General features: G+C 70.2%; 55 protein-coding genes, 3 tRNA genes and 2 pseudogenes (2 of these 60 running past the window's edge). 33 read left to right on the plus strand and 27 right to left on the minus strand.

Going from position 1 to position 56,157, the window contains the following annotated elements; genetic code table 11:
- The 3 genes from ACFRU2_RS29640 to trxA all read left to right on the plus strand — a co-directional run.
- Positions 1-55: the end of an anti-sigma factor family protein gene (locus tag ACFRU2_RS29640; RefSeq protein ID WP_382977682.1), read on the plus strand. 887 nt of this gene lie to the left of the window's left edge; 55 of the gene's 942 nt are visible here — the last part of the coding sequence; the start codon falls outside the window, past its left edge; the stop codon is at positions 53-55.
- 125 nt (positions 56-180) lie between these two features.
- The gene (trxB, locus tag ACFRU2_RS29645; protein ID WP_382977685.1) at positions 181-1,140 is read left to right on the plus strand and encodes a thioredoxin-disulfide reductase; all 960 of its coding nucleotides are present in this window, start codon (positions 181-183) and stop codon (positions 1,138-1,140) included.
- A gap of 53 nt (positions 1,141-1,193) precedes the next feature.
- Complete coding sequence (trxA, locus tag ACFRU2_RS29650; RefSeq protein ID WP_382977688.1) at positions 1,194-1,532, plus strand: thioredoxin; 339 nt, start codon at positions 1,194-1,196, stop codon at positions 1,530-1,532.
- 107 nt (positions 1,533-1,639) lie between these two features.
- Here trxA and ACFRU2_RS29655 read toward each other — a convergent pair whose 3' ends face one another.
- From ACFRU2_RS29655 to rpmH, 9 genes are all read right to left on the minus strand, one after another.
- A complete protein-coding gene (locus ACFRU2_RS29655; RefSeq protein ID WP_250738631.1) occupies positions 1,640-2,257 on the minus strand; it encodes a GNAT family N-acetyltransferase in 618 nt (205 codons plus the stop codon).
- A 101-nt stretch (positions 2,258-2,358) separates the two neighbouring features.
- Complete coding sequence (locus tag ACFRU2_RS29660) at positions 2,359-3,453, minus strand: ParB/RepB/Spo0J family partition protein (protein ID WP_382977691.1); 1,095 nt, start codon at positions 3,451-3,453, stop codon at positions 2,359-2,361.
- Complete coding sequence (locus tag ACFRU2_RS29665) at positions 3,450-4,541, minus strand: ParA family protein (protein WP_375953568.1); 1,092 nt, start codon at positions 4,539-4,541, stop codon at positions 3,450-3,452. Before ACFRU2_RS29665 ends, ACFRU2_RS29660 begins: the two co-directional genes overlap by 4 nt.
- Positions 4,542-4,783: 242 nt before the next feature.
- Positions 4,784-5,494 carry a 16S rRNA (guanine(527)-N(7))-methyltransferase RsmG gene (rsmG, locus tag ACFRU2_RS29670; RefSeq protein WP_382977856.1) on the minus strand — a complete coding sequence of 237 codons (711 nt, stop codon included), beginning with the start codon at positions 5,492-5,494 and terminating at the stop codon, positions 4,784-4,786.
- Positions 5,495-5,640: 146 nt separating this feature from the next.
- A complete protein-coding gene (locus ACFRU2_RS29675) occupies positions 5,641-6,150 on the minus strand; it encodes a R3H domain-containing nucleic acid-binding protein (protein WP_250738640.1) in 510 nt (169 codons plus the stop codon).
- A gap of 15 nt (positions 6,151-6,165) precedes the next feature.
- A complete protein-coding gene (gene yidC / locus ACFRU2_RS29680; protein WP_382977694.1) occupies positions 6,166-7,272 on the minus strand; it encodes a membrane protein insertase YidC in 1,107 nt (368 codons plus the stop codon).
- A 3-nt stretch (positions 7,273-7,275) separates the two neighbouring features.
- A complete protein-coding gene (yidD, locus tag ACFRU2_RS29685) occupies positions 7,276-7,557 on the minus strand; it encodes a membrane protein insertion efficiency factor YidD (protein WP_076043740.1) in 282 nt (93 codons plus the stop codon).
- Positions 7,554-7,928, minus strand: coding sequence for a ribonuclease P protein component (gene rnpA / locus ACFRU2_RS29690; protein ID WP_243331112.1), 375 nt, complete (start codon positions 7,926-7,928; stop codon positions 7,554-7,556). Before rnpA ends, yidD begins: the two co-directional genes overlap by 4 nt.
- Before the next feature lie 22 nt (positions 7,929-7,950).
- Positions 7,951-8,088 carry a 50S ribosomal protein L34 gene (rpmH, locus tag ACFRU2_RS29695; protein WP_100597229.1) on the minus strand — a complete coding sequence of 46 codons (138 nt, stop codon included), beginning with the start codon at positions 8,086-8,088 and terminating at the stop codon, positions 7,951-7,953.
- A gap of 359 nt (positions 8,089-8,447) precedes the next feature.
- Here rpmH and dnaA (ACFRU2_RS29700) point away from each other — a divergent pair.
- From dnaA (ACFRU2_RS29700) to ACFRU2_RS29755, 12 genes and pseudogenes are all read left to right on the plus strand, one after another.
- Positions 8,448-9,009, plus strand: a pseudogene (dnaA, locus tag ACFRU2_RS29700) (chromosomal replication initiator protein DnaA); the annotation flags it as partial.
- Positions 9,010-9,020: 11 nt separating this feature from the next.
- Positions 9,021-10,259: a chromosomal replication initiator protein DnaA gene (gene dnaA / locus ACFRU2_RS29705; RefSeq protein ID WP_382977858.1), complete on the plus strand. Its 1,239-nt coding sequence runs from the start codon at positions 9,021-9,023 to the stop codon at positions 10,257-10,259.
- An 879-nt stretch (positions 10,260-11,138) separates the two neighbouring features.
- Positions 11,139-12,269, plus strand: coding sequence for a DNA polymerase III subunit beta (gene dnaN, locus ACFRU2_RS29710; protein ID WP_243331110.1), 1,131 nt, complete (start codon positions 11,139-11,141; stop codon positions 12,267-12,269).
- 296 nt (positions 12,270-12,565) lie between these two features.
- On the plus strand, positions 12,566-13,441 hold the full coding sequence (gene gnd / locus ACFRU2_RS29715) for a phosphogluconate dehydrogenase (NAD(+)-dependent, decarboxylating) (RefSeq protein WP_250738644.1): 876 nt from the start codon (positions 12,566-12,568) through the stop codon (positions 13,439-13,441).
- 117 nt (positions 13,442-13,558) lie between these two features.
- Complete coding sequence (gene recF / locus ACFRU2_RS29720) at positions 13,559-14,695, plus strand: DNA replication/repair protein RecF (RefSeq protein WP_382977700.1); 1,137 nt, start codon at positions 13,559-13,561, stop codon at positions 14,693-14,695.
- Complete coding sequence (locus tag ACFRU2_RS29725; protein ID WP_382977703.1) at positions 14,692-15,249, plus strand: DUF721 domain-containing protein; 558 nt, start codon at positions 14,692-14,694, stop codon at positions 15,247-15,249. The genes recF and ACFRU2_RS29725 overlap by 4 nt, the downstream gene beginning before the upstream one ends.
- A 404-nt stretch (positions 15,250-15,653) precedes the next feature.
- Positions 15,654-17,711 carry a DNA topoisomerase (ATP-hydrolyzing) subunit B gene (gene gyrB / locus ACFRU2_RS29730; protein WP_382977705.1) on the plus strand — a complete coding sequence of 686 codons (2,058 nt, stop codon included), beginning with the start codon at positions 15,654-15,656 and terminating at the stop codon, positions 17,709-17,711.
- A 40-nt stretch (positions 17,712-17,751) separates the two neighbouring features.
- Positions 17,752-20,367: a DNA gyrase subunit A gene (gene gyrA, locus ACFRU2_RS29735; RefSeq protein WP_382977707.1), complete on the plus strand. Its 2,616-nt coding sequence runs from the start codon at positions 17,752-17,754 to the stop codon at positions 20,365-20,367.
- 2 nt (positions 20,368-20,369) lie between these two features.
- Positions 20,370-20,999: a DUF3566 domain-containing protein gene (locus ACFRU2_RS29740; protein ID WP_382977710.1), complete on the plus strand. Its 630-nt coding sequence runs from the start codon at positions 20,370-20,372 to the stop codon at positions 20,997-20,999.
- A gap of 107 nt (positions 21,000-21,106) precedes the next feature.
- Positions 21,107-21,180: transfer RNA gene (locus ACFRU2_RS29745), tRNA-Ile, on the plus strand.
- Between the two features lie 145 nt (positions 21,181-21,325).
- Positions 21,326-21,460: a DLW-39 family protein gene (locus ACFRU2_RS29750; RefSeq protein WP_208809277.1), complete on the plus strand. Its 135-nt coding sequence runs from the start codon at positions 21,326-21,328 to the stop codon at positions 21,458-21,460.
- A 124-nt stretch (positions 21,461-21,584) separates the two neighbouring features.
- Positions 21,585-22,892 (plus strand): hypothetical protein, encoded by a 1,308-nt coding sequence (locus ACFRU2_RS29755; RefSeq protein WP_382977713.1) that lies wholly within the window; start codon positions 21,585-21,587, stop codon positions 22,890-22,892.
- 14 nt (positions 22,893-22,906) lie between these two features.
- Here the strand turns inward: ACFRU2_RS29755 and ACFRU2_RS29760 are convergent, their stop codons facing one another.
- Entirely contained in the window at positions 22,907-24,127 is a 1,221-nt protein-coding gene (locus tag ACFRU2_RS29760; protein ID WP_382977716.1) for a protein kinase, read from the minus strand.
- A 50-nt stretch (positions 24,128-24,177) separates the two neighbouring features.
- Positions 24,178-24,729, minus strand: a complete 552-nt coding sequence (locus ACFRU2_RS29765) for a DNA-binding protein (protein ID WP_243331094.1) — start codon at positions 24,727-24,729, stop codon at positions 24,178-24,180.
- Positions 24,730-24,888: 159 nt separating this feature from the next.
- Between ACFRU2_RS29765 and ACFRU2_RS29770 the strand changes: the two genes are divergently transcribed.
- Positions 24,889-24,961: transfer RNA gene (locus ACFRU2_RS29770), tRNA-Ala, on the plus strand.
- A gap of 72 nt (positions 24,962-25,033) precedes the next feature.
- On the opposite strand, the gene ACFRU2_RS29775 is transcribed toward ACFRU2_RS29770, so the two are convergent.
- The gene (locus tag ACFRU2_RS29775; protein ID WP_382977719.1) at positions 25,034-25,876 is read right to left on the minus strand and encodes a hypothetical protein; all 843 of its coding nucleotides are present in this window, start codon (positions 25,874-25,876) and stop codon (positions 25,034-25,036) included.
- 2 nt (positions 25,877-25,878) lie between these two features.
- Positions 25,879-26,004: a hypothetical protein gene (locus ACFRU2_RS29780; RefSeq protein WP_382977722.1), complete on the minus strand. Its 126-nt coding sequence runs from the start codon at positions 26,002-26,004 to the stop codon at positions 25,879-25,881.
- A 244-nt stretch (positions 26,005-26,248) separates the two neighbouring features.
- Here ACFRU2_RS29780 and ACFRU2_RS29785 point away from each other — a divergent pair, with 244 nt between their 5' ends.
- The gene (locus tag ACFRU2_RS29785; protein ID WP_382977724.1) at positions 26,249-27,262 is read left to right on the plus strand and encodes a LuxR C-terminal-related transcriptional regulator; all 1,014 of its coding nucleotides are present in this window, start codon (positions 26,249-26,251) and stop codon (positions 27,260-27,262) included.
- Here ACFRU2_RS29785 and ACFRU2_RS29790 read toward each other — a convergent pair.
- From ACFRU2_RS29790 to ACFRU2_RS29805, 4 genes are all read right to left on the minus strand, one after another.
- The gene (locus ACFRU2_RS29790) at positions 27,197-28,222 is read right to left on the minus strand and encodes a DMT family transporter (RefSeq protein WP_382977727.1); all 1,026 of its coding nucleotides are present in this window, start codon (positions 28,220-28,222) and stop codon (positions 27,197-27,199) included. The genes ACFRU2_RS29785 and ACFRU2_RS29790 overlap by 66 nt on opposite strands.
- A 50-nt stretch (positions 28,223-28,272) precedes the next feature.
- The gene (locus tag ACFRU2_RS29795; protein WP_382977730.1) at positions 28,273-29,007 is read right to left on the minus strand and encodes a 2OG-Fe dioxygenase family protein; all 735 of its coding nucleotides are present in this window, start codon (positions 29,005-29,007) and stop codon (positions 28,273-28,275) included.
- A gap of 88 nt (positions 29,008-29,095) precedes the next feature.
- The gene (locus ACFRU2_RS29800; protein ID WP_382977733.1) at positions 29,096-30,301 is read right to left on the minus strand and encodes an argininosuccinate synthase-related protein; all 1,206 of its coding nucleotides are present in this window, start codon (positions 30,299-30,301) and stop codon (positions 29,096-29,098) included.
- A 268-nt stretch (positions 30,302-30,569) separates the two neighbouring features.
- Complete coding sequence (locus ACFRU2_RS29805; RefSeq protein ID WP_382977735.1) at positions 30,570-31,280, minus strand: hypothetical protein; 711 nt, start codon at positions 31,278-31,280, stop codon at positions 30,570-30,572.
- Positions 31,281-31,545: 265 nt separating this feature from the next.
- Here ACFRU2_RS29805 and ACFRU2_RS29810 point away from each other — a divergent pair, with 265 nt between their 5' ends.
- A complete protein-coding gene (locus ACFRU2_RS29810) occupies positions 31,546-32,364 on the plus strand; it encodes an isocitrate lyase/phosphoenolpyruvate mutase family protein (protein ID WP_382977738.1) in 819 nt (272 codons plus the stop codon).
- Between the two features lie 59 nt (positions 32,365-32,423).
- On the opposite strand, the gene ACFRU2_RS29815 is transcribed toward ACFRU2_RS29810, so the two are convergent.
- Positions 32,424-33,911 (minus strand): MFS transporter, encoded by a 1,488-nt coding sequence (locus ACFRU2_RS29815; RefSeq protein ID WP_382977740.1) that lies wholly within the window; start codon positions 33,909-33,911, stop codon positions 32,424-32,426.
- A 102-nt stretch (positions 33,912-34,013) separates the two neighbouring features.
- On the opposite strand from ACFRU2_RS29815, the gene ACFRU2_RS29820 reads away from it, so the two are divergent.
- Positions 34,014-34,493 (plus strand): MarR family winged helix-turn-helix transcriptional regulator, encoded by a 480-nt coding sequence (locus ACFRU2_RS29820; protein WP_382977743.1) that lies wholly within the window; start codon positions 34,014-34,016, stop codon positions 34,491-34,493.
- A gap of 113 nt (positions 34,494-34,606) precedes the next feature.
- A complete protein-coding gene (locus ACFRU2_RS29825; RefSeq protein ID WP_382977746.1) occupies positions 34,607-35,092 on the plus strand; it encodes a LysM peptidoglycan-binding domain-containing protein in 486 nt (161 codons plus the stop codon).
- A 94-nt stretch (positions 35,093-35,186) separates the two neighbouring features.
- Here the strand turns inward: ACFRU2_RS29825 and ACFRU2_RS29830 are convergent, their stop codons facing one another.
- Entirely contained in the window at positions 35,187-35,936 is a 750-nt protein-coding gene (locus tag ACFRU2_RS29830) for a DUF5324 family protein (RefSeq protein WP_382977749.1), read from the minus strand.
- A 176-nt stretch (positions 35,937-36,112) separates the two neighbouring features.
- Here ACFRU2_RS29830 and ACFRU2_RS29835 point away from each other — a divergent pair, with 176 nt between their 5' ends.
- Both ACFRU2_RS29835 and ACFRU2_RS29840 read left to right on the plus strand, forming a co-directional pair.
- On the plus strand, positions 36,113-36,643 hold the full coding sequence (locus ACFRU2_RS29835; RefSeq protein ID WP_250738670.1) for a peptidylprolyl isomerase: 531 nt from the start codon (positions 36,113-36,115) through the stop codon (positions 36,641-36,643).
- Positions 36,644-36,739: 96 nt separating this feature from the next.
- Positions 36,740-37,624, plus strand: coding sequence for a rhomboid family intramembrane serine protease (locus ACFRU2_RS29840; RefSeq protein ID WP_382977752.1), 885 nt, complete (start codon positions 36,740-36,742; stop codon positions 37,622-37,624).
- Between the two features lie 106 nt (positions 37,625-37,730).
- Here the strand turns inward: ACFRU2_RS29840 and crgA are convergent, their stop codons facing one another.
- Entirely contained in the window at positions 37,731-37,985 is a 255-nt protein-coding gene (gene crgA / locus ACFRU2_RS29845; protein WP_250738676.1) for a cell division protein CrgA, read from the minus strand.
- Between the two features lie 91 nt (positions 37,986-38,076).
- Between crgA and ACFRU2_RS29850 the strand changes: the two genes are divergently transcribed.
- The 6 genes and pseudogenes from ACFRU2_RS29850 to ACFRU2_RS29875 all read left to right on the plus strand — a co-directional run bounded on the left by ACFRU2_RS29850 (position 38,077) and on the right by ACFRU2_RS29875 (position 42,045).
- On the plus strand, positions 38,077-38,859 hold the full coding sequence (locus tag ACFRU2_RS29850; RefSeq protein ID WP_382977755.1) for a DUF881 domain-containing protein: 783 nt from the start codon (positions 38,077-38,079) through the stop codon (positions 38,857-38,859).
- On the plus strand, positions 38,822-39,574 hold the full coding sequence (locus tag ACFRU2_RS29855; protein ID WP_382977758.1) for a class E sortase: 753 nt from the start codon (positions 38,822-38,824) through the stop codon (positions 39,572-39,574). The genes ACFRU2_RS29850 and ACFRU2_RS29855 overlap by 38 nt, the downstream gene beginning before the upstream one ends.
- A 65-nt stretch (positions 39,575-39,639) precedes the next feature.
- Entirely contained in the window at positions 39,640-39,840 is a 201-nt protein-coding gene (locus ACFRU2_RS29860) for a hypothetical protein (protein ID WP_266960486.1), read from the plus strand.
- Positions 39,837-40,475: an aminodeoxychorismate/anthranilate synthase component II gene (locus tag ACFRU2_RS29865; protein WP_254382122.1), complete on the plus strand. Its 639-nt coding sequence runs from the start codon at positions 39,837-39,839 to the stop codon at positions 40,473-40,475. The genes ACFRU2_RS29860 and ACFRU2_RS29865 overlap by 4 nt, the downstream gene beginning before the upstream one ends.
- Before the next feature lie 149 nt (positions 40,476-40,624).
- Positions 40,625-41,284: pseudogene (locus tag ACFRU2_RS29870) on the plus strand (class E sortase); the annotation flags it as partial.
- A 41-nt stretch (positions 41,285-41,325) separates the two neighbouring features.
- Entirely contained in the window at positions 41,326-42,045 is a 720-nt protein-coding gene (locus ACFRU2_RS29875; RefSeq protein ID WP_382977762.1) for a class E sortase, read from the plus strand.
- 10 nt (positions 42,046-42,055) lie between these two features.
- Here ACFRU2_RS29875 and ACFRU2_RS29880 read toward each other — a convergent pair whose 3' ends face one another.
- From ACFRU2_RS29880 to ACFRU2_RS29910, 7 genes are all read right to left on the minus strand, one after another.
- Entirely contained in the window at positions 42,056-43,093 is a 1,038-nt protein-coding gene (locus ACFRU2_RS29880) for a restriction endonuclease (protein ID WP_382977764.1), read from the minus strand.
- Between the two features lie 146 nt (positions 43,094-43,239).
- Entirely contained in the window at positions 43,240-45,270 is a 2,031-nt protein-coding gene (gene pknB / locus ACFRU2_RS29885; RefSeq protein WP_382977767.1) for a Stk1 family PASTA domain-containing Ser/Thr kinase, read from the minus strand.
- A 214-nt stretch (positions 45,271-45,484) separates the two neighbouring features.
- Positions 45,485-46,951, minus strand: a complete 1,467-nt coding sequence (locus tag ACFRU2_RS29890) for a peptidoglycan D,D-transpeptidase FtsI family protein (protein WP_382977770.1) — start codon at positions 46,949-46,951, stop codon at positions 45,485-45,487.
- Positions 46,948-48,372, minus strand: a complete 1,425-nt coding sequence (locus tag ACFRU2_RS29895; RefSeq protein ID WP_382977772.1) for an FtsW/RodA/SpoVE family cell cycle protein — start codon at positions 48,370-48,372, stop codon at positions 46,948-46,950. The genes ACFRU2_RS29890 and ACFRU2_RS29895 overlap by 4 nt, the downstream gene beginning before the upstream one ends.
- Positions 48,373-48,403: 31 nt before the next feature.
- Positions 48,404-49,879 (minus strand): PP2C family protein-serine/threonine phosphatase, encoded by a 1,476-nt coding sequence (locus tag ACFRU2_RS29900; RefSeq protein ID WP_382977775.1) that lies wholly within the window; start codon positions 49,877-49,879, stop codon positions 48,404-48,406.
- Positions 49,880-50,020: 141 nt separating this feature from the next.
- Positions 50,021-50,527: an FHA domain-containing protein gene (locus ACFRU2_RS29905; protein ID WP_250738692.1), complete on the minus strand. Its 507-nt coding sequence runs from the start codon at positions 50,525-50,527 to the stop codon at positions 50,021-50,023.
- 10 nt (positions 50,528-50,537) lie between these two features.
- Positions 50,538-51,392, minus strand: a complete 855-nt coding sequence (locus tag ACFRU2_RS29910; RefSeq protein WP_382977780.1) for an FhaA domain-containing protein — start codon at positions 51,390-51,392, stop codon at positions 50,538-50,540.
- Positions 51,393-51,685: 293 nt separating this feature from the next.
- Between ACFRU2_RS29910 and ACFRU2_RS29915 the strand changes: the two genes are divergently transcribed.
- The 5 genes from ACFRU2_RS29915 to ACFRU2_RS29935 form a co-directional block, all read left to right on the plus strand.
- A tRNA-Leu gene (locus ACFRU2_RS29915) sits at positions 51,686-51,768 on the plus strand.
- A gap of 267 nt (positions 51,769-52,035) precedes the next feature.
- Positions 52,036-53,727: a sensor histidine kinase gene (locus tag ACFRU2_RS29920; RefSeq protein ID WP_382977783.1), complete on the plus strand. Its 1,692-nt coding sequence runs from the start codon at positions 52,036-52,038 to the stop codon at positions 53,725-53,727.
- Positions 53,728-53,747: 20 nt separating this feature from the next.
- Positions 53,748-54,395 carry a response regulator gene (locus ACFRU2_RS29925; RefSeq protein WP_382977861.1) on the plus strand — a complete coding sequence of 216 codons (648 nt, stop codon included), beginning with the start codon at positions 53,748-53,750 and terminating at the stop codon, positions 54,393-54,395.
- A gap of 44 nt (positions 54,396-54,439) precedes the next feature.
- Positions 54,440-55,888 (plus strand): DUF2252 domain-containing protein, encoded by a 1,449-nt coding sequence (locus tag ACFRU2_RS29930; protein ID WP_382977786.1) that lies wholly within the window; start codon positions 54,440-54,442, stop codon positions 55,886-55,888.
- Between the two features lie 157 nt (positions 55,889-56,045).
- A protein-coding gene (locus ACFRU2_RS29935) for a J domain-containing protein (RefSeq protein WP_382977789.1) crosses the window boundary here: on the plus strand, positions 56,046-56,157 show its start. The gene runs 728 nt beyond the window's last position; 112 of the gene's 840 nt are visible here — the first part of the coding sequence; its start codon is at positions 56,046-56,048; the stop codon falls past the right edge of the window.

Consider the following 56,157-nt stretch of genomic DNA (forward strand, 5'->3'; position numbering starts at 1 on the left):
CCCCTCGGCCGTGCCCGGAAAGCCCCTGCTCACCCGCACCTATCCCAAGAGCTGAGAGGCCGGAAAGCCCAGGGGGACAACTCGGGAATGCAGGCGCCGTAGGATCCGTTGGGTGGGGTGAGAGTCCACACCGGCCCCCCGGTAGGCAGCAGGCAGTCCGCAGAGACGAGGAATCAACCCGTGAGCGACGTACGAAACGTGATCATCATCGGCTCCGGGCCGGCCGGTTACACGGCCGCCCTGTACACCGCACGCGCTTCGCTCAAGCCGCTGGTCTTCGAAGGTGCCGTCACCGCCGGTGGCGCGCTGATGAACACCACCGAGGTCGAGAACTTCCCCGGCTTCCAGGACGGCATCATGGGTCCGGACCTCATGGACAACATGCGCGGCCAGGCCGAGCGCTTCGGCGCCGAACTGATTCCGGACGACGTCGTCGCCGTGGACCTCACCGGTGAGATCAAGACCGTCACCGACACCGCCGGCACCGTGCACCGCGCCAAGGCCGTGATCGTGACCACCGGTTCCCAGCACCGCAAGCTCGGCCTGCCCAACGAGGACGCCCTCTCGGGCCGCGGCGTCTCCTGGTGCGCGACCTGCGACGGGTTCTTCTTCAAGGACCACGACATCGCCGTGATCGGCGGCGGTGACACCGCGATCGAGGAAGCCACCTTCCTCTCCCGGTTCGCCAAGTCCGTCACGATCGTCCACCGCCGCGACTCCCTGCGCGCCTCCAAGGCCATGCAGGACCGCGCCTTCGCCGACCCGAAGATCTCGTTCGCCTGGGACAGCGAGGTCGCAGAGATCCACGGCGAGCAGAAGCTCACCGGGCTGACCCTGCGCAACACCAAGACCGGTGAGACCTCCGCCCTGCCCGTGACCGGCCTCTTCATCGCCGTCGGCCACGACCCGCGCACCGAGCTGTTCAAGGACCAGCTCGACCTCGACGCGGAGGGCTACCTCAAGGTCGACGCCCCCTCCACCCGCACCAGCCTCACCGGTGTGTTCGGCGCGGGCGACGTGGTCGACCACACCTACCGTCAGGCCATCACCGCCGCGGGCACGGGTTGCTCCGCGGCCCTCGACGCCGAGCGCTTCCTCGCCGCCCTCGCGGACGCCGAGAAGGCGCACGCGGCGGTCTGACACCCTCAAGCAGCACCACACCCCACTCCCCGCAGGAAAAGAAGGAGGCCGCTGTGGCCGGCACCCTCAAGACCGTCACCGACGCAAGCTTCGATGACGACGTCCTCAAGAGCGACAAGCCCGTCCTGGTGGACTTCTGGGCCGCCTGGTGCGGTCCGTGCCGCCAGATCGCTCCGTCCCTCGAGGCCATCGCCGCCGAGTACGGTGACGAGATCGAGATCGTCAAGCTCAACATCGACGAGAACCCGGAGACGGCGGCCAAGTACGGCGTCATGTCCATCCCGACCCTGAACGTCTACCAGGGCGGCGAGGTCGTCAAGACCATCGTCGGCGCCAAGCCGAAGGCCGCCATCCTGCGCGACCTCGACACCTTCGTCACCATCAAGGCCTGACGCACCCGCGTCCGAGTCCGGACGCGATCGCGTGAAACGGGGCCGCCCCCTGCCAGGGGCGGCCCCGTCCGCATGTCCGGCCGCTCCGGGACCGGGGCGCTCCCGCCTCAGAGCGGACGCAGCGCCGGTTCCTTCCGGGCCGCGCCCAGCAGCCGGTCCAGGGCCAGCTCCACGTCTTCCTTCCACGACAGCGTGGACCGCAGCTCCAACCGCAGCCGGGGACGCGTCGGATGCGGGCGTACCGTCTTGAACCCCACGGCCAGCAGGTGGTCCGCAGGCAGCAGACAGGCCGGACCGTCCCACCGGGCGTCACCGAAGGCCTCGATCGCCCGGAACCCCCTGCGCAGCAGATCCTTCGCCACCGTCTGGACCATCACCCGCCCCAGCCCCTGGCCCTGATACCCCGGCATGATCCACGAGGTGATGAGCTGTACGGCGTCCGGGGACACCGGGCTGGTCGGAAACGCGGTCGCACGCGGCACGTACGCCGGCGGCGCGTACAGGACGAAGCCCACGGGAACCTCGTCCACGTAGACCACCCGGCCGCACGAACCCCACTCCAGGAGGACGGCGGAGATCCACGCCTCCTTCTCCTCGGCAGGGTTCCCCGCCTTCACGGCCGCCTCGCCGCTGACGGGGTCCAGCTCCCAGAAGACACAGGACCGGCAACGCCGGGGCAGGTCTTGAAGGTTGTCCAGCGTCAGAGGTACCAGCCGACGACCCATGACCGCATCGTATCCACAGCTCGAATCACCCGAAACCGCAACAAGGCAAAGGGGCGGGCCGCACCGGCTCACACCGGCACGACCCGCCCCCTGGCTGTGCGTTACTCCCCGGCAGCGCCCTGGTCCAGCACCCGGCCCTCGCCCGGCGCCAGGGTCCCCAGAATGCGCTCCAGGTCCTCCATCGACGCGAACTCGACGGTGATCTTGCCCTTCTTCTGGCCCAGATCCACCTTCACCCGCGTCTCGAACCGGTCCGACAGCCGCGTCGCCAGCTCATTGAGCGCGGGAGCGACCCGGGCACCCGCCCGCGGGCCCTTCGGCTTCACCGCACTCGGCGACTCCGAACCCATCAGCGCCACGATCTCCTCGACCGCACGCACCGAGAGCCCCTCGGCCACGATCCGGTGCGCCAGCCGGTCCTGCTCCTCGGAGTTGTCCACCGACAGCAGGGCCCGCGCGTGGCCCGCCGACAGCACACCCGCCGCCACCCGCCGCTGCACGGGCGGAGAGAGCTTCAGCAGACGCAGGGTGTTCGAGACCTGCGGACGGGAACGCCCGATCCGGTCCGCCAGCTGGTCGTGCGTGCAGTTGAAGTCCTGGAGCAGCTGGTCGTACGCGGCCGCCTCCTCCAAGGGGTTCAGCTGCGCCCGGTGGAGGTTCTCCAGGAGCGCGTCCAGCAGCAGCTTCTCGTCGTCCGTGGCCCGGATGATCGCCGGAATACGGTTCAGACCGGCCTCCCGGCACGCCCGCCAGCGCCGCTCGCCCATGATCAGCTCATAGCGGCCCGGGCCGGACTGGCGCACCACCACCGGCTGGAGCAGACCCACCTCCTGAATGGAGGTCACCAGCTCGGCCAGCGCGTCCTCGTCGAACACCTCGCGCGGCTGCCGCGGGTTCGGCGTGATCGAGTCCATCGGGAGCTCCGCGAACGTGGCCCCCGCCACCTCGCCGGCCTCCGGAACGGCGAGCGGCTCGGGCTCGCTCACGGATGCGGCCACCAGCGATGTTTCACGTGAAACATCGGCCTGCGCCAGCGAAGCCAGCTTCGCGGCCGCGATGCCCCGCTCCGACGGCAGCACCGGCATCGCCGACGGAGACGTCGACCCGGCACCGATCACCGGCGGCACCTTCTCCTGGGGAGCCGCGGGAATCAGCGCGCCGAGCCCCCGCCCCAGACCCCTACGTCGCTCACTCACTGGATCCCCTCCGCCATGCTCTGCGTGTTGTTCATGCCCGCACCCAGATGGGGGTGCTGGGGGTCGTACTGGAACCCGGCCCCGCGCAGCGCGATCTCCCGCGCAGCCTCCAGATAGGAGAGGGAACCGCTGGAACCCGGGTCGTAGGTCAGCACCGTCTGCCCGTAGCTCGGAGCCTCGGAGATGCGGACCGACCGCGGGATGCTCGTGCGCAGCACCTCCTTGCCGAAGTGCGTGCGCACCTCCTCCGCCACCTGCGAGGCCAGCCGGGTCCTGCCGTCGTACATCGTCAGCAGGATCGTGGACACGTGCAGGGTCGGGTTCAGGTGGGCCCGCACCAGGTCCACATTGCGCAGCAGCTGACCCAGACCCTCCAGCGCGTAGTACTCGCACTGGATCGGGATCAGCACCTCCGCGCCCGCGACCAGGGCGTTCACCGTCAGCAGGCCCAGCGAGGGCGGGCAGTCGATCAGGATGTAGTCGAGCGGCTGCTCGTACGCCTGGATGGCCCTCTGGAGACGGCTCTCCCGTGCCACGAGGGACACCAGCTCAATCTCCGCACCCGCGAGATCGATCGTGGCCGGCGCGCAGAAGAGGCCCTCCACGTCGGCCACCGGCTGGACGACCTCCATCAGCGGGCGGCTGTCCACGAGCACGTCGTAGATGGACGGCACGTCCGCGTGGTGGTCGATGCCCAGCGCCGTCGAGGCGTTGCCCTGCGGGTCGAGGTCGACCACGAGGACCCGCGCGCCGTGCAGGGCCAGGGATGCGGCCAGGTTCACGGTCGACGTGGTCTTGCCCACGCCGCCCTTCTGGTTGGCCACCACCATGATCCGGGTCTTCGGGGGCCTGGGCAGGCCCTCACCCGCACGTCCCAGGGCCTCGACCGCGATCTGGGCGGCTCGGCCGATGGGCGTGTCTTCGTTGTCCACTAGGGGCGGGGCCGATGTTTCACGTGAAACATCGTCGCCCGGGGATTCAGAGCGGGGACCGGGGACCGGATCGGCCATCGGCCCCGCAAGGTTGGCGTCTGACCGCACGGTGTCACTCTCCTCGGCATCTGGCTCGCGATGAACAGAGCCTGCCATGTCACCGGGGTCGCGAACCAGCGGGGCCCGTACTCCTGTGGATGAATCCACCGATGTGGACAACTCCGTCCCCCCTTCGCCCTTGCGGAGACGGGGGGACGTAGCCGCACGACCGCGGCTGATGATTCCGTGCAGCAGAGAGCGACGTTTCACGTGAAACACGATGCCCGGACGGAGTCATCCGGCCGCTACGACACTCCGAAATCCATACCTATAGGGCGCAACACGCCCCAGAACACGGCTCAGCGCCGCCGCCGCGTCCGGCTGGTCCGGGCGGCCTTGGCCCGCTTCGCCGCGAACCGCACCCCGCCGGGGCTTTCCCCGACCTCGACCCGCACCACGGTGGAGAGCGGGTCCACGATCCCCTCGCCCACATGCAGCACCGAGGTCTTCACCACACCGAGCTTGGTCAGCGCGGCCTTCGCCGACACCAGCTCCTCATCGGCGGTGTCGCCCTTCAGCGCCAGCATCTCGCCGTACGGGCGCAGCAGGGGTACGCCCCATCCGGCGAGCCGGTCCAGCGGAGCCACCGCGCGCGCCGTCACCACGTGCACCGGCTGGAGCTTGCCGAGAACTTCCTCGGCCCGCCCGCGCACCACCGTCACATGGTCGAGCCCCAGCAGCTCCACGACCTCCTGGAGGAAGTTCGTGCGGCGCAGCAGCGGCTCCAGCAGCGTGATCTTCAGGTCCCTGCGGACCAGGGCCAGCGGAATGCCGGGGAGGCCGGCGCCCGAACCCACGTCGCACACGGTGACGCCTTCGGGCACCACTTCCGAGAGCACGGCGCAGTTCAGCAGGTGCCTCTCCCAGAGCCGCGGCACCTCGCGCGGCCCGATCAGGCCCCGCTTGACACCCGCGTCCGCCAGCAGCTCCGCGTACCGCACAGCTTCCGGGAAATGCTCGCCGAACACCGCACGCGCCTCTTCAGGTGCCGGGGGCGCTTCTTCGGGCATCGGGGGAAGCTCAGCTGCCTCCGTCACGGGGACCGTCCTTCCGTACCGCATGGTTGTGAACCCACGGCATCACTGCCGTCACTGCCAGGCTGACAAAGATCGGCCCCGCCTGCGAGACAGACGGGGCCGGACACTCAAGCTTCCGGTCAGGCCGGAAGTACGACGACGAAGCGCTGCGGCTCCTCGCCCTCGGACTCGCTCCGCAGACCGGCGGCCGCCACGGCGTCGTGGACGACCTTCCGCTCGAAGGGGGTCATCGGGTCCAGCTTCAGGGGCTCACCGGACGTCTTCACGTCCTCCGCGGCCTTGGCGCCGAGGGCCGTCAGCTCCTCGCGCTTCTTCGCCCGGAAGCCGCCGATGTCCAGCATCAGCCGGCTGCGGTCCCCGGTCTCGCGGTGGACGGCCAGGCGGGTCAGCTCCTGCAGAGCCTCCAGCACCTCGCCGTCGCGGCCCACGAGCTTCTGCAGGTCGCGCGCGGAGTCGCTGACGATGGAGACAGAGGCGCGGTCCGCCTCGACGTCCATGTCGATGTCGCCGTCCAGGTCGGCGATGTCCAGCAGACCCTCAAGGTAGTCGGCCGCGATCTCACCCTCCTGCTCGAGGCGGGTCAGGGTGTCGCCACTCTCAGCGGCGGCGGTGGTGGTGCCTTCCGTCACGGGAGGGACTCCTTCTTACTTCTTGGGAGAGGGCTTGCTGGGGGGCGTCTGACGCTGCGACTTCGACTGCCGCTTCGGCTGCTGCCGCTTCTGGACACCGCCGCCGGACGCATCGGAGTCGACCGTCGCCTCGACGCTCTTCGCCACGGAGCCGTCCGCCTGCGCGGCCAGGCCCTGCTTGGTCAGACCGGTGATGAACTTGCGCTCGTTGTCGTTGCGGTCCGGGCCCTTGGCCACGATCGCCGCGACGATCTTCTTCTTGCCCCGGCTCTTGAGCTCGCCGTGCGAGGTGATCTGCTTCAGCAGGCGCGTCAGGTACTGGTCCTGGGCCAGGCTGCCCGGGGTGGGGTTCCGGTTGATCACGAACATCTGCTGGCCCATGGTCCACAGGTTCGTGGTCAGCCAGTAGACGAGGACACCGACGGGGAAGTTGATGCCCATGACCGCGAAGATCAGCGGGAAGACGTACATCAGCATCTTCTGCTGCTGCATGAACGGCGTCTTGACCGAGAGGTCGACGTTCTTCTGCATCAGCTGGCGCTGCGTGTAGAACTGCGACAGCGACATCATCACGATCATGACCGCGGTGACGATGCGCACGTCGGTGATCGAGGCGCCCAGAGCGGCGACCTTGTCCGCGCTGTCCGTGAACTTGGACGCCAGCGGGGCACCGAAGATGTGCGCGTTACGCGCGCTCTCCAGCAGCGGGCCGTCGATCTGGCCGATCGGAGTGCCGTTGGCGATGCCGGCGAGCACGTGGTAGAGCGCAAAGAAGAACGGGGACTGCGCCAGGATGGGAAGGCACGAGGAGAGCGGGTTGGTACCCGTCTCCTTGTACAGCTTCATCATCTCTTCGGACTGGCGCTGCTTGTCGTTCTTGTAGCGCTCCTGGATCGCCTTCATCTTCGGCTGGATCGCCTGCATGCCGCGCGTCGCCTTGATCTGCTTCACGAAGAGCGGGATCAGGCAGATGCGGATCAAGATCACCAGGGAGACGATGGACAGGCCCCAGGCCCAGCCACTGTCCGCGCCGAACATGGCGCCGTACACCTTGTGGAACTGGACGATGATCCACGAGACAGGCGTGGTAATAAAGCTGAACAGACTGGCAATCGTGTCCACTAATCAGGCTCCTTGAGCATTGCGAGATCTACGCAACGCACTGCGCAGCTGCTCGTGCCAACGCGGGCGTTTCCGGGGTGGGACGTGGTCCACGCCACCCGGGGACCACGGATTGCACCGCAGGATCCGCCAGGCGGTCAGAGCCGTCCCCTTCACCGCACCATGCCGGTCGATGGCCGTGTACCCGTAGTGCGAACACGAGGGGTAGTAGCGGCACACCGGCCCGAGCAGCGGACTGATCGTCCACTGGTACAGCTTGATCAATGCGAGCAGCGGGTACTTCATCGAGCCACGCCTCCCAAGAGCCGCAGCAGTGCGGCATCGAGGTCCCGGGCCAGCTCGTCGAGACCGGCATCACCCGCTCCGGGCAGAGCCCGTACCACCATCAGGCTACCTTCGGGCAGCTGGGACAGCCGCTCGCGGACGAGATGGCGCAAACGGCGCTTGACCCGGTTGCGTACGACGGCGATGCCGACAGCCTTGCTGACGACGAAACCCGCACGCGTCGAGGGATCGATCTCCCCCGGCTCGTGCGGGTCCGTTGCACCGCTTGTACGTAGGTGGACGACGAGGAGCGGGCGACCGGCCCGGCGACCTCGACGTACCGCGCTCGCGAAGTCCTCGCGCCGCCTCAGCCGATTGTCGGGAGACAGCACGACGTCACGATCCGCCCGTCAGTTACGCGGAGAGTTCGGCGCGGCCCTTGCCACGACGGTTCGCGAGGATGGCGCGGCCGGCACGGGTACGCATCCGGAGACGGAAGCCGTGGGTCTTGGCACGACGGCGGTTGTTCGGCTGGAAGGTGCGCTTGCTCACTCGGGGGCTCCAGAGAATAAATCGTTTAGGCGGGACATCGCCTGGCTGTCACCGTGCGCCCACGAGGAGAAAACTCGCGTGTTCGCCCGAGTGGCACCGCAAAACGATCACAACCAGTGATCTTCGCCCATCGGTAGGCAGGCGGCAGCAGCCATCGACAACTCGACCTCGTTACGGTACGCGCGGCTACGCCATCCGGTCAAACCGAGCCGGCGGTGCCCCACACTGTGCACAGGCTGTGGACAACGACTTGAACCGTACCCGCTGGCCTGACTACCGTTGCCTGACCCCGGATTTTTTGTCCCGACCGTCCCAAAGAACCACACATTCGTGGGACCCCCTCTGAGAGAGCGTGCTCTGTGGCTGACGTACCTGCCGATCTTGCCGCAGTGTGGCCAAGGGTGCTCGAAGGGCTCCTCGGGGAGGGACAGAACAGCATCGAGCCCAAGGACAAGCAGTGGGTCGAGCGCTGTCAGCCCCTGGCCCTGGTGGCGGACACCGCGCTGCTCGCCGTCCCCAATGAATACGGCAAGCGGATCCTCGAGGGCCGGCTCGCTCCGCTCATCAGCGACGCCCTCAGCCGTGAGTGCGGCCGCCCCATCCGGATCGCCATCACGGTCGACGACTCCGCCGGCGAACCCTCGCCCCCGGCTCCGTCCGCTTCTTCCTCCCGCGAGGACTACGAGCCGTACGGCGGCCAGCGCCCCGGCGGGCACACCGGTCCCATGGGTCACACGGGCCCCGGCGGCCACACCGGCCCCGCCGACGACCAGCTCCCCAACGCCCGGCCCGCCTACCCGGACTACCAGCAGCAGCGCTCCGAGCCCGGCGCCTGGCCCCGCGGCGGCCAGCAGGACGACTACGGCTGGCAGCAGCCCCGCCTCGGCGGTTTCCCCGAGCGCGACCCGTACGCCTCCCCGCAGCCGGGCTACATGCAGCAGTCCGAGCCCTCCTCCTACGACCAGGGCTCCTACGAACAGCAGAAGTACGAGCAGCAGGGTTACGAGGGTCAGCAGCAGCAGCGCGGCTCCCGCCAGTACGAGCAGCAGCAGTACGACCAGCCGCCCGCGCGGCAGGCGCCCAGCCGGCCCGCGCCCTCGGCTCCGTCCGGCGGTTCCACCTCGGGACCGCTGGAGCCGACCGCCCGGCTGAACCCCAAGTACCTCTTCGACACCTTCGTCATCGGCGCCTCCAACCGCTTCGCGCACGCCGCCGCGGTGGCCGTCGCCGAGGCGCCGGCGAAGGCGTACAACCCCCTCTTCATCTATGGAGAGTCGGGGCTCGGCAAGACGCACCTGCTGCACGCCATCGGGCACTACGCGCGGAGCCTCTACCCCGGCACCCGGGTGCGGTACGTGAGCTCCGAGGAGTTCACCAACGAGTTCATCAACTCGATCCGCGACGGCAAGGGCGACGCGTTCCGCAAGCGCTACCGCGAGATGGACATCCTGCTCGTCGACGACATCCAGTTCCTCGCGAGCAAGGAGTCGACGCAGGAGGAGTTCTTCCACACCTTCAACACGCTCCACAACGCCAACAAGCAGATCGTGCTCTCCTCCGACCGGCCGCCCAAGCAGCTCGCCACCCTGGAGGACCGGCTCCGCAACCGCTTCGAGTGGGGCCTGATCACCGACGTCCAGCCGCCCGAGCTGGAGACCCGCATCGCGATCCTGCGCAAGAAGGCCGTACAGGAGCAGCTCAACGCCCCGCCGGAGGTACTGGAGTTCATCGCCTCCCGCATCTCGCGCAACATCCGCGAGCTGGAGGGGGCGCTGATCCGGGTCACGGCCTTCGCGAGCCTGAACCGGCAGCCGGTCGACCTGGGCCTGACCGAGGACGTCCTCAAGAACCTGATCCCCGGCGGCGAGGACAGCTCGCCCGAGATCACCGCCACCGACATCATGGCGGCCACCGCCGACTACTTCGGGCTGACCGTGGACGACCTGTGCGGCTCCTCGCGCAGCCGCGTGCTGGTCACCGCCCGGCAGATCTCCATGTACCTGTGCCGGGAGCTCACGGACCTCTCGCTGCCCAAGATCGGGGCGCAGTTCGGCGGCCGCGACCACACCACCGTCATGCACGCGGACCGCAAGATCCGCGCTCTGATGGCGGAACGCCGCTCCATCTACAACCAGGTCACCGAGCTCACCAACCGCATCAAGAACGGCTGACGCCGGCTCTGTGGACGTGCCGTACGGGCGCCGCCGAGCCCTTCCAAACGCTTCTAGAGGGCGCTCCCGGGTCATTTCGGGGGCGCCCTTCTTCGTGCGTGCGCCCCCAGCCTGTTCGAATACGCCCCCTTGGAGGCAACTCATCCACAGATTGGGCGACTTTCTTCCGTCCACAGCCTGGGGACGGGGTTCATCGCCCACAAGACTGTCCACAGGGCCCGGGCGTGAGCCACCATCAGGGCTGGTCAGGCGCCTGTGGAATTGTGCGCAACGACTGTCCACAGGTTGTGGACGAAATATTCGTCCACAGGTCTGTCCACCGCGTTGTCCACCGGTGGTCCACAGCTTCACGGGTCCTGTGCACAGGATCAGACGACTTCCCCACACCGTTGTCCACTGTTCGGCAACCGGGAACCCTCCATCACCGCCCCGAGTGAAAGCGGTCACACCGAAGTCGACGTTTGGGTTGTGGAGTACTCGGGAAAACCTGGGGACACACCTGTGGAGTAGTCGGGGTCATCTGGGGATGGCCTGTGCAGAAGTTTTCGTTCTCCACAGAGACACCTGGTTGTCCACCGGTGTCGTGCACAGGGTGTGTGCATAAAAAACGCGGGCTGAGCTGCAGAAACACTGTTATCCACCGTTTCCACAGGCCCTACTACTACCCCCATAGAGAGTTAGCCCGGTTTCGGTTTTCAAGCGGGTCCTGTGCACAACTCGGTGGATCGCCCTCCCCGACACCTCGCTCCCGACTTGACCGCCAGCAGCGACGACTGTCGGCGCCGTACGTCAGACTGGTCCCCGGCATCGGTCGAGGCATCGACGAGCCGACGACGAAGGCCGGCAGGACGAGCGAGCAACAGCAGGAGGCGGTTTCCGGTGAAGATCCGGGTGGAGCGCGACGTACTCGCGGAGGCGGTGGCCTGGGCTGCCCGTAGCCTCCCGGCCCGGCCGCCGGTGCCCGTTCTCGCGGGCCTGCTGCTGAAGGCCGAGGAGGGCAAGCTGTCCCTCTCCGGCTTCGACTACGAGGTCTCGGCCCGCGTCTCCGTCGAGGCGGACGTCGAGGAGGACGGCACCGTCCTGGTCTCCGGCCGGCTGCTCGCCGACATCTGCCGCGCCCTCCCCAACCGCCCGGTGGAGATTTCCACAGACGGTGTACGGGCGACCGTGGTCTGCGGCTCCTCGCGATTCACACTCCACACCCTGCCTGTGGAGGAATACCCGGCGCTGCCGACGATGCCCACCGCGACCGGCACCGTGCCCGGCGAGGTCTTCGCCTCCGCCGCGGCCCAGGTGGCCATCGCCGCCGGTCGGGACGACACGCTGCCCGTGCTGACCGGTGTCCGCATCGAGATCGAGGGCGACAAGGTCACCCTCGCCTCCACCGACCGCTACCGCTTCGCGGTCCGCGAGTTCCTGTGGAAGCCCGAGGACCCCGAGGCCTCGGCCGTGGCCCTGGTGCCCGCCAAGACCCTCCTGGACACCGCCAAGTCGCTCACCAGCGGCGACACGGTCACCATCGCGCTGTCGGGCTCCGGCCAGGGCGAGGGCCTCATCGGCTTCGAGGGCGCCGGCCGCCGCACCACCACGCGCCTCCTCGAGGGCGACCTGCCGAAGTACCGCACGCTGTTCCCGACGGAGTTCAACTCGGTCGCCGTGATCGAGACCGCCCCGTTCGTCGAGGCCGTCAAGCGCGTGGCCCTCGTCGCCGAGCGCAACACCCCGGTCCGCCTCAGCTTCGAGCAGGGCGTGCTGATCCTGGAGGCCGGCTCCTCCGACGATGCACAGGCTGTGGAGCGCGTCGACGCGAAGCTGGAGGGCGACGACATCTCGATCGCCTTCAACCCGACCTTCCTGCTGGACGGCCTGAGCGCGATCGACTCGCCGGCCGCGCAGCTGAGCTTCACCACGTCCACCAAGCCGGCGCTGCTCAGCGGCCGCCCGGCGGTCGACGCCGAGGCCGACGAGGCGTACAAGTACCTGATCATGCCGGTCCGCCTCTCCGGCTGAGACCGGGAAACGACGCGGCAAGCCCCTCGGGCCCGGCCCCGCTTCCCGCGGGACCGGGCCCGAGGGCGTTCCGCCCCCCGCCGGCCGAAGCCCCGTGGAAGCCCCACAGGGGCCCCTGCCGGTCCGCAGGAGCCCGTACGGAGCCTCGTGCGCGGCCCGTCCGGTGCCTCGGCGCCGACACCCGGAGTGCCCGTGGCGCCGGGCGCCGCGGCCCGGCGTAGGCTCGGCACGGGGGGATGTCCCCGGGCAGGGGAGCACCCCGGCACAGACGGCCACAACGCTTAAGGAACCACCTGATGGAGCTTGGTCTCGTCGGTCTCGGCAAGATGGGCGGCAACATGCGCGAGCGCATCCGCCGCGCCGGCCACACCGTCATCGGATACGACCGCAACCCGGACCTCGCCGATGTCCACAGCCTGTCGGAACTTGTGGACAGCCTGCAGGCCCCCCGCGTGGTGTGGGTGATGGTCCCGGCCGGCGCGGCGACCCAGTCCACCGTCGACGAGCTCGCCGGCCTGCTCTCGCCCGGCGACATCGTCGTCGACGGCGGCAACTCCCGCTGGACCGACGACGAGAAGCACGGCGCCGAACTGGCCGCCAAGGGCATCGGCTTCGTCGACTGCGGAGTCTCGGGCGGCGTCTGGGGCCTGGAGAACGGCTACGCGCTGATGTACGGCGGCGACAAGGAGCACGTCGCGGCCGTCCAGCCGATCTTCGACGCACTCAAGCCCGAGGGCGAGTTCGGCGCCGTGCACGCGGGCAAGATCGGTGCCGGCCACTTCGCGAAGATGGTCCACAACGGCATCGAGTACGCCATGATGCAGGCCTACGCCGAGGGCTGGGAGCTCCTGGAGAAGGTCGACTCGGTCACCGACGTCCGCGAGGTGTTCCGGTCCTGGCAGGAGGGCACGGTCATCCGTTCCTGGCTGCTGGACCTGGCCGTGAACGCGCTGGACGAGGACGAGCACCTGCAGGAGCTGCGCGGCTTCGCGCAGGACTCCGGCGAGGGCCGCTGGACGGTCGAGGCCGCCATCGACAACGCCGTGCCGCTGCCCGCGATCACGGCCTCGCTCTTCGCGCGCTTCGCGTCCCGCCAGGACGACTCCCCGCAGATGAAGATGATCGCCGCGCTGCGCAACCAGTTCGGCGGCCACGCGGTCGAGAAGAAGTAATCCACAACCGCTCCACAGGTCCACAGCTCGCCAGTCCAGATGTGCACAGCCGGATGTGCACAGCCTGTGGAGCGGAGAACAGCAGAGCAGCAGGAAGCCGGGGGAGGTCGGCGCCACATGCACGTTTCGCATCTCTCGTTGGCCGACTTCCGCTCGTACGCCCGGGCCGAGGTTCCCCTCGACCCGGGCGTCACCGCTTTCGTCGGCCCCAACGGGCAGGGCAAGACCAATCTCGTCGAGGCGATCGGCTACCTCGCGACCCTCGGCAGCCACCGCGTCTCCGCGGACGCCCCGCTCGTACGGATGGGCGCCGAGCGCGCCGTCATCCGGGCCGCGGTCACCCAGGGCGAGCGGCAGCAGCTCGTGGAGCTGGAGCTGAACCCGGGCCGCGCCAACCGGGCCCGGATCAACAGGTCCTCGCAGGTCAGGCCGCGGGACGTGCTGGGCATCGTGCGCACGGTGCTGTTCGCCCCCGAGGACCTGGCGCTGGTCAAGGGCGATCCCGGGGAGCGGCGCCGGTTCCTCGACGAGCTCGTCACGGCCCGCTCGCCGCGGATGGCGGCCGTCCGCTCGGACTACGAGCGGGTGCTCAAGCAGCGCAACACCCTGCTGAAGTCGGCGGCGATGGCCCGCCGGCACGGCGGCCGCTCCATGGACCTGTCCACGCTCGACGTGTGGGACCAGCACCTGGCGCGCACGGGCGCGGAACTGCTGGCCCACCGGCTCGACCTGATCGCGACCCTGCTGCCGCTGGCGGACAAGGCGTACGAGCAGCTCGCGCCCGGCGGCGGCCCGCTCGGGGTGGCCTACAAGTCCTCCGCGGGCGAGCAGGTGGACAGCGGCGAGGCGCGCACCCGCGAGGCCCTGTACGAGGTCCTCCTCGGCTCGCTGTCCGAGGTACGCAAGCAGGAGATCGAGCGCGGGGTGACCCTGGTCGGCCCGCACCGCGACGACGTGGTGCTGCGCCTCGGCGAGCTGCCGGCCAAGGGGTACGCGAGCCACGGCGAGTCCTGGTCCTACGCGCTGGCCCTGCGGCTGGCCTCCTACGAGCTGCTGCGCTCGGAGGGCAGCGAGCCGGTGCTGATCCTCGACGACGTGTTCGCGGAGCTGGACGCACGGCGCCGGGAGCGGCTGGCGGAGCTGGTGGCGCCGGGCGAGCAGGTGCTGGTGACGGCGGCGGTGGACGACGACGTGCCCGGGGTGCTGGTCGGGACCCGGTTCGCGGTGTCCGGCGGGGAGGTGACCCGGCTGTGAGCGGCAAGCAGCAGGAGCCCCCGCAGACCCCCCAGCCGCAGGACCTGCCGCGCAAGGCGGCCGAACCCTCCGGCGTGGACCTGGCGCGCCAGGCGCTGGCGGCCGCGCGCGAGCAGGCGCGGGCCCGCGGCAACGCGGCGCAGAACAAGAAGGGCCGCCACCAGCCGGGCCTGCGCTCGGGCGCCCGGGCGGACGGCCGGGACCCGATGCCGCTGATGGCGGCGCTGGACCGGCTGCGCACGGAGCGCGGCTGGGAGATGCCGATGGCGGTGGCGGGCGTGATGGAGCGCTGGCCGGAGATCGTCGGGCAGGACATCGCCACGCACTGCGTGCCGGACCGGTACGAGGACCGCGAGCTGGTGGTGCGCTGCGATTCCTCGGCGTGGGCGGCGCAGCTGAAGCTGCTGGCCCCGCAGCTGGTGGCGCGGCTCAACGCGGACCTGGGGCAGGGCACCGTCCGGCTGATCAAGGTCCACGGACCGGGCGGCGGGCCGAAGCGGTACGGGCCCTGGCGGGCGCCGGGGAGCACCGGCCCGGGGGACACCTACGGGTGAGTACGGGAGCCGGCCCGGCGCGGTCCGACCGCGTGCGGGCGGCTTCGCATGCCCGCCGGCGCGGGCACCCGTACGGGTGAGTAGGGATCGGGCGGCCACCCGTGCGGACGGCTGCGCGGGTGGTGTCCCTCACGGTAGCCGGAGGTTGACAGCCCGAAGCGCTCAATGCCCGTGTGAGCCTCTTTGAGCCCCTCCCCGGATATGGGGAGTCGGAGAGAGGAGTTTCCGGGCGGCACATGCGGACTCAGGTACCGGCAAACGCCCATTCATGGGGGTGATACCGGTAGACTGAACGAGAATCCCGCGTACGCGCGGGATCCAGTCGAGTAAAGCTGACCACCGCTGACAACGCAGATCGACGCAGCCGCTCCCGCTTGCATGCATGCCGGCCCGGAGTACGGCCTGTGCTGTGCCAGAAAGGGCGCTTCGTGGCCGATTCCGGCAACCCCAACGACAACCAGTCCACAGTCGGCCAGAACGGCGAGGTCACTTCCTCGTACGACGCCAGTGCCATCCAGGTCCTCGAGGGCCTGGACGCGGTCCGCAAGCGGCCCGGCATGTACATCGGCTCGACCGGTGAGCGCGGGCTCCACCACCTCGTCTACGAGGTCGTCGACAACTCGGTCGACGAGGCCCTGGCCGGGCACGCGGACACCATCGACGTGACGATCCTCGCCGACGGCGGCGTGCGCGTGGTCGACAACGGCCGCGGTATCCCGGTCGGCATCGTGCCGTCCGAGGGGAAGCCGGCCGTCGAGGTCGTGCTGACGGTCCTGCACGCGGGCGGCAAGTTCGGCGGTGGCGGCTACGCCGTCTCCGGCGGTCTGCACGGCGTCGGCGTCTCCGTCGTGAACGCCCTGTCGACCAAGGTCGCGGTCGAGGTCAAGACCGACGGCCACCGCTGGACCCAGGACTACAAGCTGGGTGTCCCGACGGCGGCCCTGCTGAAGAACGAGGAGACGTCCGAGACGGGCACCTCGGTCACCTTCTGGGCCGACGGCGACATCTTCGAGACCACCGAGTACTCCTTCGAGACGCTCTCGCGCCGCTTCCAGGAGATGGCCTTCCTCAACAAGGGCCTGACCCTCTCGCTGACGGACGAGCGCGAGTCGGCGAAGGCGACGATGGGCGCGGACACCGCCGAGGAGACCGACGACCAGCAGGCGCGCACGGTCAAGTACCACTACGAGGGCGGCATCGTCGACTTCGTGAAGTACCTGAACGCGCGCAAGGGCGAGCTGATCCACCCGACCGTCATCGACGTCGAGGCCGAGGACAAGGAGCGCATGCTCTCGGTCGAGATCGCGATGCAGTGGAACTCGCAGTACACCGAGGGCGTCTACTCCTTCGCGAACACGATCCACACGCACGAGGGCGGAACCCACGAAGAGGGCTTCCGCGCGGCGATGACCGGCCTGGTCAACCGCTACGCGCGCGAGAAGAAGTTCCTCCGCGAGAAGGACGACAACCTCGCCGGCGAGGACATCCGCGAGGGTCTGACGGCGATCATCTCGGTGAAGCTGGGCGAGCCGCAGTTCGAGGGCCAGACGAAGACCAAGCTGGGCAACACGGAGGCCAAGACCTTCGTACAGAAGGTCGTGCACGAGCACCTCAACGACTGGTTCGACCGGAACCCGAACGAGGCCGCGGACATCATCCGCAAGTCGATCCAGGCGGCCACGGCGCGCGTCGCGGCCCGCAAGGCCCGTGACCTCACCCGTCGCAAGGGTCTGCTGGAGAGCGCCTCGCTGCCGGGCAAGCTGTCGGACTGCCAGTCCAACGACCCGACCAAGTGCGAGATCTTCATCGTCGAGGGCGACTCGGCCGGCGGCTCCGCCAAGTCCGGCCGCAACCCGATGTACCAGGCCATCCTGCCGATCCGCGGCAAGATCCTGAACGTCGAGAAGGCCCGCATCGACAAGATCCTCCAGAACACCGAGGTCCAGGCGCTGATCAGCGCCTTCGGCACGGGTGTGCACGAGGACTTCGACATCGAGAAGCTCCGCTATCACAAGATCATCCTGATGGCGGACGCCGACGTCGACGGCCAGCACATCAACACCCTGCTGCTGACCTTCCTGTTCCGCTTCATGCGGCCGCTGGTCGAGGCCGGGCACGTGTACCTGTCGCGTCCGCCGCTGTACAAGATCAAGTGGGGCCGCGACGACTTCGAGTACGCGTACTCGGACCGTGAGCGCGACGCCCTGGTCGAGCTCGGCAAGCAGAACGGCAAGCGGATCAAGGAAGACTCGATCCAGCGCTTCAAGGGTCTGGGCGAGATGAACGCCGAGGAACTGCGCATCACCACGATGGACGTGGACCACCGCGTGCTCGGCCAGGTCACCCTGGACGACGCCGCGCAGGCCGACGACCTGTTCTCGGTGCTGATGGGTGAGGACGTCGAAGCCCGGCGCTCCTTCATCCAGCGCAACGCCAAGGACGTTCGCTTCCTCGACATCTGAGTCGGCTCAGCTGACCGCTCGAAAGGACTTCTGACCAGCAATGGCCGACGAAACCACCCCCACCGCCGCGGAATCCGCGGAGGAGCAGCCCGTCGTACGCATCGAGCCCGTCGGGCTCGAGACGGAGATGCAGCGCTCCTACCTCGACTACGCGATGTCCGTCATCGTCTCCCGCGCGCTGCCCGACGTACGGGACGGCCTCAAGCCGGTCCACCGGCGCGTGCTGTACGCGATGTACGACGGCGGCTACCGGCCCGAGAAGGGCTTCTACAAGTGCGCCCGCGTCGTCGGCGACGTCATGGGTACGTACCACCCGCACGGTGACTCCTCGATCTACGACGCCCTGGTCCGCCTGGCCCAGCCGTGGTCGCTGCGCATGCCGCTCGTGGACTCCAACGGCAACTTCGGCTCCCCGGGCAACGACCCGGCGGCCGCCATGCGGTACACCGAGTGCAAGCTCATGCCGCTGGCCATGGAGATGCTCCGGGACATCGACGAGGAGACCGTCGACTTCACGGACAACTACGACGGCCGCAACCAGGAGCCGACGGTCCTGCCGGCGCGGTTCCCGAACCTGCTGATCAACGGCTCCGCCGGTATCGCGGTCGGCATGGCCACCAACATCCCGCCGCACAACCTGCGCGAGGTCGCGGCCGGCGCCCAGTGGGCGCTGGAGCACCCGGAGGCCTCGCACGAGGAGCTCCAGGACGCGCTCATCGAGCGGATCAAGGGCCCGGACTTCCCGTCGGGCGCCCTGGTCGTGGGCCGCAAGGGCATCGAGGAGGCGTACCGGACCGGTCGCGGCTCCATCACGATGCGCGCGGTGGTCGAGGTCGAGGAGATCCAGAACCGCCAGTGCCTGGTGGTCACGGAGCTTCCGTACCAGACCAACCCCGACAACCTGGCGCAGAAGATCGCCGACCTGGTGAAGGACGGAAAGGTCGGCGGCATCGCCGACGTCCGCGACGAGACCTCGTCCCGGACCGGCCAGCGCCTGGTGATCGTCCTCAAGCGCGACGCCGTCGCCAAGGTCGTGCTGAACAACCTCTACAAGCACACCGACCTGCAGACGAACTTCGGCGCGAACATGCTCGCGCTGGTGGACGGCGTGCCGCGCACGCTGTCGATCGACGCGTTCATCCGCCACTGGGTGACGCACCAGATCGAGGTCATCGTCCGGCGCACGCGCTTCCGCCTGCGCAAGGCGGAGGAGCGCGCCCACATCCTGCGCGGTCTGCTCAAGGCGCTGGACGCGATCGACGAGGTCATCGCGCTGATCCGGCGCAGCAACACGGTCGAGATCGCCCGCGAGGGCCTGATGGGCCTGCTGTCGATCGACGAGATCCAGGCGAACGCGATCCTCGAGATGCAGCTCCGCCGCCTCGCGGCCCTGGAGCGGCAGAAGATCGTCGCCGAGCACGACGAGCTCCAGGCCAAGATCAACGAGTACAACGCGATCCTGGCCTCCGAGGAGCGCCAGCGTCAGATCGTCAGCGAGGAACTGGCCGCCATCGTCGAGAAGTTCGGCGACGACCGGCGTTCCAAGCTGGTGCCCTTCGACGGCGACATGTCCATGGAGGACCTGATCGCCGAAGAGGACATCGTCGTCACGATCACCCACGGCGGGTACGTCAAGCGCACCAAGACCGAGGACTACCGCTCGCAGAAGCGCGGCGGCAAGGGCGTGCGCGGCACGAAGCTGAAGCAGGACGACCTCGTCGACCACTTCTTCGTGTCCACCACGCACCACTGGCTGCTGTTCTTCACGAACAAGGGCCGGGTCTACCGCTCCAAGGCGTACGAGCTGCCGGACGCCGGCCGCGACGCCCGCGGGCAGCACGTGGCGAACCTGCTGGCCTTCCAGCCGGACGAGAAGATCGCCCAGATCCTCGCGATCCGCGACTACGAGGCCGCCCCGTACCTGATCCTGGCCACCAAGGGCGGCCTGGTGAAGAAGACGGCGCTCAAGGACTACGACTCGCCCCGTTCGGGTGGCGTCATCGCCATCAACCTCCGGGAGACCGAGGACGGCAGCGACGACGAGCTGATCGGCGCCGAGCTGGTGTCCGCCGACGACGACCTGCTGCTGATCAGCAAGAAGGCGCAGTCGATCCGCTTCACGGCGACCGACGACTCGCTGCGCCCGATGGGCCGCGCCACCTCGGGCGTGAAGGGCATGAGTTTCCGTGGAGGGGACGAACTGCTCTCCATGAGCGTGGTCCGGCCCGGTACGTTCGTCTTCACCGCGACCGACGGCGGCTACGCCAAGCGGACGCCGGTGGACGAGTACCGCGTCCAGGGCCGTGGCGGCCTGGGCATCAAGGCGGCGAAGATCGTGGAGGACCGCGGGTCGCTCGTCGGGGCGCTCGTGGTCGACGAAACGGACGAAATCCTCGCCATCACGCTCAGCGGTGGTGTGATTCGTACGCGCGTCAACGAAGTACGGGAGACCGGCCGTGACACCATGGGCGTCCAGCTGATCAACCTGGGCAAGCGGGATGCCGTCGTCGGCATCGCCCGCAACGCGGAGGCCGGTCAGGAAACTGACGAGGCCGACGACAGCGAGAACGAGATCGGGACCGAGGCGGCCGTCGAAGGACAGGCTGCCGAGGCTGCCGGGGGCACGGAGCCCTCGGCTGGGGAGCACGAGGAGTAAGCGTGAGCGGAGCCACGGGCGCCGGACCGGCCCACACTGGAGCGAACGGTGCCCGTGGCCCCGCCGCGGACTCGCAGGGGGGAACCGTGACGGACACCCGAGGACCGCAGCCGCCTCAGTCACCTCAGACGCAGGCCGGCCCTCAGCAGCCCTACCACCCGCCGCAGGCGTACCCGGTGCCCCAGGGCCCCGCGGCGCCGCGGGGGGCGGGCGACCCCGGTGCGCAGCGCAAGCCGCGCACGGGGGCCCGTATGGCACCCAGGACGCGCAAGGCGCGGCTCCGGGTGGCCAAGGCCGACCCGTGGTCGGTGATGAAGGTCAGCTTCCTGCTGTCGATCGCGCTGGGCGTGTGCACGATCGTCGCCGCGGTGGTGCTGTGGATGGTCATGGACGCCATGGGCATCTTCTCCAGCGTCGGCGGCACGATCAGTGAGGCGACCGGCTCGAACGAGAGCAACGGCTTCGACCTCCAGACCTTCCTGTCGCTGCCGCGCGTTCTGATCTTCACGACGGTGATCTCGGTCATCGACGTGGTGCTCATGACGGCGCTGGCGACCCTGGGCGCGTTCATCTACAACCTGTCGGCGGGTTTCGTCGGCGGTGTGGAGCTGACGCTCGCCGAGGACGAGTAGAGCTTCCGAAGACGGGGCTGGTGACCTGCGCAGACGGGTCACGGGAACCGATTTTGGAGTCACCGGGTCTGTGCGCTAACCTTCAGAAGTCAGCGCGCAGCGCGGATGGGGCTATAGCTCAGTTGGTTAGAGCGCATCCCTGATAAGGATGAGGCCACAGGTTCAAATCCTGTTAGCCCCACAGTGTCGAAGACCCCCAGGCCCATGGCCTGGGGGTCTTTGTCGTTGGGCCAGTTGGTGGGGCGGTAGGTCACCGATCGGTATCGGTCGGTGTGTATTGTTGGGCGCCAGAAGTCCCCTACGTCAACGAAAGACGAGGTCGCGCGGTGAAGAAGCTGCTCCTGGTCGCACTGGCCGCCATCGGCGGGCTCCTCGTGTACCGCCAGATCCAGGCGGACCGCGCAGAGCAGGACCTGTGGACGGAGGCAACCGACTCCGTGCCTTCTGGTTCCGGTGTGTGAGACCCGAGGTTGATCCCAGAGCCCCGACTGCCGCTGCGGTCGGGGCTTTGTGCTGCTCTGTGACGAATTGTTGCGGTATGCAAAGAAGTTGCTTGCGTTGGCAAACTCGGGGTGGGTGCGCGTGATGGGTGGGGTACGTCGGGTACGGACGGCCGCGGTGGCGACGCTGGCCGCCCTCGGGCTGGTCGCGGCCCTGCCGGGGGCCGCGGGCGCGGCGGGGACCGCGCAGCCGGTGCCGCCCTACCGGGGCGCGGACGGCGCGGAGGCGGTGGTGGGCAAGCCCTCCACGGCCGGCGCCCCGCAGCTGAAGGCGGGGTCGGTCTACAAGGACTCGATCGCGCCGGGGGAGCGCTACTACCGGATCAGCCTCGACGACAGTTCGAGCGTGTACGTCTCCGCCGTGCTCCAGCCTCCGGGCAGCGCCAAGGTGAGCTACAGCGACGGCCTCGAGGTGGAGGTCCTGAACGCCGAGAACCGCTCCTGCCCGGGCAGCCCGGGGCGGGCGGCCTTCGGCTACGACCCCGTGCCCCTCAGCGCCGTGGGAGCCCGGGTGCGGCAGGAGGACGCCGACTGCCAGGGGGCCGCCACCTACTACGTCAAGGTCACGCGCGAGGCGGGCAAGGACGGGGAGCAGGCGGAGTGGCCCCTGGAGCTGAGGGTCCAGCGCGAGCCGGAGCTCGGCGGCGGGAACGCGCCCACCGCGGCCCCCAGCGTCTGGCCCTCGGCCTCCCCGACCCTGCCGGGCAGCGATCCTGCGCAGCGCACCGGCGGGACCGGCTTCAACGACGCGCGGGCGCTCGACACCGGGGTCTGGAGCGACGAGCTGCGGCCCGGCCAGACCCGCTTCTACCGGGTGCCGCTCGACTGGGGGCAGCAGCTCGGGCTCGCGGCCGAGCTCTCCGCCGCCAAGCTGACGAAGGACTCCGGGTACGCCCCGTCGGGGCTCACCGTCTCGCTGTACAGCCCGTACCGGTCCCTGGTCGACGACAAGGACGCCACCTACGACGGGAAGCAGGCGGGGCTCACCCTGCCGCGGACACCGCCGGTGGCGTACGAGAACCGCTTCTCCTCCGACCGGAAGCTCGGGGCGGTCCGGGTGGCCGGCTGGTACTACATCGCGGTCACCATGGCCGGGAAGGTCGCGGAGTTCACCCAGGACGCGGTGCCCGTCCCCCTGACCCTGCGCCTGGAGGTCATCGGTACGCCGGGCAAGGCCCCGGCCTACGCGGAGGACCTCGCGGGCGCCGGGTTCGGGGTGGCGGCCCAGGACCGTACGGCGGCCAAGGAGGGCAGCACGGCCGTGGAGGCCGACGCCGCCGCCGCGAACCGGTCGGTGATGCGGGTGGTCGCGGGCGCCGGCTTCGGTACGGGGACCCTGCTGCTGCTCGTGCTGGGCGGCTGGATCCTGCTGGCCCGGCGGCGCACCGCGTAGGGGGCCCGCGCTCCCTACATCCGGGTCAGGGCCCAGATCCCGACGGCGAAGCACAGCACCGCGGCGAGCAGGATCCCGGCGGTGACCTTCGCGGGCGGGGGCGCGAGCGCGGTCGTACGGGGCGCGGCGGGCACCGTGGCGGGCTCGGGCTGCTGGTACGGGTGCGGGTACGGGGCCGTCGGCAGCGTCCGGGCCGTCTGCGGTGCGGGGGAGGGCGGCGGGAGGTGGAAGCTGCCCGTCTCCGAGGGGCCGAAGACCCCGAGGGGAGCGGTGGCGGGCGTGGGGACGCCGGAGGGCTGCGCGGGTACGGAGGGCGCGGAGGGCGGTGCCGTCGGGGGAGTCTCGTACGCGGCTTCGTGGAGGGACCGGGGCGTGAAATCGGACGGCACCGGGCCCAGTTGGTCGAACACCTCGACCGGATCCCCGTCCGGGCCGGGCGGCGGCAGCAGCTCCACGGCCTCGGCGAGGGCCCTGCGCGCCCCGGTGGCCGTCTGGAACCTGCTCCGGGGGTCCGGCTGGAGCAGCGCGGCCAGGACGTCCCACAGCGGCGCGGGAACGCCCTCCGGGGCATCGGGGGTGCCGTGGGTGAAGAACTGCTCCACGAGGGCCTGGGAGTCGGGCTTGGCGCCCTGGAGCAGGTAGAGGCCGACCAGTCCGACGGCGAACAGGTCGGCGGTGAAGTCGGGTTCGGAGCCGAGGAGTTGCTCGGGGGCGAGATAACCCGGCGTGCCGACCACGTAGGCGGTCTCGGTCAACCGGGGCTCGCCCTTGCGCATGGCGATGCCGAAGTCGGACAGCCGCAGGTGCGGCCGCCCGGTTCCAGTGGCCTCCATCAGGATGTTGGCCGGTTTGATGTCACGGTGCACGACACCCTCCGCATGCACCGCCGCCAGCCCCGACAGGAGCTGGTCGAGCAGCGTGCACACGAACCGGGGCGGCAGGGCCCCGTAGTCCCCGATCACATGGGCGAGGGAACCGCCGGCGACGAGGTCCATGGTGAAGAGGACCTTGTCGTCGTCCGCCGCCCAGCTGGCCGGGGCCAGTACGTGCGGGTGATCGATCCGCAGCGCCTGCTCGCGGACGAACCGCAGCAGGGTGTGGGCATCGCTCTGCAGGAGGACCTTCGCTGCGACGTACCGGCGGCGCCGGTGGTCCCAGGCACGCCATACGGCGCCGGCGCCGCCACGTCCGATCGGGTCGATCAGTTCGTACCGGCCGGCGAAGATCTCACCCATTGCTGCGCCCGTCCCCCGTCGTCAGCTGTGTCCGTTGCCTGCGTGGCGTGTCAGTTCTGGTGCGCCTCGTAGTGCGCGACGGCGTCGGACGTGCGGCCCGCTCCGTACACCCGGAGAAACTCTGCCAGTTCCGGGTGGGTCGGGGCGAGGGTGTCCGCCGCGTCGATGATGTCGCCCGCCGCGGAGACCGAGCGCAGCAGCGACTGGATCTCGCGCACGACGCGCTTGACGGTGGGTGCGCCGGAACCGGTGGCGGCCTGGCTGGTGCTGTTGCTGAGGACGGAACCTCCCTGGGTCTTCTTGATCTCGTCCATGCGGTCGGTCGCCTCTCCTGCGCTGACGCTCCCGTCGGCCACCTGGCCGGCGAGATCCTGGAGAGCCTGAACCCGCTGGACCACGGCGGGGTTTCCGATCTTTGCCCGCTGACCGCTCATCAGCTGGGACAGCATCGGAGCCGACAGCCCGAGGACGGCAGCGAGGCGGGCCTGGTTCAAACCGAGGTCATCTATGAGCCGGCGGAAGAGCGCGCCGAGCGGCTCCCCGTACCAACTCCGCTGGAGTTCCCTGGCTCTGGCGGTCGCCTCTTGCTGTACTGCGTCCACTCTTACTACTCCCCTTCGCTGGTGCGAACCTCGCGAGCATCTTACGGAGAGTGGTCGCGGGGCGGGAGTCCCTATCATTTTGCGGGATGAGGGGGTACACCCGGTACTCTGTCCTACGGAACGGTCACTCCTTCCCGGAGGACGGCCGTGCCCGCGTACGGGGCCTTAGCTCAGTTGGTAGAGCGCTGCCTTTGCAAGGCAGATGTCAGGAGTTCGAATCTCCTAGGCTCCACAACAAGAAAACCCTGCCTGACCAGCGGAAACGCCGGTCAGGCAGGGTTTTTTCGTACCCGGCTCCGCGGGGTCAGCGAGGGCCGGGGCGGCGGCACAGTTCGTCGAGCCGGGAGATGCGCCAGCCTTCGCCCAGGGGTGCGCCCCGGGGAGTCAGCAGGACGCCCGAGTTCGCCCGTACCGCTTCGGTCAGTGCCGGGCCGCGCAGGTCCGGGGAGGCGGTGAGGGTCCGGGCGAGGGCCGTGACCGCGCTGTCGGCCCGGCGCACCGCGCAGGAGTGCGCGTGGACGGCCCAGACTTCGAGGCCCGCCGCGTACGCGTCGAGGGAGCCGAAGGTGCCGAGCCCGCAGTCGGCCGGGATCAGCACCGGCCCCTTGGGCGCCACCGCGCGGGCGAGGCGCAGGCAGAGTTCCTGGGGGGCCAGTACCGCCAGGACGTCCTTCGCGGCGGCGGCCGCGGACGGGGCCGTGGCCAGTCCGGCCACGGCGGCCTCCTCGCCGACCCGGCGGGCCAGTTCCGTCCACTGGGCACTGCCGTCGTGCAGCGTCGAGAGGGAGACCGCCCCCAGTGCGGCCGCCCCCTCGACGATCAGGCGCGGCAGGGAGTCCTCGTCGGGGGCCCAACTGAGCGCGGTGGCCCCGGGCTGCAGGAAGGGCAGCAGGCAGGTCAGCCCCGCCGCCCCGTAGGCCGCCGCCACGGCCTTGCCGCGGGCCGGGTCGCTGTGCCCGACCACCGCCGCGTAGTCCCCGGCCACGACGTCGTCCTCGACCCCCGCGGTCTCGTCGTGCACGCGCCAGTCGGCCGCCGCGGGGTGTTCGGTCTTCGCCCGCTCGATCCCTCCGAGGAGCGCCGCCCCCCAGGCGGCCCGGGGGCCGGTCAGTGGGGCGACGACCGCTACTTCCGGTCGCCTCGTCATGGTCAGCCCCAGATGAAGGAGTCGGTCGCGGCAGCCGCCGGCTGCTGCGCGGCGAGGGCCGCGGGGGCCCCGCCGAGGACGAAGGCGGCGGCGATCACGGCGAGCAGAGCGGTGCGGACACGAGACATGGAGAACCCCCGGAAGATGTGTGCTGTGGTCTGGGACCAGCATGCTGCGGGTGCTTCGGCGGTGGCTACGGATGCGAAGTTCCGGGACCGGCCATGGCCAGGGGCGGACACGGCGAGCGCTCCGGCGGCCACTCCCACCTCTGCGGATGTCCGCATGCCGGACCCGGCTGGCCGTGGTGCGGACCCCTTCTTAGGATCGCGGGTGCGAACCGTGGGGGATGGTTCGTCAAGCCGAGGGGGCGGTGTGGACGACGTACGGGCCAAGGCCCAGGAGCTGTACCGGATCGCATTGGACGACGCGTCGTGGCGACCGGAGCTCGTCACCGTCCAACGCGGCTGGACCGACCCGGAGTTCGCGGACGTCCTGCGTCTGCTCAACCGGCTCGGACTGTTCGTCCCCTCGCCGGAGACGCGCAACGGCTGGACGGCGCTGGCCCCGGACACGGCCCTGCGCAACCTCCTGCTGGAGGAGGAACAGCACACGGGGGCCCTGCTCACGGCCGTGCAGCAGACCCGGGCCGCGCTCGCCCAGGTCGTCACGGACTTCCAGCCGGTGCACGCCCGGGAACTGTCCTCCGTACAGATGGAGGTGGTCACCGGAGCCGCCAACGTCTCGGCCGCCCTGGAGGACGCCTCGCAGCGGGTCGAGCGCGAGGTGCTCTCCCTGCACCCGGGCCGGGCGCTGCCCGCCGAGATGATCGAAGCGGGCCTGGAACGGGACCGGCTGGCGCTCGGCCGCGGGGTGCAGATCCGTACCATCCACCTGGGTTCGGCCGCCGCGGTGCCGCACATGACCTCGTACCTGCGCAGGCTGAACACCGCCGGGGCCCAGGTGCGCACCGCGCACACCCTGCCCCTGCGGCTGATCGTGGTGGACCGCTCCCTGGCCATCGTCCCGGCCCCCGAACCGGTGGACGGGGACATCGCCGCCGTCGTGCTGCGCGGGGAGACGCTGGTCGGCGTGCTGCGCGGGATCTTCGAGCACTGCTGGGCGGCCGCCAGCGTGCTGGGCGAGGCCGGTACCGCGGCGAGCACGGCGGCCCCGGAGGGCGAGGGCGGCTGGCAGCCCACCGGCCGCCACCGCGAGCTGCTGCGGATGCTGGAGGGCGGACTGACGGACGAGACGATGGCCCGCAAGCTCGGGGTGTCCGAGCGCACGGTCCGCCGTCTCGTCTCCGAGCTGACCGAACGGCTAGGCGCGGCCAGCCGGTTCCAGGCCGGGGTGTGTGCGGTCCGGCTCGGCTGGCTCGACGACTGAGGCGGTGGTCTCGGTCGGGGCGGGCTCGTTCGGGGCGGCCTCTTCCGCGGTGGCCGGGCCGGCGGCGGCCGTGCGGCCCCAGGCGGTGCCCGCGAGGACCAGCAGTGCGCCCGCCAGGCCGAGCAGTCCGGGCCGGTCCCCGGCCAGTGCGATGCCGAACACGGCGGCCCACACGGGCTCGGTGCCCAGCAGGAGGCTGACCCGCGAGGGCGAGGTCTTGCGGACGGCCCACATCTGCGTGAAGAAGGCGAAGAGCGTGCAGAACACGGACAGGTAGACCAGCCAGAGCCAGTCGGACACGTCGAACGCGGCGGCCGCCGCCCACGGGGTGCCACCGGTGCCCGGGGCGAAGGACAGCAGGGCGAACACCGTGACCGCGCTGCCGAGTTGGAGCGTGGTCATCGACATCGAGTCCGCACCCCGGACCGACTTCATCCGCGACATCGCGAGGACGTGGACGGTACGGGCCAGGGCGGCGCCCAGCATCAGCAGGTCGCCGAGCGAGGGCGCGGTGAAGCCGGCCCCTTGGGTCAGCAGCAGGACGCCCGCCACCGACAGCCCGGCCGCCGCCATGAACGGGCGCGGCAGCGCGGTCCCGCGGATCCGGCTCTCCGCGATCGGGGTGAAGATCATCGTGAGGCTGATGATGAGCCCGGCGTTGGTCGCCGAGGTGTGCACCACCCCGTAGGTCTCCAGCAGGAAGATCCCGGCGAGGATCAGCCCGAGGACGCCCGCGCCGCGCACCTGCACCCCGCTGAGGGCGCGGAGCTTGCGCCACCCGGCGATGACGAGCACGGGCAGCGCCACCGCGAACCGCAGCACCAGCACGGCCAGCACGGTCTGGGTGGTGGTGACGCCCTTGGCGGCCAGGTAGCTCGATCCCCACACCACTGCGACCAGCAGTACGGGCAGATCGGTCAGCCAGGCGCGGCGGGCCCGGGCGGTGGCGGTGGCGGTCATCGGGACTACTCCTACGGGGTGTGGGGGAGGGCGGAGCGCGGGGGGCGGGCTCAGCGGGCGGTGTAGGCGATCACCAGGACGTCGCGGTGGGCCGCGGTCTCGGGGTCGACGGGCTGCAGCCCGGTCACCGAGTGCAGGGTCCTGCGGTCGTCGCCGAGCAGGAGGTCGCCGGGCTCGGTCAGCGTGGTGGTGAGCAGGTGCTCGCCGGCGTCGGTGTAGACGCCGCTCTCGCCGCCGGTGACGTTGGTCCGGCCGATCATCAGCGAGGTGATGAAGGTGACGCCGTCACGGTGGCGGCCCTCGGGGGCCGGCTGCCCCTCCTGGTCGGCGGAGGCGATGATCCGGTACGGGTGGAGCTTGATGTTCCAGGTCTTCGTACCGTCGACCGCCGTGAAGATCCGGCCCAGTTCGACCAGGACCGACCGCAGGAGCTGGTCGCCGACGAAGGCGCCGGTCAGCGGGTCGAAGACGCGCTCCACGCCGCCGTTGAGGGGGTTGACGTCGGTTTCCTGGCGGTAGGGCTCGTGGGGGAGCAGGCTGAGCTCGCCGGAGTCCGCGTCGAGCTCGAACTGGCCGTAGCGGCGGAAGCGGTAGGTGCCGCCGTCGGCCATGTGGGTGTCGAGCGTCAGCTCGTCCCAGTGGGCGGCGAAGCGGGCCCAGTCGGAGGCCTCTGCGTCGACCAGGTCGGAGAGGGCCCGGGAGGGCATCAGGTGCCCGCCGGATCCGGCGAGGGCGGCGGTGGCGTCGAGGGCGACGGGGTGCGTGGTGGAAGCGGCAGTGGTCATGGAAGTGCTCCGTGGAAACGAGGAAGAACGGTCGGTACGGGGGGTCGGCGCGAGGAAGGGGGCGAGGGAAGGGGGTGAGGGAAGGGACTCAGACGGCCGTGAGCAGGGAGTCGGCGCGGGCGAACGGCGCGGACTCGGCTTCGATCGCCCGCTCCTCCCAGGCCTCGCGGTCCCGCAGGTACAGCGGCTTGAGGGCGTTGATGGCCCGGGTGTCGGCCCCGCCGGTCCGCAGCCGCCAGGTCACCGAGCCGGTGGTGCGGGCGGCGCAGGTGTCCATGAACGCCTGGACGGTGAGGCGAAGGTCGCCGAACCAGCGGCCTTCCAGCGCCTCGCGCACCCAGACCTGCTCCAAGTGGCGCTTCTCCCGGATGAGTTCGGCGTCCAGGCAGGCGCTCTCCACGTGCCGGTAGCTGCTCAGCAGCAGGTAGGCGCCGGGCATCTCGCGGATCTCCAGCACCTTCTCGCCGTGGTCCAGGTGCTCCAGGCCGGAGTAGCGGCCGAGACCGTAGGCGCCCACCCGGTGGTTGAGCTGGTCGATCAGGTCGGTGAGCGGCATCGGCACCCCGTCGACGGCGACCGGGAGCCCGCGCTCGATGGAGACGGTCAGGGTCTCGGAGTCGCCGGGCAGGGCGGTGGGCCGGCTCCAGGTGTACATGTCCTCCGGGACGGCGTGGCGCTCCGGGTCGTCGAGGATCCCGGACTCGAACTCGCGGCACCACAGGTTGGAGTCGCCGCTGACGATCCGGCCGGCGAGCAGGTCGATCCCCGCGGACCGCAGCTCGACCAGCTTCTCCTCACGGGTGACCGGGTCCAGGTCGTACGGGCTGCCGAAGCTGCCCTCCCAGCCGAGCAGGGTCAGCGCGCCGTTGAGCCGGCGCAGGGTGTTCTGCGAGCGGTTCGCGGTGTGCAGGACGGTCTGGGCGCCGAGGGCGCGTGCCAGGTCCACCGCGCTGCGGGCGATGAGCGGACGGCTGAGGGTGGAGCTGACCGGGTGAATGCCGAGGTAGACGGCCTGGGCGGCGATCGCGGGGGCGACGTACTGGCCGGCGAACTCCTCGCGCCGGTCGAGGATGTGGATGGTCGCGCCGAGCGCCTCCGCCACCTGACGCTTGTACTGGCTCGACTCGTCCTCGCCGATGTCGACGCTGACGGCGTGCACGTCGCGGACGCCCATGCGGCGCAGGCGCAGCAGCAGGTACGAACTGTCGAGGCCGCCGCTGAACAGGGTGACGACGGGACGGTTCGGGTCCAGGGTGTCGAGCTGCGAGAAGGAACGTATGAGCGGGGACTGCATGGTCTCTCCAACCTTGGCGCGGTTCACAAGAGAGGAGATTTCCCTGCGGCGGACTTCCGGACAATGGATTCCGGCCTTCCGCGCCCGGCCATGACCGGTCCCGGACGCGGCTCGGGCGGGGCTTCGACCGGAGCCGCGACGGCATGAGAAGAGCCCCCTCGGCCCGCGGGAGTGCGGGATCGAGGGGGCTCTCGGGTCTCAGAGCTCGGGTCAGGGGTCTGAGGCCAGGGGGCTGAGCTCAGGGGGCTGGAGGTCAGGGGCTTGGGGGTCAGGCGCGGGTACGGGCCTTGCGGGCGCGGAGCGTCAGGGCGGTGGCGAGGCCGGCGAACAGTGCGACGAGGCCGGCGCCGATGGCCGCGGTGTCGACGTCGTCCTGGGGGGAGAGCTCGGCGCCCGCGGCGACCGGGCCCTTGGGGACGACGACCGTCTGCGGCTTCGCGTCCGTGGCGGGCTTGGCGGAGGGCTTGGCGGCGGGCTTCGCCGAGGGCTTGGCGGACGGCTTCACGGACGGCTTCGCGGACGGCTTGGCGGACGGCTTCGCGGCGGGTTCCGCCTTCGGCATCAGCTGGAAGGTCGAGGCGCCCTCGCCCAGTACGCGGATGTCGAATCCCTCGCCCTTGTTCGTGAGCTTGTACTGGACACCGTCGAGCACGGCGAGGGGGTGGGTGAGGTCGAGCTTGGCCAGGACGCGGCCGGCCCAGTGGGCGGCGCCCTGCGACGTGTCGACGCCGGAGCGGATCCAGACCTCGGGGCCCTCGGACTTGTTGCGCAGCACCGCGATCCTGCCCTTGCCGAGCTGGACGATCTGACCGTCGTAGCGGTCGTTGCCCGAGGAGTCCGCCGACACCGCCGACTTCGCCGACACCGCAGTCACGGCCTGCGCAGCCTGGGCGGGCGCGGCGATGGCCGACGCGGCGGGCGCCAGGAGCGCTCCGGCGAGGGCGGCGGTGACGATCGAGGTGCGGAGGGCGGTACGCATAACGACTCCTTGGAGCATGGTCGGGGAGGGCGGAGAGTCGCATGCCGCGGTGTCTCTGTCGGGGTTTCGTCCGGTCAGGTCTGCGGGGCTGCTGATGAGAAATCTACGGATCTTGATCGGTCGGAACATGGGATTCCTGTCATGGCCGGGTAACAGGCACCGGTCGTAAAACCGCCGGATGGTCGGCGCACTCCACGGTTAGAGTCCCCTGTCCGTGGAGTGACGTGACAAGTCTTTAGAAGTCTTACGGCTTAGGGGAGTTCGCATGACCGTGGAAGCGAAGAGCACCGAGAAGGCACTGCGGCTGCGGGAACTGGGCGAGGCCCTGCTCGTCCTGCCCAATGCCTGGGACGCGGGCAGCGCGGCGGTGATCGAGTCGGCCGGGGCGGCGGCCATCGCCACCACCAGCGGGGGCGTGGCCTGGTCGATCGGCCGCGGGGACGGGCAGCAGGCGACGAAGGCGGAGATGCTGGCGGCGGCCGCGCGGATCGTGGCGGCCGTGGACATCCCGGTCACCGTGGACATCGAGGGCGGCTACGAGGACGTGGAGGCCACCGTGCGCGAGGTGGTGGCGGTGGGCGCCGTCGGGATCAACCTGGAGGACTCGAAAGCGGCCGACGGTACGCTCCACACCGCCGCGGAGCAGGCCGACCGGATCCGCGCCGCCCGTGCGGCGGCCACCGCGGCCGGGCTGCCGGAGCTGGTGATCAACGCCCGTACCGACGTCTTCCTGTTCGGGATCGGTGCGGAGTCCGGCCGCCTCGCCGACGTCCTGGCGCGGGTGGAGGCGTACGCGGCCGCCGGGGCCGACGGGATCTTCGTGCCGGGGCAGCTGGACCTGGACGCCCTGGGCGAGATCGCGCGGGGCCCGCTGCCGGTCAACGCGATGGCCGGGCCGGGCGGTCCGTCCGTCGCCGAGCTGGCGGAGGCGGGGGTGCGCCGGGTCAGTGTCGGGACCGGCGTGGCGCAGGCGGCGTACACGGCGGCCCGCGCCGCGGCGGTGGAGGTGCTGGAGCAGGGGACGTACGGGGCCCTCGAAGGGGCGGTCGACTACGGGACGCTCAACGGCCTCTTCGTGAAGTAGGCCCCGGCCCGCCGGCCTGTCGGCCCGCCCGATGTTTCACGTGAAACATCGGGCGGGAGTCACCGGCGCGGACCGGTCCGCAGCAGGGTCGCCGCCACCACGAGCGCCGTGAGCATCAGCCCGGCTCCGATGCCGAAGGCCAGGTGGTAACCGGAGGTCAGGGCCGCGGCGCGGTCGAGGCCGGTGGCGAGCGCCGAGTCGGTGCGGGCGGCGGCCAGGGTGGAGAGGACGGCGACGCCGAGGGCCATGCCGATCTGCTGGGTGGTGTTGAACAGGCCCGAGGCGAGGCCCGCGTCCTGCTCGTCGGCGCCGGACATCCCGAGTGCGGTGAGGGCGGGCAGGGCCAGGCCGAAGCCGGCGGCCAGCAGCATCACGGGGAGCAGGTCGGTGACGTAGTCGGCGTGGACCGGGAGCCGGGTCAGCAGGCCCAGGGCGGCCACGAGCAGGGCGAGTCCGGCGAGCAGGACGGCCCGTTCGCCGAAGCGGGCGTTCAGCGGCGCCGAGGCGAAGAGGGAGACCCCGCCGATGACCACGGCCGCCGGGAGCATGGCCAGGCCGGTCTCGGCGGCTCCGTAGCCGAGCACGTTCTGGAGGTACAGGGCGACCAGGACCTGGAAGGAGAACAGTGCGGCCACCATCAGCATCTGGACCAGGTTGGCACCGACCACGGTCCGCGAGCGGAAGATCCGCAGCGGTACCAGCGGGGTGCGGGCCTTGGCCTGGCGTGCGGTGAAGCCGGCGAGCAGGGCGACCGAGAGCGCGCCGAGGCCGAGGGTGTGGGCGGAGGCCCAGCCGTAGCGCTCCACCTCGACGACGGTGAAGATGCCGAGCATCAGGCCCGCGGTGACCAGGAGGGCGCCGATGACGTCGGCTCCGGCGCGCAGTCCCAGGCCCCGATCCGCAGGGAGTGCGGGCAGGGCCAGCGCGAGGGCGGCCAGTCCTATGGGCAGGTTGATGAAGAAGATCCAGTGCCAGTCCAGGGCATCGGTCAGGACACCGCCGAGCACCTGGCCCAGGGAGGCTCCGGCCGCGCCGGTGAAGGAGAAGACGGCGATGGCCTTGGCCCGCTCGCGCGGTTCGGTGAACAGCGTGACGAGGATGCCCAGGCTGACGGCGGCGGCCACGGCGCTGCCGAGGCCCTGGAGGAACCGGGCGGCGATCAGCACCTCGGGCGAGCCGGCGAATCCGGCGAGCAGGGAGGCTCCGGTGAAGACGCCGGTCCCGGCCAGGAACATCCGCTTGCGGCCGATGAGGTCGCCGAGCCGGCCGGCGAGGAGCAGCAGGCTGCCGAAGGCGATCAGGTAGGCGTTGACGACCCAGCTGAGTCCGGCGGGGGTGAAGCCCAGGTCTTTCTGGATGGCCGGCATGGCGACGGTGACGATGCTGCCGTCGAGGACGGTCATCAGGACGCCGGTGGACAGCACACCGAGGGCGGTCCAGCGGGAGCGCAGCCCGCGTGGTGCGGCCGCGGTGGCTGGTGTGGCCGGGGTGGCCGGGGTGGCCGGGGTGGTGGAGGAGGCGGGAGCGGGAGCGGCGGTGGCAGGCATCTGTGTCCCCAGTCGGTGGTCGGCGGGCTGACTTGATGAGACCGTATCAGATAGTTCTGTTGCAGACGATCTGTTGGAGACTGAATTGCTAGACTGGTGGACATGACAGCCATGGCACCCGCGCAGAACGAGCCGGACCTCTCCTTCCTCCTGGACCACACCAGCCACGTCCTGCGCACCCGGATGGCGGCGGCACTCGACCGGATCGGCCTCACGGCACGGATGCACTGCGTGCTCGTGCACGCGCTGGGGGAGGAGCGGACGCAGATCCAGCTCGCCGAGATCGGGGGCATGGACAAGACGACGATGGTCGTCACCGTTGACGCCCTGGAGAAGGCCGGACTGGCCGAGCGGCGGCAGTCCGGTACGGACCGCCGGGCCCGCGTCATCGTCGTCACGGAGAAGGGCGCGGCCCTGGCGCAGGAGAGCAGCCGCATCGTCGACCAGGTGCACGCCGACGCCCTCGGCTCCCTCGCCGACGCGGACCGCGAGGCCGTGCTCCGGGTACTGAACCTGCTGGTCAAGGGCGATCTGGAGACCCCGTCGGAGAGCCCGAGGCCGGCCCGCAGGGCTCGCCAGTAACCGACCGGCATCCCCCGGATGGCCCAGTCACAGGGCCGTCCCGGACCTTCTGGCAGAGAGTGGAACAAGGCACTCAGCCCAGGGGGGCACCACCATGCCGGAGGCGTACGCACATGGGACTGTTCGACTTCATGAGGTCCGACAAGAAGAAGGAACAAGCCGAGAAGGCCGCCCAGAAGGCGGCTGAGCAGGTGCAACAGCAGGCCGCGGCCGCCCCGGCGCCGCCGTCCGCGATGCCCGGCGACACCGGGACCAAGTACACCGACGCGGCAGCGGCGACCAAGGCGGCCGCCGAACGCATGGCGGCGGCAGCGCCGCCCAAGGCCGCGCCGGCGCCCCCGGTCGCACGCCCCGCCCCGCACACGCCCACGCCGGCCTCCGCCGCGCACAAGGCGGTGCCCGCGGCGCCGATGCCGAAGCCGGCACCCAAGGCGCAGCGCACGTACACCGTCCGCTCGGGCGACTCGCTCTCCGCGATCGCCCGCCGTGAGCTCGGCAACGAGGGCCGCTGGCGCGAGCTCTACGCCATGAACAAGGGCGTCATCGGCTCGAACCCCGACATGATCCACCCGGGGATGAAGCTCAACCTCCCCAGCTGAGCCGAAGCTGAGCTGAGCGGAGCGCAACGCGAGAGTGGGGCCCGGATCCTTCCCAGGATCCGGGCCCCACTCTCGTTGTCTCGTTCTGCGTTCCTCAGCGGTGCTTGCGCTTCGCGTCTTCCGCGTCGATCCGCTCCTGCACGGCCTCGGCCTCCGCCTCCAGGCTGGACACGGTGTTCCTCGCCTCGTGCTCCTTCGCCGCCAGCTCCTCGTCGTAGGGGGCCGGAGCCTCCTCCCGCGCCGACAGCTCGGTCGCGGCCGGCGGCTCGACGAGCCAGTCCGGGTTCGACTGCTGGTCCCACCACTTCCACGCGGCGAAGGCCCCGCCGGCCAGGACGCCGACCACCGCCACGCCCTTGAACAGGCGACCGCAGCGCGCACGCCGCTCGTGCCGCCGTACGAGCTTCTTGACCTCCTTGGCCGACACCTGGCCGCGCAGCGCCGCCAGTGCCGCCGTCGACCGGGATGCGGCCTCCTCGGCCACCGGCTGGGCGGCCGCGAGGGCACTCTCCAGCTTCGGCTGCGTGTACTCCACCGCGTGCAGGGCCGCCAGGCGGGTCTGCTTCACGGCGTTGGACGCCGCCCGGTCGACGTTCGGCGGCACATGGGAGCGCGCCGATTTGATCCGGGGCTGTACGTGGCAGTCGTACGTCTGGCGGGCTTGTTTGGCAGCCTCGCCGGCCGCGTACGACACCTTCGGCGCAAGCCGTTCATTTGCTTCGTGGGCGTAATGCACCGCAGCGTGCTTGGCGGATTCCGCGTACGGCGCCACCACTTCCGCTGCGTGCCGCGCCGTATCCCTGGCACTTGATGCTGCCAGACGCACGCTTTCCTTGCGGGTCACGGGATCCTCCTCCTCGGTGGCGGACACAGTTCACCTTTCCACCCTTTGTCGGATCATGCCTCCCATACCGCCGACCGGCATGCGTGACAGGGCATACGGGTGGACGATTTCCGTCCTGTGCAGCCCTCCGTGCGAGGATCTGAAACCGACAGTGACGACGAGAGGAAGGCAGATCCGTGGCCGAGAAGCTCTACGCCACCCTGAAGACCAACCACGGCGACATCGAGATCGAGCTTCTGCCGAACTTCGCTCCGAAGACCGTGCGCAACTTCGTGGAACTCGCCACCGGTGAGCGCGAGTGGACGCGTCCCACGGACGGCCAGAAGACCACGGACCCGCTCTACGACGGCACCGTCTTCCACCGCGTCATCAGCGGGTTCATGATCCAGGGCGGTGACCCGCTGGGCAACGGCACCGGTGGCCCCGGCTACCAGTTCGCCGACGAGTTCCACCCCGACCTGGCCTTCACCAAGCCCTACCTGCTCGCGATGGCGAACGCCGGCCCGGGCACCAACGGCTCGCAGTTCTTCATCACCGTCGCCCCCACCGCATGGCTGACGCGCAAGCACACCATCTTCGGCGAGATCGGCGACAAGGCCAGCCAGAAGATCGTCGACACCATCGCCGCGGGTCCCACCAACCCGCGCACCGAGCGCCCCCTCGACGACGTGATCATCCACTCCGTCGTCATCGAGAAGCGCGCCTGACCGCAGGGGAACCTTTCGGCCCCGCCCGTCCGTCCTCGATACGTACCGGACGGGCGCGGGCGGATCCGCCCGCCTCGCCGCCGACCGAGGGGACCGATGGACACCGACCGTCTTCCGGGCTGCTACCGGCACCCGGACCGCGAGACCGGGATCAGCTGTACGCGCTGTGAGCGGCCTATCTGCCCCGACTGCATGATCAGCGCCTCGGTCGGCTTCCAGTGCCCCGAGTGCGTCCGCGGGGGCTCGGGAACGGGCCACGGCCGAGCGGCCAACGCTCCGCGCACGATCGCGGGCGGGGTGGTCGCCGGCGATCCGTACCTGGTCACCAAGATCCTGATCGGGATCAACGTGGCGGTGTTCCTCGCGGGGCACCTCTTCCCCGGGCTGGCGATCCAGCTGGAGCTGCTGGGCCGGTACCGGGAGCTGGTGGGCGGGCCGCTCGAAGGCGTTTCCACCGGCGAGTACTACCGGTTGCTGACCTCGGCCTTCCTGCACGTTCAGCTGTGGCACATCTTCAGCAACATGCTCGCCCTGTGGTTCATCGGCGGACCGCTCGAGCAGGCGCTCGGCAGGGCCCGCTACCTCACCGTGTACCTGCTGTCGGGCCTGGGCGGCAGTGCCGTGGTCTATCTGCTGACCGAGCCGAACGTCGCGACCCTCGGAGCCTCCGGCGCCGTCTTCGGCCTGCTGGGCGCCACCATCGTGCTGTTCCGCCGGATGCGGTACGAAATGCGCCCGCTGATCACCATGGCCGTGTTCATGCTGGTGCTGACCTTCGCACCGGGGCTGAACGTGTCCTGGCAGGCCCATATCGGTGGTTTGGTCACCGGTGTGCTGGTCGCGGCGGGCTTCCTGTGGCCGTCCAAGGACATGGGCGCGCGGAATCGCACATTCATCCAGTGGGGCACCTGTGTGGCGGTGTTGTTGCTGGCCACAGCCTTGATCGCGATCCGTACGGCCGAACTTTCCGTACTCACCTGATCACACCGGCGTCAACTCTCCACAGAGTTATCCACAGATCTTCTGTCTTTTCCTCAGGTGTGGATGACGCTGTGGATAACTCATGGGGAGAGCTTGTGGAGCCGGGCTACTTCCACTGCGTGGAGACGCCGAATCCTGCCGCAATGAAGCCGAATCCGACCACAATGTTCCAATTTCCGAGAGCTTCGATCGGAAGCTGGGTCTCGGACAGATAGAAAACGACGATCCATGCCAGACCGACCAAGAAGAACGCCAGCATGACCGGGGCGACCCAGTTGCGGTTCGTCAGCTTGATCGACTGCGGCGTCCGCGTGGGGGGCGGCGTGTAGTCGTCCTTCTTGCGGATACGTGACTTCGGCACGAGGGGCTCTCCTGTCGATGGGCTGGGGACCTGGCCTGCCCCGGGCGTCCGTTAGCGTAGTGGACCTGTGGCGTTGAAGGAGAAGGGTACGTTGAGCAATTCCGACGACTCCTCCGCGGGTCCCCGTCGCCGTGCCAGACCGGTCCGGCTGCTCACGGCCGCCGTTTTCGCCCTGGCCGGCTTGATCTTCGTCACCAGCTTCAACACCTCCAAGGGTACGAACATCCGGACGGACGCCTCGCTCCTCAAGCTGTCCGACCTGATCCAGGAGCGCAGCCAGAGCAATCTGGAGCTGGAGAAGAGCACCGCCACCGCACGCGGCCAGGTCGACGCCCTCGCCGAACGCGACAACGGCAGCACCAAGGCCGAGGACGCCAAATTGGCCGCCCTGCGCACCGCCTCCGGCACCGAGGAGCTCACCGGCAAGGCCGTGACGGTCACCCTGAACGACGCGCCCCCGAACGCCACGGCCCGCATCCCCAACGTGCCCGAGCCGCAGCCCAACGACCTGGTGATCCACCAGCAGGACCTCCAGGCCGTGGTCAACGCGCTCTGGCAGGGCGGCGCCGAGGGCATCCAGGTGATGGACCAGCGCCTGATCTCCACCAGCGCCGTGCGCTGCGTCGGCAACACCCTGATCCTCCAGGGCCGCGTGTACTCGCCCCCGTACAAGGTGACGGCCGTAGGCGACCCCGGCGCGCTGAAGAAGGCCCTCGCGGCCTCCCCGGCGCTGCAGAACTACCAGCTGTACGTGAACGCGTACGGGCTCGGCTGGAAAGTGGACGAGCACAAGGCGCTGACACTGCCGGGCTACTCCGGCACAGTGGACCTCCACTATGCGAAGCCGCTGGAGTCCGCCACCCCGCGACCGTGACGTCGACGTACCGCGCCTGCTGGTACGGACGTTCAGCGAGGTGTGCCTGACCGCGGGCTCGCTCATCGTGCTCTTCGTGGCCTACGTCCTGCTGTGGACCGGGGTCAAGGCCGACCAGGCCATGGACGGGGAGATGGCCCGCATGCGCGACCGCTGGTCCGCGGTGCCCGCGGCCGCCCCGCAGCCCGCCCCCGCACCGTCGGCGGCCCCGTCGCCCCCGGCCGCCCCGGAGCCCGGCACCTACCCGCCGGGCCGGGCCTTCGCCGAGATGTACGTCCCGCGCTTCGGCCCCGGCTGGAACAAGCCGGTCCTGGAGGGCACGGGCACCGAGCTGCTGAAGAAGGGCCTGGGCCACTACGCCGGCACGGCCAAGCTGGGCGGCACGGGGAACTTCGCGGTGGCCGGCCACCGGCGCACGTACGGGGACCCCTTCAAGGACATCCCCAAGCTGCGCCCCGGCGACCTCGTGATCCTCAAGGACGCCACCGGCTGGTACACGTACACCGTCCGCGCGGAGCCGCTGCGCACGCTCCCCACGGAGGTCGGCGTGGTCGATCCGGTACCGAGCCGCTCGCCGTTCACGGCGCTGGGCAAGTACCTGACGCTGACCACCTGCGACCCGGAATGGGGCCACAGCCACCGGCTCGTGGTCTGGGCCGAACTGACCGGTATGCGGACCCTCGCACAGGGCTCACCGGAGGGTTTGGCAAGGTGACCCTCCGCGCCGGGCGGGTGGCTTTAGGCTGTGGACACACCGCCCCTGCGGTGCGTTGAACGATCGTGGACGAAAAGGACACAGGCGGCATGTACGGCTGGATCTGGCGGCATTTGCCGGGCAACGCGTGGGTACGCGTGGCGATCTCCCTCGTGCTGGTGCTCGCGGTGGTGTTCGTGCTGTTCCAGTACGTCTTCCCGTGGGCCGAGCCGCTGCTTCCGTTCAACGATGTGACGGTGGACGAGGGATCGGGAGCGACTCCGTGAGCGCGCGCATTCTGGTTGTCGACAACTACGACAGCTTTGTCTTCAACCTGGTCCAGTACCTCTATCAGCTCGGCGCCGAGTGCGAGGTGCTGCGCAACGACGAGGTCGAGCTCGCCCATGCCCAGGACGGCTTCGACGGCGTCCTGCTGTCCCCGGGCCCGGGCACGCCGGAAGAGGCCGGCGTCTGCGTGGACATGGTCCGCCACTGTGCGGACACGGGCGTACCGGTCTTCGGCGTCTGCCTCGGCATGCAGTCGATGGCCGTCGCCTACGGCGGGGTCGTCGGCCGGGCTCCGGAACTGCTGCACGGCAAGACCTCGCCGGTGGTCCACGAGGGCCTCGGCGTCTTCGAGGGACTGCCCTCGCCCTTCACCGCGACCCGGTACCACTCCCTCGCGGCCGAGCCCCCGACCCTCCCGGACACGCTGGAGGTCACGGCGCGGACCGAGGACGGGATCATCATGGGCCTGCGCCACCGCGAGCACGACGTCGAGGGCGTGCAGTTCCACCCCGAGTCCGTGCTGACCGAGTGGGGCCACCGGATGCTCGCGAACTGGCTGGTGCGCTGCGGTGACGCGGGCGCGGTGGAGCGCTCGGTGGGGCTCGCCCCGGTGGTGGGCAAGGCCGTCGCGTGACGGCGCTCGCGCCGTCCGCGCCCACCGAGGGCCGGGCAGCGCGACGCAGGGCAGCACAGGAGGCCGAGAAGCGTGCGCGCACGCGGGGCCGGGGCCGCCGGCGCAGGCGGCCGGCCTCGGGCGGGCCGGTCGTGGTCGTCAGCCGGCTCGCCGGGGAGCTGCTGATCACGCTGGGTCTGGTGATGCTCCTCTTCGTCGGCTACCAGCTCTGGTACACGAACTTCCTGGCGGGCCGGACGGCCGATGACGCCGCCGGCTCCCTGCTCCAGAACTGGGACCGCGATCCGGGCGGGGCGGCCGCCCCGCCCGTGGCGGCGTTCGAGCCGGGCCAGGGCTTCGCGATCCTGTACATCCCGAAGCTGGACGTGAAGGTGCCGGTCGCGGAGGGGACGAACAAGGCGAAGGTCCTCGACAAGGGCATGGTCGGCCACTACGCCGACGGGCCGCTCGCGACGGGGATGCCGGCCGATGCACAGGGCAACTTCGCGCTGGCGGGCCACCGGAACACGCACGGCGAACCGTTCCGCTACATCAACCGGCTGGTGCCGGGGGACAAGATCGTGGTGGAGACCCGGGACGCGTACTACACGTACGAGATGAGCTCGCAGCTCGCGCAGACCCCGCCGTCGAACGTGTCGGTCATCAAGCCGGTGCCCGTCGGATCGGGCTTCACTTCCCCGGGCCGGTACATCACGCTGACCACGTGCACCCCGGAGTTCACCAGCACCTACCGGATGATCGTATGGGGCAGGATGACCGCTGAACGCCCCCGCAGCCAGGGCGCTCCGCCCGAGCTGACCAGCCCGTAAGCCCGTAAGCCCGTATCCCGTAAGCCCGTAGAGGATCCGCAGTGTCACGTGTCGCACCGCCCCCGCGCCGCAGCGCCCTCGCGGGGTTCCTGAGCCTGCTGGGCGAGCTCCTGATCACGGTGGGCCTGGTGCTCGGACTCTTCGTGGCGTACTCCCTCTGGTGGACGAACGTCCTGGCCGACCGGGACGCCTCCGCGCGCGGGGACGCGGTGCGCGAGCAGTGGGAACGGGCGGCGCCCTCGCAGGAGGCCGCCGCGGCGCCGGGGGCGCTGGACATCCAGGGCGGGATCGGCTTCCTGCACGTGCCGGCGATGAAGAACGGCGAGGTGCTGGTCAAGAAGGGCACCGACTCGGAGGTCCTCAACGACGGCGTCGCGGGCTACTACACGGAGCCGGTGAAGTCGGCGCTGCCGTGGGACCCGGCGGGCGGCAACTTCGCGCTGGCGGCGCACCGGGACGGGCACGGGGCCAAGTTCCACAACATCGACAAGCTGAAGAACGGCGACGCGGTCGTCTTCGAGACCCGCGACACCTGGTACGTGTACAAGGTCTTCGCCGAGCTCACCCAGACCTCGAAGTACAACGTGGACTCGATCAGCCCGATCCCCAAGGAGTCGGGCCGGACGGCACCGGGCCGCTACATCACCCTGACGACCTGCACGCCCGTGTACACCTCGAAGTTCCGCTACATCGTGTGGGGCGAGCTGGTCCGCACGGAAAAGGTCGACGCGAAGCGGACGCCTCCGGCGGAGCTGCGCTGACTGTTCGACGTCACCGCAGCACCTGGAGCCGTACCCCGGCGCTCCAGGCCTCCAGAAGCCCCCTGTGGACGGCCGTGACGCCCCCCTGAGCGGCGATGGCCAGGGACTCGCGCGTGAAGGCGCAGGTGGCCACGTAGAGGGCCACGTCGGCCTGGTGGAGCACCTTGGAGGAGCCGAGGAACTTCTGCATCTCTCCGCTGAGCACGTGCCGGAAGGGCGCGAAGTTCTTGCACTGCACGGCGACGGTCCGTCCGTCGGCCGTCTTGGCGGTGATGTCGACCCCGCGGTCACCGCCGTGCCCGCCGTACACCTCGACGTCGGTGCACCCGTCACGGCGCAGCAGCTCCGCGACGTGCAGCTCGAATTCCTTCCAGTTCATGGCGTCGATGGTCCCGATGACCCCGGTGAGGGCCCGGACGTCCTGGCCGCGCTGGAGGCGGCTGATCTGGAGGTCGTGCTCGACGAGCTTCATCTGGATCTGCTGGACGTCCTCGCGGAGGGAGATCAGTTCGCGGCGCTGTTCGCCCGAGGTCTCGATGAGGACGTTCAGCATGGGCACCACGGTCTTGCCGAGTACGTCGGTGATCCGGCGGTCGATCCGCTCGTCGAGCTCGTCCCCAGTGGGCCTGTGGACAGGGTTATCCACAGGGCGTGTGCGGACCTTGGCCTCGGTGTCGAGGAGGTACGCACGCACCTGACGTGCGACTTTGCTGTCGCGGAGCAGCATTCCGACGTTCAAGACGGTTCGTCGGGAGTAGAGGGCGATGGCCGCGGCGCGGCTGCTGATCCCACTGACTTGCTTAAAGTAAGTCAGTTCTGCACCTGTCAAAACCCGATAGCCGTTGGCTGAGAGTTCGTCCCGGTGATCGAATACCAAGGCGTCCATGACCTGGATGCTGACTTCGTAGTAAGCCGCCACCATCGCCGTCGTCACGTGGAGTCCGTCCGGCAGGAGGGACAGGGCCTTCACCCGGTCCAGGACCTCCGACCGCTCCAGCACGCTCGTGCGCAGGGTCCTGGACTCCAGCAGTACCGATTCGTTGATCATGATCCGTCCCTCCCGGGCGGGCTCTGCTGCCTGCCCCATCCGGGTTAACGAATTTCGTACATATGAAGACACGTGCGACGAAAAACGGGTCCGGCCCCTCTCATGGAGAGGGGCCGGACCCGTTTCGTGCTGTGTGGTGCTCGGGGCTAGTTGCCGCCTAGGCCTCCGAAGAAGCCGCCGCCGTCGTTGCCGCCGTTTTGCTGGTTGTCGGGGACCGTGGTCACGTTGATCACCGTGTTGGGGCTCACCGGGCTGCCGACCGCCGGGTCCGTGCTCAGGATGCGTGCCTTGCCGTCGGAGGAGCCCGACAGGACGGATCCGAAGATCAGGCCCTTGGAGGCGAGCTCCATCCTGGCCTGGTTGATGGTCCTGCCGACCAGGTTCGGGACCGTGAGCTGCTGGACCGGCTTGGCCACGGAGATGTTGACCGTCGAGTTGACGTCGACCTGGCTGTTGATGCCGGGGTCCTGGCTGACGACCGTCTTGGGGGCCGTGCCGGGGGCCGCGTCGACCTCGGTGACGCTGCCGAGCTTCAGCTTGACGGCCTGCAGGGCCTTCGCGGCGTCGGCCTGGCTCTTGCCGGTCAGGTCCGGGACGGTCACCTTGGAGATTTCCTTGGCCACCGTCAGCTTGATGGTCGAACCCTTTTCGGCCTCGCCGTTCTTCGGGTTCTGATCGATGACGGTGCCGGCGGGCCGCTCGGACTCGACCTGCGACTTCTCGATCTGGAAGCCCTTGTCCTGGAGCGCCTTCTCCGCGTCCGCGATCGCCAGGTTGACGACGTTCGGAACGAGGACCTTGGGCGCGCCCGTGGACATCTTCACCTTGACCACGAAGTTCTTGGCGACCTTGGTGCCCTCGGCCGGGTCCTGCTGGCAGACCGTGCCCTTGGGGGCGGCGTCGCAGGCCATCTCCCCGTCCTGCTGCACGACGACGCCGACGTTGGTGCCGTTCGCCTTGGCCGCTTCGAGGGTTTCGCCGATGAGCTTGGGGACCGCTGGCCGGTTGTCGGCGTTGGTGCTGAAGAGGGAGCGCCCGATCAGGATCGCGCCGACCAGCACGAGGATGCCGGCGGTGACCAGCAGGATCGTGGAGGCCTTGCTCTTCTTCTGCGGACGCCGGCCGCGGCCGCCCTGGTCGTAGCCGCCCTGGTCCGTGTACCCGGGGGCCCCGTACCCGCCGTCGCCCGGGGGCATCGGCGGGAGCATGGAGGTCTGGTTCGGGTCGGCGCTGCGCAGGGCGGTGGTGGGCTGGTCGTAGCCCTGGTGTCCGTAGCCGTTGCCCTGGTCGGGGTAGCCGTAGCCGGCGACGCCCATGGAGGCGGTGGCCGCGACGGGCTGGCCGTCGAGGCAGGCCTCGATGTCGGCGCGCATCTCGTCCGCGGACTGGTAGCGGTAGTCGGCGTCCTTGACGAGCGCCTTCAGTACGATCGCGTCCATTTCGGGCGTGATCTCGCTGTCGAAGTTCGACGGGGGCTGGGGCTCTTCCCGTACGTGCTGGTAGGCCACCGCGACCGGGGAGTCCCCGATGAACGGCGGCCGGACGGCGAGGAGCTCGTACAGCAGGCAGCCGGCCGAGTAGAGGTCGGAGCGCGCGTCGACCTGCTCGCCCCTGGCCTGCTCCGGGGAGAGGTACTGGGCGGTGCCGATGACGGCGGCCGTCTGCGTCATGGTCATGCCGGAGTCGCCCATGGCGCGGGCGATGCCGAAGTCCATGACCTTGACCTGGCCGGAGCGGGTCAGCATGACGTTGGCGGGCTTGATGTCGCGGTGCACGATGCCGGCGCGGTGCGAGTACTCCAGCGCCTGGAGGATGCCGATGCACATTTCCAGGGTGCGCTCGGGCAGGAGCTTGCGGCCGGAGTGCAGGAGCTCGCGCAGGGTCGAGCCGTCGACGTACTCCATCACGATGTACGGGATGGAGATGTTGTCGACGTAGTCCTCGCCGGTGTCGTACACGGCGACGATCGCCGGGTGGTTGAGCGATGCGGCCGACTGGGCCTCGCGGCGGAACCTGGCCTGGAAGGACGGGTCGCGGGCGAGATCGGCGCGCAGGGTCTTGACGGCGACGGTACGGCCGAGCCGGGTGTCGTGGGCGAGGTAGACCTCGGCCATGCCACCACGGCCGAGCACGTGGCTCAGCTCGTACCGGCCGCCGAGGCGACGCGGCTCTTCCATAACGTGCAGCCCTCTCCGTCAGTCCCGACCGCACCCGTGTGTGGTCCGGCGGTGTGCTGTTCGCGCAAAGGCTACCGGCCGATCGTCGGTGATCGGTTCGTGACCACAGGCTGATACCGGACCGGTACCGTACGCTCCGATCCGGGCGGGAACGGTGACCCGGATCACATCTGTGTGCCCCTTGCGGCTCTCGCGTGGCGCTCGGCCCCGCCCGTCACCCCTTGTTGCTCTTGAGCACGGCTTCCATGACGGCCTTGGCGACCGGGGCGGCGAGCCCGGCGCCGCTGATGTCCTCGCGGTCCGCGCTGCTGTCCTCGATGACGACGGCGACGGCGACCGGCGAGCTGCCGTCCGAGTTCTCGACGTAGGAGATGAACCAGGCGTAGGGGCGCTTCTTGTTGCCCTCGCCGTGCTGGGCGGTACCGGTCTTGCCGCCGACCACGGTGTTCCTGATCTTGGCGGTGGTGCCGGTGCCCTTCTCGACCACGTTGACCATCATGTCCCGGATCTTCTTCGCGTTCTCGGCGGAGAGGGGACGGCTCATCTCCTGCGGCTCGTGCTTCTCGATGACGTCGACGTTGGGCGACTGCAGCTGGTCGACCATGTACGGCTTCATCAGCTTGCCGTTGTTGGCGATGGCCGCGGTGACCATGGCCATCTGCAGCGGGGTGGCCGCCGTGTTGAACTGGCCGATGGAGCTCAGGGCGTTGCCGTCCTTGCCCATGGTCTTGTCGTAGACGCTGGCGAAGGCGCGGACCGGGGTGTCGATCTTGTCGTTGTTGAAGCCGAACTTCTCGGCGGTCTTCACCATGTTGTCCCGCCCCACCTTGTCGCCCATGTTGGCGAAGACGGAGTTGCAGGAGACGCGCATGGCCTCGTTGAGGCTGGCCTTCCCGCATCCGGGGGCGTGGTTGACCAGCTCGGTCTTGGTCCCCGGGAGGATGTACGGGTCCTCGGTGTCGGTCGGGTCGTCGATGTTCTTGACGACGCCGTTCTCCAGGGCCGCGGCGGCGGTGACCACCTTGAAGGTGGAGCCGGGCGGGTAGGTCTCGCGCAGGGCGCGGTTGACCAGCTTCTTGTCCTCGCTGTCCTTGAGCTCGACCCAGGCCTTCTCGTCGGTCTTGGAGTTGCCGGCGAAGGAGGTGGGGTCGTACGAGGGGGTGCTGACCAGGGCGAGGATCGCGCCGGTGCGCGGGTCGATCGCCGCGACGGCGCCCTTCTTGCTGCCGAGCTTGTCGAACGCGGCCTTCTGCGCGGCGGCGTTCAGCGTCGTGACGACGTTGCCGCCCTGCTTCTTCTCGCCGGTGAACATGCCGATGGTGCGGTCGAAGAAGAGCCGGTCGTCGTTGCCGGTGAGGATGCCGTCCTCGAGGGACTCGAGCTGGGTGGAACCGAAGGCCTGCGAGGCGTAGCCGGTCACGGGGGCCCAGAGCGGGCCGTCCATGTAGGTCCGCTTGAACTTGTAGTCGCTGCCGTCGGTGACGGCGGAGCCGGTGATCGGCTTGCCCTCGACGATGATGTTGCCGCGCTCGGTGGCGTACTGGGCGATCTGGACCCGGCGGTTCTCCTTGCGGGTGCTCAGCTCCTCGGCCTTGACGTACTGGAGCCAGTTGGTCCGCACGAGCAGTGCCAGGACGAGCAGCCCGCAGAAGATCGAGATGCGGCGCAGGGGCTTGTTCATGACGGGCGGACCACCTGGGTCATCTCGGAGTCGGGGGACGGTGCCGGGGCCGGGGCAGGGCGGCGTGCGGTGTCGCTGATCCGGATGAGGATGGCGATGAGGATCCAGTTCGCGAGGACGGACGAGCCGCCGGACGCGAGGAAGGGCATGGTCATGCCGGTCAGGGGGATGAGGCCCATGACTCCGCCGGCGACCACGAAGATCTGGAGCGCGAAGGCGCCGGAGAGGCCGATCGCGAAGAGCTTGCCGAAGGGGTCGCGGGCGGCGAGGGCGGTGCGCACGCCCCGCTCGATGATCAGGCCGTAGAGCAGGAGGAAGGCCATGACCCCGGCGAGCCCGAGCTCTTCGCCGACGGTGGAGAAGATGAAGTCGGAGTTGGCGGCGAAGCCGATGAGGTCGGAGTTGCCCTGACCCCAGCCGGTGCCGAGGACCCCGCCGGAGCCGAAGCTCATGATCGACTGGCCGACCTGCTCGCAGGCGCCGGACTTCTGGTAGCAGGCGAAGGGGTCGAGCCAGGCCGTGACGCGGGCCTTGACGTGGCTGGCGGTGGCGCCGACCACGGTGGCTCCGCCGACGCTCATGAGCAGGCCGATGACGATCCAGCTCGTCCGCTCGGTGGCCACGTACAGCATGATCACGAACATGCCGAAGAAGAGCAGCGAGGTGCCGAGGTCGTTCTCGAAGACCAGGACGAGCAGGCTCATCGCCCAGATCATCAGGATCGGGCCGAGGTCGCGGCCGCGCGGCAGGTAGAGGCCCATGAAGCGGCGGCTGGCGAGCGCCAGGGCGTCGCGCTTGACCATGAGGTAGCCGGCGAAGAAGACGGCGATGACGATCTTCGCGAACTCGCCGGGCTGGATGGAGAACCCGCCGACGCTGATCCAGATCTTGGCGCCGAAGACGTCGGCCCCCAGACCCGGGATCACGGGCAGGATCAGCAGCACGAGCGAGGCGGCCATGGAGATGTACGTGAACCGCTGGAGCACGCGGTGGTCCTTGAGGACCAGCAGCACGCCGGCGAACAGCGCGATCGCGAGGGCGGTGTACATCATCTGCCGGGGCGCGGACTCGGAGAAGGCTCCGAAGGACCGCTTCGCCAGGTTCTGCAGGCGCTCGGACTGGTCGAGGCGCCAGATCAGGACGAGGCCCAGCCCGTTGAGGAGCGTGGCGATCGGCAGCAGCAACGGGTCGGCGTACTTGGCGTAGCGCCGGACGACGAAGTGGGCGATGCCCGCCAGGACGCCGAGGCCGAGCCCGTAGGTGAGCATGCCCGGGGGCAGCTTCCCGTGGAGCGACATGCCTGCGTTGGCGTAGGCGAAGATCGGGATGACCACGGCGAAGGCGAGCAGCAGGAGCTCGGTGTTCCGCCGGCTCGGCGCCTCGATGGCGCCGATGGTGGTCGTGTTGGTGACAACGCTCATGGTGTGGCGGGCCCCCTGTGCCCGCGTATGTCTACTGCTTCTCGCACAGGCCGACGACCTGCTGCTCGGCGGCAGTCAGGACGGGGCCGGGTGTTTGGTTGCCCTGCGCCTCGGCGGCACGCCGCTCCTCGTCCTTCTTGCACGCGGAGGTCTGGGTGCCGAGCTCGTCGATCTTCGTACGGGCGGAGTCGAGGCTGCTTTCGCTGATCGTGTCCACGACCTGCTTGCGCTTGAAGGGCGGCAGGTACTTCAGTTCGATGTCGGGGCGGTCGGTCTCCACCTTGGAGAGCTCCAGCGGCCCCAGCTTCTGGCTGATCCCGCGGAAGAGCGCGACGTGCTCGTCCTTGACCCCGACGTAGAACTGCGTCTGGGTCCAGCGGTAGCCCGCGTACAGGCCGCCGCCGATGACACCGAGCACCACGAGCAGCGTCAGCGTGCGCGTGGTCCACTTGCGGCCCTTGCCGCGCCGCCGGCGGGGGTGGTCGTACGTGTCCTCGTACCCGGAGTCGCCGTCGTACGGGTCGGGGTCGCCGAAGCTGCCGTACGCGTCGGCTCCGCCGCCCTGTCCCTGGGCGCCGTAGCCGCCGTAACCCGGTGCCTCGCCGCTGCCGGGGGGGCCGAAGGCGCCGGCGGGCGGGGGGGTCTGGCGGCCGAGCCCGGAGGCGCGGCCGGCCGGCGTCTGCATGGCGTTGCCGCCGTCGAAGAGCTGGTGGTGCTGGTTCTCGGCGACCGCGCCGACGACGACCGGGGTGTCGTTGACCTGCGCGGCCAGGGTGTCGCCGCTGTCGGTGTCGAGGACGTCGGCCACGATGCAGGTGATGTTGTCGGGGCCGCCGCCGCGCAGCGCGAGCTGGATGAGCGAGGCCACGGTCTCGCGGGGGCCGTGGTAGTCGGCGAGGGTCTCTTCCAGGGTCTGGTGGGAGACCACGCCGGAGAGTCCGTCGGAGCAGATCAGGTAGCGGTCGCCGACCCGGACCTCGCGGATGGAGAGGTCGGGCTCGACGATGTCGCCGCTGCCCAGGGCCCTCATCAGCAGGGAGCGCTGCGGGTGGGTGGTGGCTTCCTCTTCGGTGATCCGGCCCTCGTCGACGAGGCGCTGCACCCAGGTGTGGTCCTGGGTGATCTGCGTGAGGACGCCGTCGCGGAGCAGGTAGGCGCGGGAGTCGCCGACGTGGACCAGGCCGAGGCGCTGGCCCGTCCACAGCAGGGCGGTGAGCGTGGTGCCCATGCCCTCGAGCTGGGGGTCCTCCTCGACCATGACCCGCAACTGGTCGTTGGCGCGCTGCACCGCGGTGCTGAGCGCGGTGAGCATGTCGGAGCCCGGGACGTCGTCGTCGAGCTGCACGAGGGCGGAGATCACCTCGGAGCTGGCGACCTCGCCGGCGGCCTGGCCGCCCATGCCGTCGGCGATCGCGAGGAGACGGGGCCCGGCGTAGCCGGAGTCCTCGTTGCCCTCCCGGATCATGCCCTTGTGCGATCCGGCGGCGAACCGCAGGGACAGACTCATGCGCACCTGCCCTGTCGACGCGTCGGGGTACAACCGGTCTCGAGCCACACTGCCCACCCTCCGGCCTGGAGCGCGCTCGGGTCCGTGTCCCCGGTGGGACGGACCGCTGCGGCTCGCTCGCTCCGCTCGCTCATTCTCGTACTACTTCCGCAGCTCGATGACGGTCTTGCCGATGCGGATCGGGGCGCCCGGCGGAATGGGCGTCGGGGTGGTCAGCCGGGTCCGGTCGAGATACGTGCCGTTGGTGGACCCGAGATCCTCGACGATCCACTGACCGTCACGGTCCGGGTAGATCCTGGCATGCCTGCTGGAGGCGTAGTCGTCGTCCAGCACGATCGTGGAGTCGTGGGCGCGGCCCAAGGTGATCGTCTGGCCGGCGAGGGCCACCGTGGTGCCCGTGAGGGTGCCCTCGGAGACGACGAGTTTGGTCGGCGCACCGCGGCGCTGGCGCTGCTGCGGTGGAGCAGAGGCCTGGCGGCCCTGCTGCGCCGCCGGGGTGCCGGAAGCGCCCCCGCCGCGTCGGGAACCGCGCTGCGTCACTCTCGTACCGAAGAGATCGCTGCGGATGACCTGAACGGCCACGATGACGAACAGCCACAGAACGGCCAGGAAACCCAACCGCATGACCGTCAGGGTCAGCTCTGACATTGCCCCCGCTTCACCCTTCGGCTTGCCGGTAAATGATGGTGGTGCTGCCCACGACGATCCGTGAACCGTCGCGGAGCGTAGCGCGGGTGGTGTGCTGCCCGTCCACCACGATGCCGTTGGTGGACCCCAGATCCTGGATCGTCGAGGGCGTTCCGGTCCGGATCTCACAGTGCCGGCGCGATACGCCGGGGTCGTCGATCCGCACGTCGGCCTCGGTGCTTCGGCCGAGTACGAGCGTAGGGCGCGAGATCTGGTGGCGGGTGCCGTTGATCTCGATCCAGTGGCGCCGGACGGCGCCGCCGGAAGGTACGGGAGCCGGTCCGCCCGGTCCGCCGGCGTTCGGCCGCCGTGCGCCGGGTCCGCCCGGGGGCGGTCCTGCGGGCATGGGCGGCGCGGAGGCCGGGGGGTACCCGTAGCCGCCGGGCTGGGCCGGGGGGGCCTGGTGGCCCTGTCCCTGGCCCGGACCGGGCTGGCCGGGGGACTGGGAGGTGCTGGCGGCGAGCGTGCGGCTGCGGACCCGGTAGAGCCCGGTGTCCAGGTCGTCGGCCTTCTCCAGCTGGACCTTGATGGGGCCCATGAAGCTGTAGCGCTGCTGCTTGGCGTAGTCGCGGACGAGGCCCGCGAGCTCGTCGCCGAGCTGGCCCGAGTAAGGGCTCAGGCGCTCGTAGTCGCCCGTGCTCAGCTCCACGATGAAGTCGTTGGGGACGACAGTCCGCTCGCGGTTCCAGATGGTGGCGTTGTTGTCGCACTCGCGCTGGAGGGCGCCCGCGATCTCCACCGGCTGGACCTCGGACTTGAAGACCTTGGCGAAGGTGCCGTTCACCAGACCTTCGAGTCGCTGCTCGAACCGCTTCAGGACTCCCATGGGGCACCTCCTCCGTCGTTGTCGCCCTGTACTGCTTACTGATCGTATCCACGCGTGGCGGATTCGGGTGGTTCCCCATCGGTCACGTGCGCATGAGTGTTGGTCCTCACAAGCGATCGTAGGGGCGCCCCGAGGACAGTGTCCCGCACCGGCGGCCGGGTGCGGGAGGGGCGGTCGTCGGCGGGCGCCGCGAGAGCACGAAAAGCGATGTGAATCCAGCCCCTCCGACGTGCTAATGTTCCGATGTCGCCAGGGGAACGGCCCGCAAGGGAAGAACCGCTGGTAGTCACTTTGCGCGAGTGGCGGAACGGCAGACGCGCTGGCTTCAGGTGCCAGTGTCCTTCGGGACGTGGGGGTTCAAATCCCCCCTCGCGCACATGTGAAAGAGCCCCCGCTCCGGAGAAATCCGGAGCGGGGGCTCTTTCGTTGTGCCCGGAGGTCACGGGCTCGGGGGTGACGAGGGTCTCGGCTGCGTCGGGGGCGGGGGCGGGGCCGTGATGCCGTTCCCGTACCGGGTGTTGGCCCCGGCGATGCAGGCCGCCCGTAGGGGAGAAGCGGCGGGACTGCGCCGGGAGACTTTCGTTGCGGGGGGCGCGACGAAAGAGGGCAGCCCGGTGGTGGCGCGGTGTCTAGGGTCGGGCGCGTGGATGCGACGGCGAGGGTGCGTACGGGATGGGACTGGGTGAAGGGGCCCGAGCCCTGGACCCGGCGGATGCTGGCCGGGGATCTGGCGCTGGCCGGGGTGCTGGTGCTGATCGGACTGGGGGTCGAGGAGCTCGACAACGGCTCCGCGGCGCGGATGCTGGCCAGTGCCGTGGCCGTGGTGGTGCTGACCCTGCTGCGGCGGCGGCTGCCGGTGTTCACGCTGGTGGCCGGCTCGGTGGTGGGCGTCTACCTGCCCGGGGCCTTCCTCGTGGCGATCCCCCTCGGCTGGTCGGCGGGGCGCCGCATCGTCGGTGTCGGACGGGCGCTCGGCGCCTTCACCGGAGCCTTCGCCCTGGCCGTCGTCCTCAGCGTGGTCAAGGAGTGGTCGCAGGGCCGCGCGGTCCTGATCGTCGTCTTCAGCGCACTGATGTTCCTGGCCATGGTGGTCATGCCCGGTCTGGCCAGCCGCTACTGGTCCCAGCGCCATACGCTGCTGCGCGCCCTCCAGGAGCGCAACGCCCAGCTGCTGCGCGAGCGGGCGATGGTCGCGGGCCAGGCCCGGCTGCGCGAACGCCAGCGCATCGCCCAGGACATGCACGACAGCCTCGGCCACCAGCTCGCGCTGATCTCGGTGCACACCGGTGCCCTGGAGGTCGATCCGGTCCTCACCGACCGGCAGCGCGAGGCGGTGGGCGTCCTGCGCCAGGCCTCGGTCGCCGCCATGCACGAGCTGCGCGAGGTCGTCGGCATCCTGCGGGACGGGGTGGAGGCGCCGCTGCCCGTCGAAGAGGCGCAGCCCGCCGCGCGCGGGGTGGCGGGCATCGCCGGGATCGTGGAGTCGGCGCGGAGCGCGGGGACGGACGTACGGCTCAGCACGGCGGGGCAGCCCAGGCCGTTGGTCGCGGCGTGCGACCACGCGGCGTACCGGATCGCGCAGGAGGCGCTGACCAACGCCTACAAGCACGCGCCGGGCGCGCCCATCACGGTGGAACTGCGGTACGAGGACGACTCCCTGGTGGTGGAGATCGCCAACGGCCCGGCGGCCGGCCCGGGCGCCGGTGAGGTGGTGTCCGGCGGGCAGGGGCTGACCGGACTGCGCGAACGGGCCCGGCTGGTCGGCGGCATGGTCTACGCGGGGACCGTGGAGGGCGGCGGGTTCCGGGTGGCCGGGGTGCTCCCGTACGGGACCGAGCCGGCCGGGGCCCAGGACGCGGGACCGGGCGCGGTCGCCGACGACTTCGGACAGCAGGTGCAGGCCAGGACCCTGAGCGGGAACGCCGGGCCGGTGGACTGGGACGCGGTCGACCGGAAGCTGCTGAACGGAAGTCGCGTCGGGGGCGTGACGCTGGGCTGCGGGATCGCGGTCGCGGCCGTGGTGGTGCTGCTGATCGTGATCGGGGCCGCGGTGGCGCTGCTGGTGGGCTCGGTGAGCGACGCGACGATCGGCCGGGCCGAGTACGACGAGATCCAGGTGGGTGAGCCGGAGACCGCGGTACGGTCGCGGCTGCCCAGCGGCGACACCATCCTGACCGACGGACTCGACCGGAAGGGGCCGCCGATTCCGCAGGGTGCCTCCTGTCTGGCCCTGCTCGCGGAGGGCGGCGGCGACTGGGACAGCGACAGCGTTTTCCGGTTCTGCTTCAAGGACGGCAAGCTCGTCGAGAAGCAGGCGTACGAGGCCAAGCAGTAGGAGCAGGGGTGACAGCCAAGGTGATCCGCGTGGTGATCGCTGATGACGAACCGCTGATCCGGGCCGGGATCAGGATGATCCTGACCTCGGCGGCGGACATCGAGGTCGTCGCCGAGGCGGCGAACGGCCGGGAGGCGGTGGAACTGGCCCGGGCGCACGGCCCGGACGTGGTGCTGCTGGACATCCAGATGCCGGTGATGGACGGGCTGACGGCGCTGGGTGAGCTCGGGCGGGCGGCACCCGAGGTGCGGGCGCTGATCCTGACCACCTTCGGGGAGAAGGAGAACGTGCTGCGGGCGCTGAGCGGCGGCGGAGCGGGGTTCCTGCTGAAGGACTCGGCGCCCGGCGAACTCATCGGCGCCGTACGGGCGGCCGCGGCGGGGGACGCGTACCTGTCCCCGGCGGCGACCCGGCACGTGGTGGACCAGATCGCGTCGGGCCGGACGGCCGGCCGCGACGAGCAGGCGCGGCGCCGGGTGGCCGAACTGAGCGAACGCGAGCGCGGGGTGCTGGCGCTGCTGGGGGAGGGGCTGTCGAACGCGGACGCGGGGCGGCGGCTGCACATGAGCGAGGCCACGGTGAAGACGTACGTGAGCCGGATCCTGGCGAAACTGGAATGCGAGAACCGGGTGCAGGCGGCCCTGCTGGCCAGGGATGCCGGGCTGTAGGTACGGTCGGGCCGAAATCCGATGGCGATCAGGGGGCGGGGCGCATGACGGCGGTAGCGCAGCAGCACGGCGTGGGACCGGAGTCGACGGTGTCGAGGGTACGGATCCCGGTGGTCGAGGGGTTCGCTCAGCGGCGCTCAGCCGTCTCGCCGGCCGTCTCGCCCCGGGAGGCGGGCAAGGCGCTGCGCACGCAGGTGCCCCGGTCGGCGCACGCGCGGTTCGAGGCTCCGGCCGACCGTCCTGACGCGGTACGGGCGGTGGAGGAGTCCAACGTCGGGCGGGTCGCCGAACTCGCCCCGATACGGGTCGGCCGGATGGCCGCCAACCCCTTCGCCTTCCTGCGCGGGTCGGCCGGGCTGATGGCCCACGACCTCTCCGGCGGTCCCGTCACCGGGATCGGCGCGCAGATATGCGGGGACGCCCACGCGGCCAACTTCGGCCTGTACGGGGACGCGCGCGGCCGGCTGGTCATCGACCTCAACGACTTCGACGAGACCGTCTTCGGTCCGTGGGAGTGGGACCTCAAGCGGCTGGCCACCTCGCTGGTCCTGGCGGGCCGGGTGGCCGGCGCGGACGAGGAGACCTGCCGGGCGGCCGCGCACGACGCGGCGGGCGCCTACCGCCGCACGATGCGCCTGCTGGCCAAACTGCCGGCCCTCGACGCGTGGAACGCCATCGCGGACGAGGAACTGGTCTCGCACACCGATGCCCGTGACCTGCTGGGCACCCTGGAACGCGTCTCGGAGAAGGCCCGCAACAACACCTCCGCCCGGTTCGCCGCCAAGTCCACCGAGCGCACGCCCGACGGGGGCCGCGCCTTCGTGGACGCGCTGCCCGTGCTGCGCCGGGTCGGGGACGGGGAGGCGGCGGCCGTGGCGGCCGCGCTGGGTCCCTACCTGGAGACCCTGCAGGGCGACCGGCTGCCGCTGCTGGCCCGGTACGCGATCCACGACGTGGCCTTCCGGGTGGTGGGCACGGGCAGCGTCGGCACGCGCTCGTACGTGGTGCTGCTGCTGGACCACCGGGGTGAGGCGCTGGTCCTCCAGGTGAAGGAGGCCAGGCCTTCCGCGCTGCTGCCGCACCTGCCCGGGCTCGGCTTCGTCTCCCCGCCGGAGGAGCACGAGGGCCGCCGGGTGGTGGCCGGGCAGAAGCGGATGCAGGTGGTCTCCGACATCCTGCTGGGCTGGACGACCGTGGAGGGGCGGCCCTTCCAGGTCCGCCAGTTCCGCAACCGCAAGGGCAGCGTGGACCCGGCGGCGCTGGCCGCCGACCAGTTCGACGACTACGGGCGGATGACCGGAGCCCTGCTGGCGCGGGCGCACGCGCACAGCGCGGATCCGCGGCTGCTGGCCGGGTACTGCGGCAAGAGCGACGAGCTGGACGAGGCCGTGGCCGGCTTCGCCGTGGCCTACGCCGACCGGAGCGAGGCCGACCACGCGGTGCTGGTGGCGGCGGTGCGGTCCGGCCGGATCGCGGCGGAGTCCGGGGTCTGAGAGAGGCGTCTGAGAGCGGGGCCGGGTCCGGGGCCGGGGTCTCAGACCGGGTCCGAGCCCGGGGCCGGGTCCGGGGACGAGCCGTCGGGATGTTTCACGTGAAACCGGTGGATGTTTCACGTGAAACACCCGGGCCCCAGGGCCTTAGGCTGGCCGGGTGAGCGAGCAGACTGTTCCCGAAGCGTCCGAGCCCGGCTCCGGCCCCGGCCCCGCTGCCGACGAACGGCCCGAGGCGCGCCTGGAGCGCGCGGTGCGGGCCGCCGAGCAGG

Source organism: Streptomyces sp. NPDC056883 (assembly GCF_042788835.1).
In the GTDB taxonomy this organism is placed as follows: Bacteria; Actinomycetota; Actinomycetes; order Streptomycetales; family Streptomycetaceae; genus Streptomyces; species Streptomyces stoeckheimensis.

Bases quoted from the DNA above. Each gene is read 5' to 3' on its own strand.
- ACFRU2_RS29895 (WP_382977772.1), bottom strand. From the start codon at position 48,372: ATGAGCGTTGTCACCAACACGACCACCATCGGCGCCATCGAGGCGCCG.
- ACFRU2_RS29775 (WP_382977719.1), bottom strand. From the start codon at position 25,876: ATGACGAGGCGACCGGAAGTAGCGGTCGTCGCCCCACTGACCGGCCCC.
- ACFRU2_RS29890 (WP_382977770.1), bottom strand. From the start codon at position 46,951: ATGAACAAGCCCCTGCGCCGCATCTCGATCTTCTGCGGGCTGCTCGTC.
- ACFRU2_RS29805 (WP_382977735.1), bottom strand. From the start codon at position 31,280: ATGCGTACCGCCCTCCGCACCTCGATCGTCACCGCCGCCCTCGCCGGA.
- ACFRU2_RS29795 (WP_382977730.1), bottom strand. From the start codon at position 29,007: ATGACCACTGCCGCTTCCACCACGCACCCCGTCGCCCTCGACGCCACC.
- ACFRU2_RS29910 (WP_382977780.1), bottom strand. From the start codon at position 51,392: ATGGGAGTCCTGAAGCGGTTCGAGCAGCGACTCGAAGGTCTGGTGAAC.
- ACFRU2_RS29880 (WP_382977764.1), bottom strand. From the start codon at position 43,093: ATGATCAACGAATCGGTACTGCTGGAGTCCAGGACCCTGCGCACGAGC.
- rsmG (WP_382977856.1), bottom strand. From the start codon at position 5,494: ATGCCCGAAGAAGCGCCCCCGGCACCTGAAGAGGCGCGTGCGGTGTTC.
- ACFRU2_RS29820 (WP_382977743.1), top strand. From the start codon at position 34,014: ATGACAGCCATGGCACCCGCGCAGAACGAGCCGGACCTCTCCTTCCTC.
- dnaA (WP_382977858.1), top strand. From the start codon at position 9,021: ATGCAGCAGTCCGAGCCCTCCTCCTACGACCAGGGCTCCTACGAACAG.
- ACFRU2_RS29900 (WP_382977775.1), bottom strand. From the start codon at position 49,879: ATGAGTCTGTCCCTGCGGTTCGCCGCCGGATCGCACAAGGGCATGATC.
- ACFRU2_RS29810 (WP_382977738.1), top strand. From the start codon at position 31,546: ATGACCGTGGAAGCGAAGAGCACCGAGAAGGCACTGCGGCTGCGGGAA.
- ACFRU2_RS29780 (WP_382977722.1), bottom strand. From the start codon at position 26,004: ATGTCTCGTGTCCGCACCGCTCTGCTCGCCGTGATCGCCGCCGCCTTC.
- ACFRU2_RS29655 (WP_250738631.1), bottom strand. From the start codon at position 2,257: ATGGGTCGTCGGCTGGTACCTCTGACGCTGGACAACCTTCAAGACCTG.
- ACFRU2_RS29790 (WP_382977727.1), bottom strand. From the start codon at position 28,222: ATGACCGCCACCGCCACCGCCCGGGCCCGCCGCGCCTGGCTGACCGAT.
- ACFRU2_RS29800 (WP_382977733.1), bottom strand. From the start codon at position 30,301: ATGCAGTCCCCGCTCATACGTTCCTTCTCGCAGCTCGACACCCTGGAC.
- yidD (WP_076043740.1), bottom strand. From the start codon at position 7,557: ATGAAGTACCCGCTGCTCGCATTGATCAAGCTGTACCAGTGGACGATC.
- ACFRU2_RS29905 (WP_250738692.1), bottom strand. From the start codon at position 50,527: ATGTCAGAGCTGACCCTGACGGTCATGCGGTTGGGTTTCCTGGCCGTT.
- gyrA (WP_382977707.1), top strand. From the start codon at position 17,752: ATGGCCGACGAAACCACCCCCACCGCCGCGGAATCCGCGGAGGAGCAG.
- ACFRU2_RS29930 (WP_382977786.1), top strand. From the start codon at position 54,440: ATGACGGCGGTAGCGCAGCAGCACGGCGTGGGACCGGAGTCGACGGTG.
- ACFRU2_RS29815 (WP_382977740.1), bottom strand. From the start codon at position 33,911: ATGCCTGCCACCGCCGCTCCCGCTCCCGCCTCCTCCACCACCCCGGCC.
- gnd (WP_250738644.1), top strand. From the start codon at position 12,566: ATGGAGCTTGGTCTCGTCGGTCTCGGCAAGATGGGCGGCAACATGCGC.
- ACFRU2_RS29665 (WP_375953568.1), bottom strand. From the start codon at position 4,541: ATGGCAGGCTCTGTTCATCGCGAGCCAGATGCCGAGGAGAGTGACACC.
- pknB (WP_382977767.1), bottom strand. From the start codon at position 45,270: ATGGAAGAGCCGCGTCGCCTCGGCGGCCGGTACGAGCTGAGCCACGTG.
- ACFRU2_RS29760 (WP_382977716.1), bottom strand. From the start codon at position 24,127: ATGGGTGAGATCTTCGCCGGCCGGTACGAACTGATCGACCCGATCGGA.
- recF (WP_382977700.1), top strand. From the start codon at position 13,559: ATGCACGTTTCGCATCTCTCGTTGGCCGACTTCCGCTCGTACGCCCGG.
- ACFRU2_RS29840 (WP_382977752.1), top strand. From the start codon at position 36,740: ATGGACACCGACCGTCTTCCGGGCTGCTACCGGCACCCGGACCGCGAG.
- ACFRU2_RS29755 (WP_382977713.1), top strand. From the start codon at position 21,585: ATGGGTGGGGTACGTCGGGTACGGACGGCCGCGGTGGCGACGCTGGCC.
- ACFRU2_RS29825 (WP_382977746.1), top strand. From the start codon at position 34,607: ATGGGACTGTTCGACTTCATGAGGTCCGACAAGAAGAAGGAACAAGCC.
- ACFRU2_RS29855 (WP_382977758.1), top strand. From the start codon at position 38,822: ATGCGAAGCCGCTGGAGTCCGCCACCCCGCGACCGTGACGTCGACGTA.